We start from the raw sequence: 57,671 nt of genomic DNA on the forward strand, positions 1-57,671 counted from the left end.
ATGCGCCCGCTCGGTGAACGCCGGATGGCGGGAAGCTCCTGCCCGGTTTTTGGCGAGTTCCTCATACCGAACCCAGATTCCACCGCGCCCCCTTATCCCCATAACGCATTCCGCGACGGTCAGCTGATTGTAATGGCAGGAACGGCTCATTGCCGGGCAAAGCCGGTCATTCTTGTTCGGAGATGTTCCCTATTAGCCAGACTCTGTCCTTGGCACAGTCTCGTTCAGCCCAGTTGTCCTGGACTACGCCGCCAACGCCGCCTCCGCCGATGGCAAGGGGCGAGCCCGAACGTGCCACAACGTTCTTGTCGGCGTCGAGCACTTCGAAGGACTCTGCGTCGCCTTGCACCGTGTACCCGAGGGGCCAGACAAGACCCACCGGGTCCGTCGCCGTCTTCGCCTGAACGCAACCGCTTTCGTCAGCCGCCAGCGTTCCCCTCAGTAGTGCTTCCATCCCACTTTTTTCAGGTCTGTCCGATGTAAGAAGGCGAAGAGGGGTAGGTTCCGCGGCGCAGCCCGCTGCTCCGAACATCACCGTGAGCGCGAGAATTGCCAGTCTTGGCAATTTTGAAGACATGACCCGCACTATATGCTCACGGCGGCCTCACGTATAGGGACACATATTCTGTACCGGACCGCTGAGTTAATCTGCATTCAACTTCCAGGACCTCCGCCGTTCTCCCGCGCACGGCAGGCTTTTCACGTTTGCCCGGCCCCACCCCCACGCCGGCAAAGAAACCTGATCCTAGGAGAATCCCGTGTTTGTAAAGAGCACCCTTGCCGCTGTGGCCGTCCTGGCCGCCCTTACCGGAACGGCAGTTGCACCCGCCAGCGCCGAAGCTCCCACGCCTGCCCCCGTGCTCGGACAGCCGCTCGCGGCCGCCCACGCCCACAACGACTACGAGCACGAGCGCCCGCTGTTCGACGCCCTGGAGCACGGCTTCACCAGCGTTGAGGCGGACGTGTGGCTGGTGGACGGCGAGCTGCTCGTGGCGCACGACCTTGAGGACGTTAAGCCCGGCGTTACCCTCGAGAGCCTCTACCTGGACCCGCTCGAGGACCTGGTGCGCCAGGGTGGCCACAGCGTCTACCCCAAATGGAGCGGCAGCGTGCAGCTGATGATTGACATCAAGAGCGAGGGCGAAGCCACCTATGCCGCCGTCGAGAAGGAACTCGCCGAGCACCCGTCCATCATGACCCGCTACGTCAATGGGACCGTCAAGCCCGGCCCCGTCACCGCCGTCATCAGCGGCAACCGTCCACTGGCCACCATGCAGGCAAAGGATATGCGGTTTGGCTTCTACGACGGGCGCGCCAGCGACCTCACCTCCGGGATGCCTGCCAGCTTCATGCCGATCGTGAGCAACAACTGGACCAAGCTCTTCACCTGGCAGGGCGTCGGCCCCATGCCGGAGCTGGAGCGCGCCAAGCTGCATGCCTACGTCGAGACCGCGCACGCCAACGGCTACCGAGTCCGCTTCTGGGCCACCCCGGACCAGGCCGGCGACGCCCGCGAGGCGGTCTGGAACGAGCTCTACGACGCCGGCGTTGACCACATCAACACTGACGACCTCGCCGGACTGCAGGCCTTCCTCACCGCCCGCGCGGCGTAACAGGGACGCCAAAGCACCCACACAAAAGGAAGCGGACGACGGCGGGAAGCACCCGCCGTCGTCCGCTTTCCCTTCCGCTTTGCGCGCGGACCAGGTTACGGCATCACTCGGGCGTCACGTACGCCCCGGAGATGCCGCCGTCAACGAGGAACGTCGATGCCGTGATGAAGGATGCGTCGTCGCTGGCCAGGAAGGCCACGGCAGCGGCCAACTCTTCCGGTTCTGCGAACCGCCCCAGGGGAACGTGGACCAGGCGGCGGGCGGCCTTCTCCGGGTCCTTGGCGAAGAGCTCCTTCAGCAGCGGGGTGTTGACCGGTCCGGGGCAGAGCGCATTAATCCGGATGCCCTGCCGGGCGAACTCGACGCCCAGTTCCCGGCTCATGGCCAGTACCCCACCCTTGGACGCGCTGTAGGAGATCTGGGACGTGGCCGCTCCCATGACTGCTACGAAGGATGCCGTGTTGATGATGGAGCCCTTGCCCTGGGCCTGCATGTAGGGGAGAGCGTACTTGCAGCAATAGAAAACTGACGTCAGGTTTACTTCCTGGACCCGGCGCCAGGCATCGATTCCGGTTTCGAGGATCGACGCGTCGTCTGCGGGTGCGATGCCGGCGTTGTTGAAGCTGATGTCGACGCTTCCATACGTTTCGTTGGTGACAGCGTAGAGGTTCTTCACCTCCTCTTCGCTGGTCACATCCACCTTGACGTAGAGGCCGCTTAATTCGTCGGCCACCCGCTGCCCCGCTGTGGCGTCCAGGTCCGCGATGACCACATGGGCGCCTTCGGCGGCGAATCGGCGTGCGGTGGCGAGACCGATGCCGCTGGCTCCGCCGGTAATGACGGCGCTGCGCCCCTTGAGGCGGTTGGAGATTACTTCGCTCATTTCTTTTCTTCCTATCGGGACGTTATGGGTTGGTAGAGATGAAGACGTTCTTGGTCTCGGTGAAGGAATCCAAGGCATCCGGCCCCAGTTCCCGTCCAAGTCCGGACTGTTTGAATCCGCCGAATGGCGTGGAATAGCGCACGGAGGAATGCGAGTTAACCGAGAGGTTTCCTGACTCGAGGCCCCGTGCCATCCGCAGGGCCCGGCCGATATCCCGTGTCCAAATGGAGCCGGAGAGCCCATAGATCGAGTCGTTGGCCAGTTGAAGTGCGTCGGCTTCGTCCGTGAAGGGAACAACTGCCACCACGGGGCCGAAAATCTCCTCGTGCATGACCCTGTCCCTCCTGGACGGCGTCAACACCGTAGGAGGGAACCAGAATCCCTTTCCTTCGGGTGCCGAGCCCTGGAAAGCGATGGACGAGGTGTCCGGGATGAATCCGGACACCGTCCTGTGTTGGGCTGCGGAAATGAGCGGTCCCATGAACGAAGCTTCGTCTCCGGGGTCGCCGACCTGGAGGTTCGTGATGACCGGTTCCAGGAGTTCGAGGAATTTCTCATAGACGCTGTCCTGGACCAGAATCCTGGACCGCGCACAGCAATCCTGTCCTGCGTTGTCAAAGGCCCCGCCGGGTGCGGCCGCTGCAGCAGTTGCCAGGTCTGCGTCGGCGAAGATGATGTTGGCGCTCTTACCGCCCAGCTCTAGCGTCACGGGTTTAATCTGCTCCGCGCAACCGGCCATAATGCGTTTCCCCACGCCGGTTGAACCGGTGAAGACGACCTTCCGAACAGCGGGGTGGGTCACAAACCGTTCGCCCACCACTGAACCCTTGCCGGGAATGATCTGCAGGACGCCTTCAGGCAGGCCTGCTTCACGGGCCAGCTCCCCGAGCCGGATGGCGGTCAGCGGCGTCAATTCGGCCGGTTTTAGAACCACGGTATTTCCGGCGGCCAGGGCGGGCGCGAACCCCCACGCTGCGATGGGCATGGGGAAGTTCCAAGGCACGATCACGCCAACAACACCCATGGGCTCGTTGAACGTCACGTTAACACCGCCGGCTACTGGAATCTGCTGGCCGACGTGCCGTTCGGGTGCCGCCGAGTAGTACGTGAGGACATCGCGTACATTCCCTGCTTCCCATCTGGCGTTGCCGATGGTGTGCCCGGCGTTCCGTACCTCAAGCAGGGCCAGGTTTTCCAGGTCGGCATCTACGGCTGCTGCAAACCTGCGCAGCAGGAGGGCGCGGTCCGCCGGGGCGACATGGCGCCACGACTCAAAAGCCCGGACGGCGGTTTCGATGGCCCTGTCAGTCTCCTCAAGGCTAGCAAGGGCTATGGTCTCGATGACCTCCTCCGTTGCCGGATTCAGTACGTCAAACGTGCTGGTGGACATTGCCGGAGCGCTCCCTTCGGTCTAAGCGGTAACTGGTGGCGGCCTCGACGAATCCCTTGAAAAGCCGGAGATCGCCGGGATTTTGTTCCGGGTGGAACTGCACACCCAGTACCCAGCCGTCCTCTGTTGTCTCCAAGGCTTCGACCGTTCCGTCAGCGGCCGCAGCGGTGACGGAAAGACCGTCAGCGATCCTGTCGATGGCCTGGTGGTGGTAACACGGCGCGATCGCGGCCGGGCCCAGCAGGTCGCGGCTGATGCTTCCGACCGCCGTCGTAAACTCCACGCTGCCGAAAACCCCCGGGGCCGGCTGGTAATCCGCTTCCGGATTCACGTCGGGAATGTGCTGGATCAGGGAGCCGCCCATGGCCACGTTGAGGATCTGGGCGCCCCTGCAGATGGCGAACAGGGGAACCCCGGCTTCCAGGGCCGCGCGGGTGAGGGCGATGTCGTGCGCGTCCCTCGCCGGTTGGGCGCGGGTAAGCCGGTGCGGTTCGGCACCGTAATGTTCAGGGTCGACGTCGGTGCCTCCTGAGATGATCAGGCCATCCAGCACCTCCACGATCGAAGGATCGGTGCCGAGCGGGGGCAGCAGGACAGGAGTGCCGCCTGCGGCGACCACCGCCTGGACGTAGGTGCCCGGGAGGACCGCCGCATCTGCTGTCCAGACTCCCCAGGATGCTTCCTGGTAGTAGGTGGTCAGCCCGATCCGTGGACGGTAGGTATCAGAGCCGTTCAAAGACACGCTTGCGCTCCCAATCCGTTACCGCGCTGTCGAACGCCTTCAGCTCCACACCGGCTGCGAAGACATAGTGGTCCACAACCTCATCGCCGAATGCCTTACGGGCGATTTCGCTTCCGGCCAGCAGTGAGCGGGCCTCCCGCAGGCTGGTGGGAATGCGGTCTGCGTCCGATTGGTACGCGTTGCCCGCCATGATCGGCTCGAGCGAAAGTTTATTCTCGATACCGTGGATCGCGGCCGAGATAAGTGCCGCGGCGGCCAGATAGGGGTTCACGTCCCCGCCTCCCACACGGTTTTCCACCCGAAGATTGGGGCCGCGGCCCACGACGCGCAGCGCGCAGCTTCGGTTGTCCAATCCCCACGCAATCGCTGTGGGGGCGAAGCTGCCCTCCACGAAGCGCTTGTACGAGTTGATGTTGGGGGCGACGAAGTATGCCAGTTCCTTGAGCCCGGCGAGCTGGCCGGCGATGAAGTGTTCCATGATCGGGCTGAAGCCGTGCTCGCCGTCGCCGGCCAGGACGGGGTTGCCGTCGAGGTCGGTCAGACTGAAGTGAATGTGGCAGGAGCTGCCTTCGCGCTCGTTGTACTTGGCCATAAAGGTAATGCTCTTGCCATGCTGCGCGGCGATTTCCTTGGCCCCGTTCTTGTAGAACGCGTGGTTGTCGCAGGCAGTAAGCGCGTCAGCGTACCGGAAGGTGATCTCCTGTTGGCCCAGATTGCACTCACCTTTGGAAGACTCAACCACCAGGCCGGCCCTCTCCATCCCGGTCCGGATGCTCCGGATCACGGGTTCCAGTTTTGCCGTCGCCAGGAGGGAGTAGTCCACGTTGTAGCGCGTGGAGGGCGTGAGCCCTTCGTATTTCTTCTCCCACGCTTCTTCGTAACTGTCGTCGAACATGATGAACTCGAGTTCGGTGCCGATGTGGGCGCGGAAACCCAGAGTCTCAAGGCGTTCAACCTGGGCGCGGAGAATCTGGCGCGGGGATTGGACCACGGGCGTGCCGTCGAGCCACAGCACATCGCACTGAACCAGGGCGGTGCCTTCCAGCCACGGCACACGGCGCAGCGTTGAGACGTCCGGCCGCATCACCATGTCCCCATAGCCGTTCGCCCAGGAAGACATGGCATACCCGTCAATGGTGTTCATTTCCACGTCAACGCTCAGCAGATAGTTGCAGCCTTCGGCACCATGTCCCAACACGTCTTCAAGGAACGACCGTGCTCCGCACCGCTTGCCTTGCAAACGCCCCATTGAATCGGTGATGGCAACGACGACGGTGTCGATTTCACCCGTGTTGACCAGCGTGCGGAGCTCGTCGACGCTGAGCGGTCCTGACCCGGAGGAGCCGGTTGTTTGGTTCATCATTAGGTTTTCCGTAACTCTCATGGTGTTGGTGAAGGTAAAGGGTGTCTGGTCCAAGGACCGGAACTCAGCTCTTGAGCTCAGCCTCGGCTGCAGCGAGTTGCGCGAACTCTTCTTCGGGAGCGCCTGCGACGATCCGGTGCCGGCTGTAGAACCAGTAGTAGAGGAGCGCGGCTCCGAAAATTGCTGCTGTTATTGAAGCGGCATTGACATCGACCACAAAAGTGGCGACCACGGCAACCGCAGCAAGAACCAGGGCAATCGTCGTGGTGACCACGCCGCCCGGTGTGCGGTATCCCCGGGGCAGATCCGGTTCCTTCCGCCTCAGGACGATGTGCGAGAGGTTGAGGAGCACATAGGAGACGGTGGCACCGAAGACAGCGATATTGATCAGGAGGGCACCGTCCCCGGTGGTTGCCGCAAGGATGAAGCCGATGGTGCCGGGAACAATCAGGGCCCAGTAGGGCGTCCGGCGCTTCCCCGTCAAGGACAGCCACTTGGGGAGGTAGCCGGCGCGTGAAAGAGCAAAGAGCTGCCGGGAGTAGGCGTAGATGATGGAGAAGAAGCTGGCCACAAGTCCGGCCAGGCCGGCGTAGTTGACGAAATCTGCCAGGAAGGTGTTGCCGCCGTAGGCCAGGCGCAAGGCCTCCGGCAGCGGATTGTCGGACCCGCTCATCGCCTCCGAGCCCGCCGCGCCCGGGACGAGTACCAGCATGAGGGCCGCGAAAACCACCAGGACACCTACTGCGACGATGATGCCCCGGGGCATATCCTTCTTCGGATCAGCGGTCTCCTCCGCGGCCAGGGGCACCCCTTCGACCGCAAGGAAGAACCAGATGCCGTATACCAGGGCACCGATGGCGCCGCCGATCCCCATGGGCAGGAAAGCGCTCGACGTCGGCGCGCCGTCCGGCACGATGTCGAAGAGGTTCTGGACATTGAAGTGCGGGACGAGACCAACGACGACGGCCACCAGGGCGACCACCGCCACCGCGGTGATCCCGAAAATCATCTTCAGCGCCTCACCCACTCCGCGGAGATGGATACCGACGAAGACGGCGTAGGTCACCAAATAAACGGGCCAGGAGTTGGTGAGGCCAAACAGGCCCAGCGCTTCAACATAGCCCCCGATGAAGATGGCGATCGCAGCCGGCGCCACCGCGTACTCAATGAGCACCGCCATGCCGGTGGCAAAGCCGCCCAGGGGTCCCAGCGCCCGCCGGGCGAAGCCATATCCGGCCCCGGTGGCCGGCAGTGCAGAGGACAGCTCGGCGAGGCCGAAGGCCATGCAGGTATACATGACTCCCATAAGGACAGTTGCAATCAGAAGCCCGCCCCAGCCGCCCTGGGCGAGGCCGAGGTTCCAGCCTGCGAAGTCACCGGAGATGACGTAAGCCACGCCAAGCCCGGCAAGCAGTATCCAGCCCGCAGCTCCCCGCTTGAGCTGCCGATGCTGCAGGTACCGCTTGTCGTCGGTCACCTGGATTGATTCAGAGGATGACACTGTAGTTCCCTTCGTCCGAGGGTATTGGTATGAGTTCAGACCATAAACTCGTTACAGTGTGATCCAGATCATTCCGACCGTCAAGGGTCTATCCCATGTTCATTGGTGACGCATGGATGGTCAATTCGTCGCGGTAGTCGGATATGCCGGAGTCATAGGCATTTTTTCAACCCATTATGATGGGGTAATGGAACAGGAACAGTTCGGAACCGCGGCCCCGATCCTCCGCCCGGTCAGGCACGGCAATGCCTTCGAGGAAACCATCGAACGACTGCTCCAGAACATCAAGCTCGGCCTCTTTGGCGTTGGAACCAAGCTTCCGGCTGAGCGGGAGCTGGCGGAGTTACTGGGGGTTTCGCGCGCCACTCTGAGGGATGCCCTGGCGGAATTGCAGAAGGCCGGATATGTCGAGGTGCAGCGCGGCCGCTATGGAGGAACGTACGTCTGCAGTTGGCCCGAGGCGGGATCAGGCTCCTATCCGGAACTCGACCCGGCCGAGGTGGAGGACATCCTGACGTTCCGGGACGTCATCGAGCCGGCTGCTGCGTCGCTGGCCGCCCGCGCCACCTTGTCGCAGGCGCAGCGGACCCATTTGCTGAGGACTCTGGCCGAGGTGGCTGCTGCCCCGGCGAACCAGTACCGTCCCAAGGATGCAAGATTCCATGTGGCGATCGCGGAAATAACGGGGTCGCCGAGCTTGGCGCTTGCGGTGGCGGATGTACGTTCCAAGGTCAACGACCTGCTCGATCGGATACCGCTGCTCCAGCCGAACCTGGAGCATTCAAACCGGCAGCACCAGGAAATAGTGGATGCCATTCTTAGGGGTGATGACACGGAGGCCTATAAGGTTGCGCGGGATCATCTGCAGGGAACGGCTTCACTGTTGCACGGATTCCTTGGATCCTCGGACTCAGCCGGCGCGGGGTGACTGGCCGCTGAAGGCGTTAGTGCGGCGGACGACGGCGGGACCTCCCGCCGTCGTCCGTATTTAACCCTTGGGGCGCATCGAGGACGACGTGCGTGTTCGAGGAGGAAGCCGACGGCCGGGCCGAGGAATGCAGACTCAGATGCCCGCGCTTCTTCACATCCACTGCGGGTGCCTAAGGGCGCCTATCTGCAACCGTGTTGTGTGAGACGCAACATCTTCCCGCTTGGATCGCTGCCCGTGGGTCGTGCCACCAGCCCCGGTTGGCTTACCTCATTACTGTTTAGAAACAAATTATGGCTTACGCCACCCTATTGACTGTGCTGCGTGTCGCGTCCTAACCTGATGAAACCAAGTTGCAAAGAATGCAACTCCAACATTTCTTGGTGGATACACATGAGTAATGAATCGAACTCATCCGGCGTGGGACTTGTTGGCGAGGGCGCCAATGGTCCCGTTCCGGGCCGCGCCGCCGGACGCGGCTCAGGCATGACTGATCCAGCAGGTGCCGTCACCGTCGACGAACCCAGCAAGGAGACCCGCCGACGGGTAGTGGCAGCCAGCTTCATCGGCAATTTCGTCGAATGGTTTGACTACGCCGTCTACGGCTATCTTGCTGTCACCATCTCCACGGTCTTCTTCCCGGAATCAGATCCGCAGACCGCGCTCCTGCTGACCTTTGCACTGTTTGCGATCTCTTTCTTCGTTCGTCCCTTGGGTGGCTTTATCTGGGGCCATATCGGAGACCGGGTGGGCCGGCGGACAGCGCTCTCCCTGTCCATCCTGATCATGTCAGGGGCTACGTTCTGCATCGCCCTCATCCCGGGTTACGACACCATCGGCATTTGGGCGCCGATCCTCCTGCTGATCATCCGGGTGGTCCAGGGGTTCTCGGCCTCCGGCGAGTATGCCGGAGCTTCAGCGTTCCTGGTGGAGTACGCCCCTGCCGGCAAGCGCGGCCTTTATGCCGCAGTGGTTCCGGCCAGCACGGCAGCCGGCTTGCTCCTCGGGTCCCTCATCGCTGGCCTCCTGACCTCGGTGCTGACAACCGACGCCCTGCACAGCTGGGGCTGGCGCCTGCCGTTCCTCCTGGCTGCGCCGATGGGGCTGATCGGGCGCTATATCCGCAACAAGCTCGAAGACACTCCGGTGTTCCGCGAGATGGCCCAGGAGGATCACGCCGTCAAGGCCCCTGTGTCCAGCCTCTTCCGCAACCACTGGCGGCAGCTCCTCCAGGCCGTGGGTGCCGTGCTGCTCAACGCAGTGGGCTTCTACGTAATCCTCAGCTATATGCCCACGTACCTCTCCTCCGAACTGGGCCTGGGCGAAACCGAGTCCTTCCTGGCAACGACTATTGCGCTTGTCAGCTATATCGGCTTCATCTTCCTGACCGGCATGCTTTCAGACCGTTTCGGCAGGAAAAAGGTACTCATCAGCGCCTCAGTCACCTTCATTCTGCTGACCGTACCGGCCTTTGCGCTCTTGGGAACCGGTGACTTCCTGGTGATCGTGCTGGTCCAGATCCTGCTCGGCGCCATGCTGACCCTCAATGACGGCACGCTACCCAGCTTCCTGGCAGAAATGTTCCCCACCCGGGTCCGCTACAGCGGCTTTGCTGTCAGCTTCAACCTCTCCAACGCCCTCTTCGGCGGTACCGCCCCATTCATGGCAACGCTCCTCATCGCAGCGACAGCCAACGACCTCGCGCCGGCCTGGTACCTGGTCGCCGCCGCAGTGGTCTCCCTTGTCGCGGTGGCGCTCTCGCGGGAAACCTGCCGGGAACCGCTGCGGCACGAATAACAGACTTCCTCTTCCGTCACACGTAACTGCATTACAAGAAAGGCACCACCAAATGACCATCACTGCCGAAAACGCCTCCTCCGTCGCCGAACTCGAGCGGCTCAAGGTCCTCCACAACGGCTCAAAAGGCAAGCTCACATTCTCCGACGCGGAGTTCGAGCGCCGTCTTGGCGGCCTGCGCCGGATCATGGCCGCCAAGGAGCTCGACGCGGTCATCCTGACCAGCTACCACGGCATCAAGTACTACTCCGACTTCCTTTACACCACCTTCGGCCGCAACTATGCCCTGGTCGTCACCGCCGACGACTCGGTCACCGTTACCGCCAACATCGACGCCGGCATGCCGTGGCGCACCTCGTACGGCGAGAACATCGTCTACACCGACTGGCGCCGCGACAACTTCTACTTCGGACTCCAGGAGGCCCTGCGCCAGCGCGGCGTCAAGGCAAACCGTCTGGGCGTCGAGGACGACTTCCTGCCCGGCCTGACCCGCGAGAAGATCGCCGCCGCGTTCCCGGGTGCCCAACTGCTGGACATCTCCCAGGACGCCATGCGCCAGCGCATGATCAAGTCCGCCGAGGAGATTGAGGTCATCAAGCACGGCGCCAGGATCGGCGACCTCGGCGGCGAGGCCATCCGCAACGCCATCCGCGAGGGCATCTCAGAGTACGAAGTTGCCCTGATCGGCACCGAGGCCATGGTCCACGAGATTGCCAGGACGTTCCCGGACCGGGAAGTCCGGGACACCTGGGTCTGGTTCCAGTCCGGCATCAACACCGACGGCGCACACAACTGGGCCACCACCCGCAAGCTGCAGCAGGGCGACATCCTCTCGCTCAACTGCTTCCCGATGACCTCCGGCTACTACACCGCCCTGGAGCGCACCCTGTTCCTCGGCCAGCCGGACGAACGCTCCCTGGAGCTGTGGAACATCAACGTCGAGGTCCACAAGCGCGGCCTGGAACTGATCAAGCCCGGCGCCGTCTGCAAGGACATCGCCGCTGAACTGAACGAGATCTACGTCAGTCACGGACTGCTCGCCAACCGCACCTTCGGCTACGGCCACTCGTTCGGCGTTCTCAGCCACTACTACGGCCGCGAAGCCGGCCTGGAACTGCGCGAGGACATCGACACCGTGCTGGAGCCCGGCATGGTGGTCTCCATGGAGCCCATGATCACCGTCGCTGACGGCCAGCCCGGCGCCGGAGGCTACCGTGAGCACGACATCCTGGTCATCGGCGAGGACAACTCGGTGGAGAACATCACCAAGTTCCCGTTCGGACCCGAGCACAACATCGTCGGCGCATAGGCGCCGTAGCAGAGGGAAGCGGCGCCACGGTAAGTGGCGCCGCTTTCGCCGTCTCCGCTGAAGATAAGGAAAGATGATGGCTACCATGACTCCAGCAGCAGCTAAAGAAACCAGCGGCGGAAATCCGAAGCACACAGAAACGAACGGCGGGACGGACGCCAAAGGCGCATCCGTCGTCGTCAACGCCATTGCGGTGCTGAAGACCTTCTCTGCCGAGGAGCCGCTCCTCGGGGTCACCGAGATCGCCAACCGGGTGGGCATGCACAAGAGCACCGTGTCGCGGATGCTGGCCACCCTGGAGCAGGAGAATCTCGTGGAGCGCGACCCGGAAACCCGCAGGTTCCGGCTCGGCCTGGGGCTCATCGCCGTCGCAGGGCCGCTGCTGGCGGAGATGGATGAACGCCGGGTCGCTTACCCGGTGCTGCGCCGGCTCACCGAGCAGACGGGGGAGACCAGTGCCCTGATGCTCTGGAACGGTGACGAGGCCATCTGCGTGGAGCAGATCGCAGGTCAGCATCAGATCAAGCACACCACGCCGCTCGGCGCCCGCTACCGGGACGCCCTCAGCGCCTCCGTGCAGGTGTTCCTGTCGTCGCTGCCCGCTGAAAGGGTGCGCGAATTGCTGCGGAGCGGAACGATCAGCTTTCCGGGGATGGACGACGCCGGCCTGGCCGCCTACCAGGAGCGGCTGCACCAGGTCGCGGCGCGGGGATGGGCGGAGAATTACGGGGAGACTTCCATGGACGAGGTGGGCGTGGCCGCCCCCGCGTACGACCACCGTGGCGACGTGGCCGCCGTCGTACTCATCCCCGCCCCGCGCTTCCGTGTCTCCCGCGAGCGGCTGGAGGACCTGGGCGAGGCCTGCGTGGCCGCCGCCGCGCAAGTGACCACGCGCCTTGGCGGCCGCGCGGGCACGTAGCAAAGGGCCGGTTTCGGATCCGTTCCAGAGGATTTTCAATATAATTAGGAAAAGTCGTTGACGAGCGCAAAATCTTCACTATAGTTGTGTGAGTTAGCTCACCAACGGAAGACGGCCGATGACCATCGAGAGTAGCACCGCTGCACCGCCAGCCACCAGCGAACTGCTGGTGACGGTTGGCAACAAGGTGCGGTCCATGCGCAAGGAAAAGGGCATGACCCTGGCCCGGCTCTCGGAGATCACCGGACTCAGCCAGGCGATCGTCAGCCAGATTGAACGAGGCATGGCCAACCCGTCCTTCACAACCCTCGCCCAACTGGCCCACGGACTGGACATTCCGGTAGGAAGGTTTTTCCTGGGACAGGACCAATCCAAATCCCCGGTCGTCCGGAAATCGGAACGGCGCAACCTGCAAAACGTGACCCGCGAATCCGTGGGGGAAGCAGTCCACGAACTGCTGACCCCGGACCGCGGCGGCACTATTGAGGCGCAATGGATCAGCACGCCCCCAGGGCACGACACCAGCGCAACACCCTTTACCCACAGCGGGGAAGAGTTCTGCTTCATTATTTCGGGCCGTAAGGACGTCTATTTGGATGGCGTCTGCTACAGCCTGGAAGAGGGGGACTCCATCACCTACTCCTCGGAGATCCCGCACTGGTACAAGAACAGCTACGAAGAGGTATGCGTAGCCATTTGGGTCAACGCACCACACGCCGTATAGGCGGGCCGGCCCCCGCCGGCTCCCGCGTTTACCCGTAACTGTCCCGGCCGCACTCCGTGGCCGCTGACACTCCTTGCCACCTTCGCACCATGCGCCTGCATCAACAGGCGTTACTGCGTCATACCCTCCCACGCCCTCCGGGGCGGCAGCGTAAGGACATCCCCATGCTCGATACCCAAACGACGGACAGTGTTGTCCCGTCACCCCGTCCCACCGACTCATCCTCCCTGAAGCCCGGGCGCTTCACCCCCGAAGTCCGCAAGGGTCTGCTGGGCCTTGGCCTCGGCAACGCCCTGGAATGGTACGACTGGATGGTCTTCGGGCTCCTGTCGGCCTTCATCGGACCGAATTTCTTCCCCAACACCGAACCGCTCTCGGCCACACTCAGCGCCCTGGCCGTGTTCGCCGTCGGATTCGCTTTCCGTCCCCTCGGCGGCATCCTGCTCGGGACCCTCGCGGACCGGATCGGACGCCGCCGCGTGATGCTGCTGTCCATCATGCTCATGGCCGGCACCACACTGGTGATTGCCATCACGCCCACCTACGCCCAGATCGGTGCCTGGGCCGGCATCATCCTGCTGGTCTGCCGCGTGCTCCAGGGCATTTCCACGGGCATCGAAGCCCCGCTGTCCACGTCCCACGCCCTGGAACTGGCGCCCGAAGGCCGCGAAGGTTATGTCGCCGGCCTGATGAGCTTCTACGTCAATATCGGCATTCTGCTGGCGTCACTGATCAGCTTCCTGTGCAGTCTGGTCCTGGGCGGTGCCGTCATGGCCGAGTGGGGCTGGCGCGTCCCGTTCATCATCGGCGCCCTCTTCGGCTTCGTTGTGCTGTACCTGCGCCGCGCCCTTCCAGAGACCCTCAAAGCCGAGGAGATGGCCAGCAACACTCCCCGCGCCGTCTGGTCCGGAGTCCGCAAGCACTGGCTCTCCGTACTGGCCATCATCTTCGTCGTGGGCGCGGCCCAAGCGTACAACTACGCCTGGAACGTGGGCCTGCCCAGCGCGGCCCGCAGCGGCTTCAAGGAAGACCCCACCGCGGTTTTCGCACTGACGACCGTCCTGGGCATCATCCTGGTGGCCGGCAGTTGGGCTATCGGCAAGTTTGCAGACGGCCGCCAGATGTCCCGCTGGTTCCTGGTCACCCGCATCCTGGCCATCCCGTCAGTCTTCCTCATGCTCCTCTATGTACAGCCGGGCATCGGCGGCTTTGCCGCGGTCCTGCTGGGGGGCTCCGTCGTCCTGGTCCTGAACATGACCCTGTACAACGTGGTCAGCTCGTCGCTGATGCCCAAGAACATCCGCGGCACCGGTGTGGCTCTCGGCTACGGAATCGGCGTTGCCCTCTTCGGTGGCACCGCCTCCTACCTGCTGGTCTGGCTCCAGTCGCTGAGCCTTACCTGGGTCTTCCCGGTCTACGTCGCCGTCCTCTCCACCCTCAGCATCGTCTTCTACATCGCCGCCCGCCGCCGCAACGGCATCTTTGTAGGGAAGTAAGGAAGCACCATGATGAATTCACTCGAACTTAGTACCACGACGGCGGACCTGACCGCGCCGGTCATCTCCCGTTCCAACGTCCTGGTAGTGGGCGGTGGCCCGGCAGGCGTCGCCGCCGCTGTAACAGCTGCCCGCTCCGGCGCCAAAGTGACGCTTCTTGAGCGGTACTCATCCCTCGGCGGTCTCGCCTCCGGCGGCATGGTCCTGGTCCTGGACGACATGATCAATGGCCAGGAGATCACCGTCACCGGAATCGTTTCCGAATATGTGGAGCGCCTGCAGAAGCTGGGGCTGGCAATCGTGCCGCCGGCCGACGACAGGAAGACGTCCGAGGAGCTATGGAACAAGTGGGGCCGCTACGGCACCTTCGACTTCCACTCCCACACCACTCCCAAACCCGTCTGCTACGCCGCCGCCTTCGACCCCGACGGCTGGAAGCGGGTTTCCAACGATCTGGTCCGCGAAGCCGGAGTGGACCTGCGCCTGCACTCCTGGTTCTCCCGCCCCATCGTGGACAACGGAGTGATCAAGGGCGTCATCTGCGAAACCAAGCTGGGTCCGCAGGCCTTCATGGCGGACGTCGTCATCGACACCACCGGTGATATTGACGTCGCCTCCCGTGCCGGTGCCAGCTATGCAAAGGACAACTACCTCACCACCCTGGTCTTCCGGCTGGGCAACGTTGACACCGCCGCGGCAGAGGCGTTCGAGCAGGCCAACCCCAAGGAGGCCCGCGCCATCAACCGCAAGATCAAGCGCCTCCTCGGCGGCGCCTGGGAGCTGTGGTGGCTGAAGACCCCCATCGACGGTGTGGTCTGGTGCAACGCCCCACACATGACAGGCTTCGACGGCGTTGACCCGGCGGATATGACGGCAGCAGAGTTCGCTGCCCGCGACCGCATTTCCGAGGCCGTGGACTACGTCCGCGCCAACCTGCCGGGCTTCGAAAACTGCTACATGCTGGACGTTGCCTCACAGATGGGCGTACGCCAGACCCGGTTGCTGCAGGGCGAATACGTCATGACCAAGGACGACGTGACGCAGCGCCGCCACTTCCAGGACAGCGTTGCCCGCGGCCGCGACTACTACTACCCGTACCGCTCGCTGCTGCCCAAGGAGGTGGATCAGCTCCTTGTCGCTGGCCGGCACTACTCGGCCACCCCGGAGGCGCAGAAGATGTCCCGCGAAATCCCGCCCTGCATGGCGATGGGCCAGGCCGTGGGCGTCGCCGCAGCGCTCGCCGTCGAAGGCAACGTCCTGGTCCGGGACGTATCCGCCGTGGACATCCAGCAGGGGATGCGCCGGCACGGTGCGGACCCCGGCGACGTCCCGTCGTCGAACGCCACCGTGGATACCGAAGCGGCGGTTCCGGCATGAGCACCGTAACGGCAGAACGTACGACGGCGGCGCCCGCCACCGCGGCCCCGGCCGCCGGGGAGGAGCAGACGGCCACCCCCCTGCCGCTGGACGGCATCAAGGTGGTGGATTTCACGCAGGTCTTCATGGGCCCGTCGTGCACCCAGATGCTGGGCGACTACGGTGCGGACATCATCAAAGTTGAGCGCCCGGGCGCCGGGGACATCTCCCGCAACTCCTTCCCTGACAAGGACGGCCAGGACAACCCGATCTTCCTGTCCATCAACCGCAACAAGCGGAGCGTGTCCATCGATACCCGTACGGAAGAGGGACGGAACGTCCTGCACGTCCTTATGGCGGACGCCGACGTGGTGGTCAGCAATTTCCGGTCAGGCGTGATGGAGCGGATGGGCTTCGGTTACGAGGAACTCAAGAACGAGAACCCCGGCATCATCTGGGCTTCGGGCACCGGTTTCGGTCCCGTGGGACCCTACTCGCACAAGGGCGGCCAGGACGCCATTGCCCAGGCGTACTCCGGCGTCATGTGGCGCCGGGAGTCCGAGGACACCAAACCGGCCATCTACCCCACCACCCTGTGCGACTACATCACCGGCATGCACCTGATGCAGGGCATCCTGCTGGCGCTGCGCACCCGGGAGACCTCCGGAGTCGGGCAAAAGGTCGAGGTGACCATGTACGACTCCATGCTGCACCTGCAGATGCAGGAGGCCTGCATGCAGCTCAACCGCGGCTACGAGGTCAACTGGGGTGCCATGCCGCTGAGTGGCGTCTTCGAAACCACCGACGGCGCCGTCTGCATGGTGGGCGGTTTCACACCGGACCCGCTTGCACGGATCTCCGAAGCCCTGGCCTTGGACGAGGACCTGACACTGCGCCCCGAGTTCGCCACCCTGGAGCAGCAGTTCGCCCATAAGCCCGCGCTGCAGTCGATCTTCCGGGAGCGCATCGCCACCAACACCACGGAGTACTGGACTTGCAGGCTCGAGGAACAGGGGGTGCTGAACGCCCCTGTTCATACCCTCGAACAGGCGCTCGCCGATGCCCAGACCGAAGCGAACGGCATGATCGTTGAGGCCGAACACCCCGGCGTCGGAACGGTACGGATGCTGAACGCCCCGATCCGGCTCTCAGCCACCCCGCCGAGTGTCCGCCGGGTGGCGCCGCGCCTGGGCGAGCACAACGTGGAAGTGCTGCTGGAGAACGGCTTTGATGAGGAAACCATCGCGCGCCTGCAGCAGCTGGGAGTCCTGCGATGACGGCGGTCTCCGTGGACGGTGCGGCGGTGGGCCGGGCGTCCGCCTCCGCACCCGTTGACGAGGTCACGCTCACCATCGAGAACCACGTGGCCACGGTGGTCATCGACCGCCAGCACGTCCTCAACGCCGTCGACGGCCGCTCTCAGGACCGGCTCAATGCGATCTGGGAGCAACTCGAAACCGACCCCGGCGTGCGCGTCGTGGTGGTCACGGGAGCCGGGAACCGTTCCTTCTGCGCCGGCGCCGACATGTCCGCGGACGCCATGGACAAGACCGGCCTGGAATACTGGGCCGGCCTGGACCCGAACGGTTTCGGCGGCCTCAGCCTCCGCACCACCCTGGACGTTCCCGTCATCGCCCGCGTCAACGGCTACGCACTGGGCGGCGGCATGGAAATGGTGCTCGGCGCCGACATCGTAGTGGCCGCGGATACGGCCCGCTTCGGGCTCCCGGAACCGCGCGTCGGGCGCCTGGCGCTTGACGGCGGCATCCACCAGCTTGTGCGGCGGGTCCCGTACACCCAGGCCATGGGAATGCTGCTGACCGGACGGAAGGCGGACGCGGCGGAGATGCAGGCCATGGGGCTGGTCAACGAGGTGGTCACGGCCAACGAACTCGACGCCGCAGTCCAGCGCTGGATTGACCACATCCTCGCCTGCGCCCCCACGTCCGTCCGGGCAGTCAAACAAATGGTCACGCAGACCGGACACCTTTCGGCGGCCGAAGCGCGCGGACTTCGGCTGCCGGCGCTCATGGCGGCCCTGGACAGCGAGGACTCCTCCGAAGGGGTACGCGCATTCCAGGAAAAACGGGCGCCCGTGTGGCCCGGCCGCTGACCGTCCACCCGGAGCAGCTCCGGTAGCAACGGCCCTCGATTGAAAGGAAACAACCATGCCGCAGTCTTTCGCGCCCAAAAACGGGCCCCGTGAAACCCTTCCCGCCGGTGTGTGGGGCGTCGTCGCCACACCGTTCCAGGGCAGCACCCTGGACGTGGACCTGGACAGCCTCGCCGGGCTTGTGGAGCACTATGAAACCATCGGCGCCACAGGGCTGACCGTCCTGGGCGTCTTCGGTGAAGCTGCCGCCCTTACTCCGGCTGAACGGCGCCAGGTCCTGGAAGTCGCCGTCGAATGCACTGACCTGCCCCTCGTCGTCGGGGTCACCGCCCTGGCGACGCGGCCGGCCATCGAGGAAGTCCGCGCCGCCCAGGAGGTGGCGGGCGTCCGCCTCGCTGCCGTGATGGTGCAGGCCAACTCGCCCAGCGCTGAGGTGGTGGCCGCCCACCTGGACGCCATTCACCGTGCCACCGGTGCCAACATCGTCCTGCAGGATTATCCGCTGGCCAGTGGCGTGGCCATTGCCGCGACATCCCTGGCTGCCGTGGTGTCGGCATGCAACTGCGTTATCGCCATCAAAGCCGAAGCACCGCCCACCAGCGTTGCCATCGCGGAGCTGACCGCAACCGGCGTCCCCGTGTTTGGCGGGCTTGGCGGGCAGGGCCTGCTCGACGAACTCCTGGCCGGCGCGGCAGGCGCCATGACCGGCTTCTCGTACCCCGAGGCGCTCATCGCCTGCGTCCGGGCCTGGCGGGAGGGCGGCTACGAGGCGGCACAGCAAGAGCTGCTGCCGTACCTTCCCCTGATCAATTTCGAACAGCAGCCCAAGGTTGCGCTGGCCATCCGCAAGGAATGCCTGCGTGAAAGGGGCCTGATCAAGGATGCCGGCGTCCGGGCACCTGCTGCCGGGTTCCCGGAAAACCTGCGTGCTGCCATGCAGACGCACCTCGCTGAGGCAGCGCCCGCACTGGAAACATCACAGACCCCCCAAAGGAGCTTCTGATGGACCTTGGAATCACCGGCAAAACCGCACTGGTGGCCGCCTCGACCGGCGGTCTGGGCCTGGCCGTGGCCCGCTCCCTCGCGGCGGAAGGCGCCCGCGTGGCCATCGTGGGCCGGCGGCGTGATCGCGCCAAGGAGATCGTGGCTGAGCTGCAGACCGAGTATGGAGCTGAGGCTGCCGCCATCGAAGCCGACCTGACCACGCCGGAGGGAGTCGAAGCCGCCGTCGAACAGACCGTGGCGAATCTGGGCCCGGTGGACATCCTTGTCCTCAACGGACCAGGTCCCAAGCCCGGGGCCGCAGCATCGTTGGGCGCCGGGGACATTGCTGCCGCCTTCGACCTCCTGGTCAAGCCGCACCACGCCCTTGTATCCAGGATCGTTCCGGGAATGCGTGAACGCCGCTGGGGCCGGATCCTCGCTGTCGGTTCGAGCGGTGTGGTGGCACCCCTGCCCAACCTCGCGGTGTCCAACACCGGGAGGGCGGCCCTGGCCGGCTACCTCAAGACCCTCGCTGCCGAGGTAGCCATCGACGAAGTCACCGTCAACATGCTGCTGCCCGGCCGCATCGCCACGGACCGGGTGGCCGAACTCGACCAGGCAGCGGCAAAGCGGCGCGGCACCACGCCCGACGCCATCCAGCTCGAATCCCGCAAGACGATACCAGCCCGCCGCTACGGCGAACCCGCCGAATTCGGAGCCGCCGCCGCGTTTCTCTGCAGCGCCCCGGCGTCGTACATCACCGGCGTTGCACTGCGGTGCGACGGCGGCCTGATCCGCAGCCTCTAGCCCCCAGACCTACCTAAGGACAACCATGACTTCCCCAACGCTTGATGCCGCCACCGACCTGAACGCCACCGCCACCGCGCAACATCTCATCAACGGCACGTGGTGCGGCCAAGCCGCAACCAGGCGGATGAACCCCGCCCAGCCGGACCAGATGGTGGCTTCGTCCCCGAGCGGCACAGCGGAAGACGTCGCCGCGGCCATCGCCGCGGCAGTGGAGGCACAGCCCGCCTGGGCCGCCCTGCCCGCGCCAGCACGCGGCGCGGTCCTGCTGGCTGCCGGTGACCTGCTGATGGACCGCCAGTCAGCCATCGCCGAAGACCTGGTGCGGGAAGAAGGCAAAACCCTCGCCGAAGCCAAAGGGGAGGTCAAGCGTGCCTCGGACGTGCTGCGGTTCTTTGGGTCCCTGGGGTGGGCGGCCACCGGCGAAGTGCTGCCCAGCGGCCTGCCGGACACCACCATCACCACCCGCCGCGAGCCGCTGGGCGTGGTGGGTCTCATCACCCCGTGGAATTTCCCCATTGCCATTCCGGCCTGGAAGATGGCCCCGGCCCTGATCAGCGGCAACACGGTCGTCATCAAGCCCGCCGAGCTGACTCCGCTGTCCGCTACGCACCTGGCCCGTGCCCTGCAGGACGCCGGACTGCCTGCAGGCGTTCTCAACGTGGTCCACGGCAAGGGCCGGGTAGTGGGGGCGGCACTGGCACATGACCCGCGGATTGCCGGGCTATCCTTCACCGGGTCCACCGCCGTGGGCCTCGGTCTGCAGGAAGTCCTCAACGCCCGCCGTGCCCGCGTGCAGCTGGAAATGGGCGGTAAGAACGGCGTTCTGGTGCTCGACGACGCTGATGCCGTCCGGGCAGCGAAAGTTGTGGCCGCCGGTGCCTTCGGGCTCACTGGACAGGCCTGCACGGCAACATCGCGGGTGTATGTCACCCCGGGCATCCGTGCAGCATTCCTGGAAGCACTCGTGGCCGAAGCCGCCTCCTACGTTCCCGGCAACGGCCTTGACGCGAATTCGGCCATGGGCGCCGTGGTGAGCAGGCAGCAGTTGGAACAGAACCAGGCAGCGGTGCGCGGCGCCGTCGAACGCGGTGCCACGCTGCTCCATGGAACGTACGACGGCGATCCCTCCGGCCCGCTGCTCTTTGCTGCCGCCGTGCTCACCGGCCTGCAGTCGGACGATCCCGCCGTCACGGAGGAGATCTTCGGCCCCGTGGTGGCGGTCCTGGAAGTGGCCAATTATGAGGAAGGCCTGGCAGCCATCAACGACTCCCGTTACGGACTCACCGCCGGCATTTGCACGGATTCCCTGGCCCGCGCCACGGACTTCGCCGCGCGGGCACAAGCGGGCGTCGTGAAGGTGAACCGGCCCACCGCCGGCCTGGACCTGAATGTGCCGTTTGGCGGTGTGAAGGATTCATCCACCAACACCTTCCGCGAGCAGGGCAGGTCCGCCCTGGACTTCTTCACCTGGGGCAAGACCGTCTACACGGGCGTCTGAACCATGGTGTACGTGATTGCGCAGCCGTGCGTGGACGTCAAGGACAAGGCGTGCATCGAGGAGTGCCCCGTGGACTGCATCTATGAAGGCGCGCGCTCACTGTACATCCACCCCTCCGAGTGCGTTGACTGCGGCGCCTGCGACCCGGTCTGCCCGGTGGAAGCCATTTACTACTCGGACGACGTCCCGGACGAATGGGCTGACTATATAGGGGCAAACGCAGCGTTCTTCGAGGAACTCGGGTCCCCGCAGGGCGCCGCGGCGCTCGGGAACCTGGGCAGGGACCATCCGGTGGTTGCGGGTGAACCCCGGAAGGTAGCCGTCTAGGGCAGGCCTGCCAGCCGGGCCGCCAGGTGCAGCGCGGCAAGCCGGCCCGTTCCCCGGGGATCCCCGCCGCACAACTCGAAAATCCGTTGCAGCCGGTGATGCATCGACTGCCGTTCCAGGTGCAGCTCCCTGGCCGACTGCGCCGTGTTGCAGCCCGAGTCCAGCCACACCTGCAGGGTCTCCAGCAGCTGGGACTGCCGCTGGACATCATGGTCCAGCAGCGCCCGCAGCTGGCGGTGGACGAACGCGTCCCGGGCCGAGGCGTCCAGGGCGGTCAAGGCCAGGCTTTCGACCGCAACATCCCCCGCATCGATGACCACGAGGCCGCGGGCCGGATAGCTCCGGCGGCGCGCTGACGCCGTGCGGCGCCGGAGCTGCCGCACCTCCAGTGCCCGGCGCGCTTCGGCAAGGGACCAGGCAGCCTCCGCAACGCCGCCGGCCAAGGGTCCCACGGAGATCACCGCATCGTGGTCCCCTTCGAGCTCCCGGAGCGATGCCAGGAGCTGCCGCCGTTCGGCAGCGGTGTCGGTGCAGGGCAGGCCGATCATCACCACCAGCTCGGCCTCATCCAGGTAAGCAGCGTTGGGAATCCGGTGCGCACCCAGGAGGGCCTCCATAGCGCCACGCAGTTTCTGCGGCGAGGCCGCGTGGACGGCCGCCACCACGGCCGGGGAACTGGCTGGGAAACCGGCGCCGGGGGCGAGCTGTTCCAGGCGCCACTCCGGCGCGGACGTGAGCACGGCGCGCATCAGCTCCGCACCGGCGAGGGCATGCAGTCCTGGCGGCGTGTGCTGCAGCAGAGCCAACCCGAGGATGTCGACGGCGCGTTCCCCGGCCACGTGCGCCAGCCCCGCATCGGCGCCCTCCGGCACCCGGACCTCAAGCCGGCCCATCAGCACACCCCGCACGGCAATGTCCACGGTGACCAATTTCTCCCCTGCCACCTCCTCAAGGTGGTCCTGCCCGCCTGCCGGCGCGCCGGCGTCGTCCGCTGACTGGGCAGCGGGGGAGTCCCGCGCCTGATCCGCTGCAAGATCTGCCGGATGGGGGTTGTGGCCCTCCGGCACTGCATTGCCCAGGATGACGCCCCAAGGTGAAGTGAGCTTCACCGCGGAGCCGGTGGTCCCCGCCAGCACGTCCAGGATCCTGTCCAGGGATGCGCCATGGGCGAGTTCCGCCGCCATGGCCCGGGTTGCCGCATCCGCCTGCTGGAGGTGCCCTACCGACTCGCTGACCAGGATGGAATTGATGGCCTGCATGACGCCCACAAAAGGCACCACCTCGCGGAGTTCCACTACCGGCAGCCCGTGTTCCCGGGCCTTCTCCAGCATGGCAGGCGGAATCTCAGGCAGGACCCCGCCGGTTTCGATTGCAAGGGCGGCCACTCCCCGCTGCGCCAGGTCCTGAACGTAGGCGGCGCGCTTGTCCGGCGTGGCTCCGGCCAGGGTGATGCCACCGCAGAGCAACAACTCCCCACCGCGCAGGAGCGGTGCAATGTCCAGCACCTCGCTCGAGTGGACCCAGCGGACTGGATCTGCCGCGACGTCCCTGCCAGGCGCGTGGAGCAAGGGGTCCGCAGCGGCGAGTGCTGGGTGGGCGAGGATCTCGCCGAGGGGAACTGACATGACATTCCGTAACGTAAGAAAGGGATTTGCTCGACACATAGTATCTTGTTCCCTGTGATGGGGGCCACATAGCCTTTGAGTACCTACCAATCCTCACGGAGGCCCCCTATGCAAGAAGAGCTTTCCACGGCAGCGCAAAGGCGCGCTGCTTCCGATGCACCCGGCGCCGGCGCCGCGCACATAAACGTCCACGACGGCGCCGAGGACCATGAAGCATGGCTCCAGCCCATCCCGGAATCGGCACGCACCACCAAGGTGTCCGGACAGTTCTGGATCTGGGCCGGCGCCAACCTAGCTCCAATCAACTGGGTGCTGGGGGCACTCGGTATCCACCTTGGGCTCGGCTTCGCGGACACCGTCACCGTCCTGGTGCTGGGCAACCTGATCGGCATGCTGCTGTTTGGCTGCTTCGTCCTGCTTGGCCAAAAGACCGGCGCCACCGGCATGGTCCTGGCCCGCGCCGCGTTCGGTCGGCGTGGAAACTACCTCCCCGCCGCCATCCAGGCGCTCCTGGTGATTGGCTGGTGCGCCGTGAACACCTGGATCATCCTGGACCTGGTGATGGCACTGTTCGGCACCCTCGGATGGGTAGACCCGGACGCGCACAACTACGCCTGGAAGATCGCGGTTGCCACCGGCATCATGGCCGCCCAGGTGGCCATCGCCTGGTTCGGTTACAAAGCCATCGCCGCCTTTGAAAAGTGGACGGTGCCGCCCACCATCATCATCCTCGCCGTCATGTCCGCCGTGGCCTGGTTCGGCATGAAGATCGACTGGACCTATGCCGGCCCTGCCGGGAACATCCTGGAAGGCTCCGAGCGCATCGCTGCCATGAGCGCGGTCATGACCGCTATCGGCATCGGCTGGGGCATCACCTGGTTCACGTACGCCGCCGACTACTCCCGCTTCGTCAGCACCTCCGTGCCCAAGAAGAAGGTCTACCTGGCCTCGGTGCTGGGGCAGTTCATCCCGGTGGTCTGGCTGGGCATCCTCGGCGCCAGCCTGGCCACGAACAGTGGCGAGGTGGACCCGGGGAAACTGATCGTGCAGAACTTCGGCGTCCTGGCACTGCCTGTCCTGCTGATGGTCCTGCACGGACCCATCGCCACCAACATTCTCAACATCTACACCTTCTCGGTTGCCACGCAGGCGCTGGACATCACCATCAGCCGCCGGAAATTGAACCTGTTCGTCGGCGTGTTCTCGCTGATCGCCGTCGTCTTCTTTATCTTCCAGGAGGACTTCGCCGCGGTGCTCGACGCCTGGCTGATCGGCCTGGTGGCCTGGGTGGCCGCCTGGGGCGGGGTCATGCTGGTGCACTACTTCTGGCTGGACAAGCGCTGGCCCGGCAACCCGGAGCGGCTGTTCGACGGCGTCGGGACCCGCAGGCTTCCGGGCATCAACTGGGCGGGCGTCACCTCCCTCCTGGCCGGCATCTTCGCCACCTGGCTGTTCATGTACGGGCTGATTCCGGTCATGCAGGGCCCCATCGCCGTGGCCCTGGGCGGCTGGGACCTGTCCTGGCTGGCCGGCGGACTGACCAGCGCGGCCGCCTACGCAGTACTCGGCCCGCGGCAACACGTCCGCTTCCTTGAGGCGACCTACCAGCCCAAGTCGGCAGCCGGCCGGGACGGCACCGGCCGCAACGGCGCCGGCGGAAGCCAGGATCCTGAGTCCAGCATCCCGGTACTGCCCGTACCCTAACCGCCAGCCGCAACCACCGGGGCGGGCGACGATGCCCGCCCCGCTACTGGAGGCGGGCAACGCCGCCCGCCCCGCGAAAGGATCATCTGTGAACCACCCCGCCATCCCGGACCTGCTCCATCCGATCACCTGGCCCGACGGCGCCAAGGCAGCCGCGTCGTTCACCTTCGATGTGGACGCCGAGTCCTGCACCATCGCCCACGACCCCTCCACCACGAAGCGCATGTCGCTGATGACCCACCAGTCCTACGGGCCCAAGGTGGCGGTGCCCCGGCTCCTGAAGATCCTGGAGCGGCAGCAGATCCAGGCGACGTTCTTCATCCCCGGCTTCACCGCCGAGTCCTACCCGGACGTGGTGCGCGCGATCGTGGACGGCGGGCACGAGGTGGCGCACCACGGCTACCTGCACGAACCCATGCAGGGCATCGACGCCGCCACCGAGGCCAGCTACATTGACCGGGGCCTGGAAGCCCTGGCCAAGGTGGCCGGCGTGCGCCCGGTAGGGTACCGGGCACCATGGTGGGAGCTGAACTGGCACTCACCCGGGCTGCTGGCGGACCGCGGGTTCCTCTACGATTCGAGCCTGCTCGACGGCGACGCGCCCTACCGTTTCGCCGTCGCCCCGGACGATCCCAGGGATCTCGTGGAGATTCCCGTGGACTGGGCGCTGGACGACTGGGAGCAGTACGCGTTCTACCCCGGTGTCACCGGCAGTGGAGTCATCGAAAGCCCGGCAAAGGTGCTGGAGATGTGGACCCTCGAAGCCGAGGCACATCACTCCCAGGGCAGCTGCTTCGTCCTTACCAACCACCCGTTCATCTCCGGCCGGCCATCCAAAACCGTGGCCCTGGAGCAACTGATCGAACGGGTCAAGGGCATGGACGGGATGTGGATCACCACCCTGGACAAGATCGCCGAGCATACCAAGGCGACCGTCCAGGCAGTCCACACCCACGGCCGGGTCGAGGTTCCGGTCTTCGCCGGCGCCGGCGCCCGGTTCCAGCCCGGCTCCATCCGGGAGCCTGCGCTGCAGTAGCGCCCGCGCGTCACGCCTCAGGCAAGCGGACGACGGCGGGAGGCACCGTCGTCGTCCGCTTTTCCCTTTTGGGGCGCGCCGTCACGGCTGCGGCCAGGCTGGTCCGCACGGGCAGTTGCGGGATAAGGACCGCCTGATAGGCGTGATACAGATCCGGCTTGTCGGTGGGTAGGGGCGGTCCCGCCCGGTTCTCGGCGTCCACCTCGTGATGCCACGAACCTGACTCCCGGTCCATGAAAGCGGACCCGACGTGGTGGAACCATTCATCATATTGGGCAGCGAAGCGGTCCTCCCCGGTCAGCCTGAACAGCACTGATGCGCTGGCAAGGGCTTCGGCCGCCACCCAGTGCAGCCGGCGGGTCGAGACCGGCCGGCCGTCCCAGTCCGTGGTGTAGCAGAAACCGGGGTGCTCCCCAGGTTGCCAGCCGTCGGCGGCGGCCCTGTCGAACAATGCCGTTGCAGCCGCCAACTGCCCCGCGGGTCCGAATCCGGCTGACTGGGCCAGGAGCCGGGCCCACTCGAAGCCATGGCCGACTGTAGCGCCATAAGGCTTGAAAGTGTGATGGGGCTCCTCCAGGTTGTGTTGTGGGAGGGGGCTCCAGTCCTCGCCGTAGTGTTCGCAGATGCGCCAATTCCGCTGTTCGGCCTGCCGGATGACAAAGCCGCAGATTCCCAGCGCACGGGCCCGAAGGAGCCCGTTGCCGGTGACGTCGGCGGCTGCGAACAGTGCCTCTGCCAGGTGCATGTTGCCGTTGAGGCCCCGGTAAGGATCCAGGCGCCCGGCGGCGTCGGCGCGGTCTGCGGCCAGGCCGTGTTCCGGTTCCCAGAACTGCCGGTCCAGGCGCTGCAGGGCTTCGGACAGCATCTGGGGGCTTGCGGGGTGGCCGGCAGCGGTTCCGGAAGCAGCTGCCAGAATGACGAAGGCGAGGGTGTACAGGTCCTGGCCCTCCGTGGGGCGCGCCGGGTTATCCGGCCAGCCTCGCGCGCCAAAGGCTGCCAGGTAGTCCAACAGGTCGAAGGACACGCCGCGGGCCCACGGCTCGCCCCTTTCCGCTGCCAGGGCGAACACGTGCGCGATGCGGGCAGTGCCGAAGGTGGGGGACACGGCCCCCGGCACAGGATCTCCGGTCCGTGACCATACTGCCGTGTCTCCCTGCTGCGTGACCACGGAGCGTGGAAACCGCACCAGCCTCCGTTCCTCTGACCGCAACTGCGCCAGATGGCCGGGGCTGCCCAGGAGGTGGACGCTACTCAAGGAGCAGGCCTTCCGCGCGCGGCGCCAGCACGTGGTCCAGCACGATGCAGGCGGCCCCGATGGCCGCGATGTCCTCGCCGAGGGCGGATCCGCGGGCCTCCACCTGGTGAATCATTCCCATGGCCAGCCGGCTCGAAAGCGCCGACCGAAGGACGGCGAGGTAGTGTTCGGCCACGGGCGCCCAGGAGGGGCCGCCGAGCACTACTGCATCGACGTCCAGTAGGTTCGCGATGTCTTCGACCGCCCTGGACAGGCGCTGGGCCGCCTCGAGGAAGAGCGCGCCGGCGCGGCCGTCCCCACCTTGAGCCAGGACGGCCAGTTCCGCAAAGCGCTTCGCCACCTGCTGCAGGTCCTCCTCGTCCACTGGGCCCGGAACCAGACCCTGCTGCGAGGCTTCCATCACCAATTTGACGGGCATCACCGACACGCCAAGGCACCCTGTCCGGCCGCAGCCACACATGCGTCCTCCGTCGCCGGTGGAGAAATGGCCGATCTCCCCGACATTGTTGGAGGAGCCGCGAACGACCTCACCGTCCAGGACCACGGCTGCGCCGGTACCGCTGCCCAGGTAGATAAAGACGAAGTTCTGGTCCGAACGTTGGTCCCGCACCCACAGTTCAGCGTGCGCGGCTGCGGTTGAGTCCTTCTCCAGGAAGACGGGCAGGCCGGTAGCCTCGCCCAGGGACTCCCGCAATTCCACCCGCGCCCAGCCAGTCAACATTGGCGGCCCGACTACGGCACCCTGGTCGAATTCGATGGGGCCCGGAGCCGCGATGCCCACGCCCAGCACCCGGTCCCCGGGTATTCCTGAGTCAGTGATCAGGTCCTCCACCGCGCGTGCGATCCTGATGACCGTCTCCTTCGGCCCGGCTACTGCTTCGACCGGGATATGGCTCCGGTGGATCACGGCACCGGCAAGGTCCAGGAGGACGAATGTCAGGCGCGACGGATCAAGATGAACGCCCACTGCGAAGCGGCTCCGCGGGTCGATGGTGAGTGTGGTCCGCGGCTTGCCCTGGGGAACGTGTACCTTGCCGCTTTCGCGGATCAGGCCCAGATCCAGCAACCGGCGGGCGATGTTGGACACCGTCTGGGTGGACAGGCCCGTGGCTCCAATAAGCTCCACCCGGCTGAGCCCGGCTTCGGAACGGCGGACAAGGTCCAGGACCACTGCCTGGTTGAAGGCGCTGACCCGCTCCAGATTCGACCCACGCGGCATGTAAAACCACCTAACTCAATTTAGTTGACTAAGCCCGCTACTCGACTATAGTGGCCTGTGTCACATGCTGTCAGGTACCTCAGACAACTACCCAATCAGCTTCGCAGAGGCGGAGCTCTGTCTCCCAAAGGGATCCACTGATATGACTCGAAAGAGAATTTTTGCGGCCTTTGCCGGCGCGCTCGCGGGCACCGTTGCCTTGAGCGCCTGCGGCGGCGCCGGCACCCCATCGGCTGACACCGAGCAGAATGCGGACGCCAAGGAGGTGACCCTGACCATTGCGGCCAACGCGGTTTCCGGCGGAAAGAACTCCGACGGAGCCGACTGGATCACCAACTACGTGATCCCCAAGTTCGAGGAAGCCCAGAAGGCGAAGGGCGTTACGGCAAAGGTGACGTTCCAGTCCAACGGCGTGGACGACCAGGCCTACAAGACCAAGATTTCGCTCGACCTCTCCACCGGCCAGGGCGCCGACATTGCCAGCATCGACGGCATCTGGTTCGGCGAGTTTGCCGACGCCGGCTACATCAAGCCCCTTGAGGACGTCGTAGGCAAGGACAAGCTGGAGGGCTGGGACGGCTGGGACCAGATCGACCCCGCGGTTCAGCAGCTCACCACCTATGAAGGCAAGCTGTACGGCGTACCCGACGGAACCGACGGACGCGTCATCTACTTCAACAAGAACCTGTTCGCCAAGGCCGGCCTGCCGGAAGACTGGCAGCCCAAGAGCTGGGACGAAATCCTCGAGGCCGCACGCGCGCTGAAGAAGCTTCCCGGCGTCACGCCCCTCCAGATCAATGCCGGCAAGGCCATGGGCGAAGCTGCGACCATGCAGGGTGTCCTGCCGCTGCTGCAGGGCACGGGGCAGCCGATCCACAAGGATGACAAATGGCAGGGCAACAGCCAGGCACTCCAAGACGTCCTGGGCCTCTACTCCACGGTGTACGGCGAGGAGAAGCTCGGCGACCCGCTGCTGCAGCAGGACGCCAAGGGTCGCGACAAGTCGTTCCTGGAGTTCTCGCAGAACAAGCTGGGCATCATGATTGAAAGCGACTATCTCTGGCGCTCCGTCCTCAACCCCAAGACCGGCGTGGCTCCCATGGCCGACCGCGACACGGCGGTGGGCTGGGCCAAGATCCCCGCGAAGGCTCCCGGCCAGGGTCCCGACGGCGCCGATTTCGTCAGCATGTCCGGCGGTTCGGGCCAGGTCATCAACCCCAAGACCAAATTTCCGCAGCAGGCCTGGGAACTGCTCCAGTTCATGACCTCGGCTGAAGCCATCAAGGAACGCCTGGGCAAGTCTCCGCGCGTTTCACCCCGCAATGACGTCAACGCCGAACTGCTCAAGACCGATCCGCTGATGAACTTCATCTCCACCGACGTTCTCCCGGTCACGGCCTACCGGCCGGGCCTGGCTGATTACACCCTGGTGTCCACCGCCCTGCAGGAGGCCAGCGGTCAGGTCGCCGCCGGCAAGACTCCGGCTGAGGCCGGGGATGCCTATCAGAAGGCCCTGGAGGGAATTGTCGGTGACAAGATCTCCAAGTGATCAACTCGTGAAGGCCCCGGAGTCCGCTGCTGCAGCGGGCTCCGGGCCCTCCCGGGCACTTCCCGACGACGGCGACGTCGCCGGCCTGGGCAAGGGCGGGGCAGCCGCGTTCCTGGCGCCGGCACTGCTGCTCATCTCGGTATTCCTCGTCTTCCCGGCGCTGTGGTCGCTCTACCTGGGCATGACCAACTACCGGCTCACCGGCTCCGCGGCCAAGAATCCGCAGTTCGTGGGCCTGGACAACTACGTCAATGCACTGTCTGACGACCGGTTCCTCAATTCTCTGGTGCTGACGCTGCTGTTCGTGTTCGGGTCCGCCGTCATCGGGCAGTCCGTACTCGGCTTCGCCATCGCCTGGGCCATGACCAGGGTCCGCAAATCCGTCCGCGCCGTCGTCGAATTCTTTGTGCTGCTTGCCTGGATCATCCCGAGTTCAGTCACTACCTTCCTCTGGTACGCCCTTCTGGACCGCAGCAACGGCACCCTCAACGCAATGCTGAACACGGGCAACACCGCTTGGCTGCTGAACTACCCGATGGAAAGCATCATCGTCTTCAACACCTGGGTGGGCACCGCCTTCTCCATGCTCCTGTTCAGTTCTGCGCTCGCATCGGTTCCGCCTACGCAGCTCGAAAGCGCCCGCATGGTGGGGGCCGGTGCGTGGGCCCAGTTCCGCGACGTGATTTTCCCGCACATCCGCGGTCACATTCTCACGAACACCCTGCTGATCACGCTCTGGACGTTCAACACCTTTACGCCGTATCTGCTGACCGCAGGCGGACCTGATGACCGATCCAACATCCTTCCGATCTTCATCTACCAGCTGGCATTGAACGACGGCGCGCTGGGACAGGGTGCCGCGATCTCGCTGATCATGATCATCATCAACCTGGTGATCGCCATGGTCTACCTGCGACTCCTGAAGGAGAGAAAATCATGACCGCCCTGGACAGCCGGCGCCCCACCGCGGACCAGGAGAGCCGTCGCATTCTGGGCCATTTCCTCGGGCTGATGGGCAAAAGCCTGTTCATCGCGCTGGTCCTGGCGTTCTTCGTCATTCCCGTGCTGTGGCTGGTGTTCGCTCCCTTCGACGCGCACCCCACCCTGAACGTGAAGGTGCCGGAGTTCACGCTTAACAACTTCAAGGTGCTCTTCGAGAACCCCATCGCCATCGCCTCGCTGGGAAACTCTCTGATCCTGGCGCTCGGGTCGATGGTGGTTGTCCTGGTCCTCGGCTCGCTGGCATCGTATTCCCTCTCACGGGTGAAGATCCCCGGACGTGACCTGCTGCTGTACACGCTGCTGCTGCTCTCCTCCATCATCACGGGTACGGCGGCCATGGTTCCGACGTTCCTGCTGATGGTCAAGCTTGGGCTGATCGATTCCCAGTTCGGCGTGATCCTGGTGCTCAGCGGCGGCATCCTGCCCACCGTGATCTTCATCCTCAAGGACTTCATGGATTCGACGCCGAAATCCTACGAGGAGTCGGCGCGGCTGTATGGCGCGAAGCCGCTGCGCATTCTGTGGGACGTGGTCATTCCGCTGGCCCGCCCGGGCCTTGCCACCATCGCCGTGTGGGCCGTCGTCCAGGTGTGGGGCAACTTCCTGGTTCCCTACCTCCTGCTGCGCTCGCCCGCCAAGTCTCCCGCCGCCGTCGTGATGTACACCTTCTATACAGAAGGCGGTCAGCCTAACCTCGCACTGATTTCCGCGTTCTCCCTGCTCTTCTCTATTCCCGTGATCGCCATGTACTTCTTCGTTAACCGGCGTTACGGGTTCCGCTTCCATGGAGGTATCAAAAGCTAATGGCCAGCATCACCACCAGCTCCCTGATCAAGGAGTATCCCGGCGGCGTCCGGGGTGTGGACGACATGGACCTCACCATCCACGACGGCGAGTTCTTTGCCCTCCTCGGCCCCTCCGGCTGCGGCAAGACCACGTTGCTGAGGACCATCGCCGGGCTGGAAAAGTCCACCTCCGGCAGTATCAGCATCGGCGACCGGGACGTCACCAACCTCGAGCCCGGTCAGCGCAGGGTCGCCATGGTCTTCCAGGACTATGCACTGTTCCCGCACATGTCCATCGTGGACAACATCGCCTACCCCCTGAAGATCCAGAAAGTGGCCAGGCCGGAACGTCAGGCCAGCGCGGAAGAGGTCGGCGACAAGCTCTCGCTGCAAGGCCTGATGGAGCGGCGGCCCGGACAGCTCTCCGGCGGCCAGCAGCAGCGCGTGGCCCTGGCTCGCGCTGTCACCAGCCGGCCGGATGTGTTCCTGTTCGATGAACCGCTGTCCAACCTGGACGCCCGGCTCCGGCTCGAAGCCCGCACATTCCTGAAGAAGCTCCAGCAGGACCTTGGCGTGACCACCGTGTTCGTCACGCATGACCAGGCGGAGGCTCTGGCCCTGGCGGACCGAATCGCGATTATGCGTGCGGGCAAAATGCAGCAGCTGGGCACCCCGCGCGAGGTTTTCCAGCGCCCCGCAAACACGTTCGTTGCCTCCTTCGTGGGGTCGACCTCGATGAATCTGATTAAGGGAACCGTCGACGACGGATCCGTCACCATAGGCCGACAGCGGATAGCGCTTCCCGCCGGGACTGCGGACAAGGTCAGTGATGGCCAGGAAGTCACCTGGGGTGCACGTCCGGAGTACCTGGGGCTTACCACCGAGCCCGATTCCGGGAGCATCTCAGGCAAGGTAACGGTGTCCGAGAACCTCGGGGCCTCTGTGCTGATGACGGTGGAAGTTCCCGAGACTGACCACCTGCTTCAGGTAGTGGTCAGCGAGGACAACGAACCGGAAATCGGGGCGCCGGTGTGGGTGACGTTCGAACCGCGGCGGACCCTTTTGTTCGACGCCGAGGGCCTTCGGATCGGAGACTGACATGCGGATCCGGCAGACCCTGACGCCCGAAGACAGGGTGGAGAGTCTGTACCTGGAGGTGCCGTTCGAACTCTCCGCTGCACGGTCAGTTGAAGTGGTCCTCGAATACGACACCTCCCGGGCAGTCATCGACCTGGGATGCGTGGGGGCGGCCGGCTGGCGGGGCTGGTCCGGCGGGGCACGGCAGCGTTTCGTCATCACCGCAAACGAAGCCACCACGGGATACTGCCCCGGCGAACTCGAGGACGGCGTCTGGAAGGTGGTGCTGGGCCTCCACCACGTTCCCGCCGAAGGCGTGGATATCGAGCTGACCGTCAACATACCGGCTGTGGGCGCCGTTGATCCGGAACCGCCGGCACCGGCACCCGTCGCGGCCGTGCCCGCCAGCCGTCGCCGAAGCCTTCCGTCGGGATCCGGTATGACCTGGTTTGCCGGGGACTGCCACGCCCACACACTCCACTCGGACGGGGCGCTCTCGATCCGCCAGCTGGCAGCCGAAGCTGCGGGCAACGGGCTGGACTTCCTGGCCGTCACGGACCACAACACGGTGAGCCACCACCCGCACCTGGAAAGCGCCGGAGCAGAGTATGGCATCACCTTGCTGCCAGGGCAGGAGGTCACCACGGTCCGCGGCCACGCCAACGCCTACGGGCGCATTGGATGGGTCGATTTCCGGCAGCATCCTGACGAATGGCTTCAGCAGGTGGAAGCGGAGGGTGGGTTCCTGTCCATCAACCATCCGGTAGCTACGGACTGTTCTTGGCAGTGGAAGCTCTCCCGGAAGCCTTCCCATGCCGAGATCATGCACGAAACCTGGCTGCCCAACCGCAGGGACACCAGCATCTGGGCGTGGCTGAATGCCTGGGGTGAACCGGTGATCCCCCTGGGCGGTGGTGACTTCCACCGGCACGAAGGCGGGCACCCACCGGGGCTTCCCACCACGTGGGTGCAGGCGGCAGGACCTGGAGAGGGCGAGCTTCTCGCTGCTCTGAAGCGGGGTCCTACGGCGCTGAGCATGGGAGTCGATTCCCCGCTGCTGCTTCGCGTGGACGGTGAACTGCTGGCCATCGACGCCGACGGAACCCTGCTGATCGACTTTGAGGGCCGGCGTCGCCTGGTCCGTGGAGCGCGCGCTCCCTTCGGGGAGTTGGCGGGAGGTCCGTTCCGGTTGGAAACGGCAGACCGGCAGATCCTCGCCGTGAGTATGTAGCAAGCTATTGAACCGGCTAAAAGCGCCGGCCATCTGTTCCCTTCGGAACGGTGGCCGGCGCTTTCGGTTTGGCGCGGGGCGCTAAGCCCGTGGACGCAGCAGCAGCGTCCGGATCTCCCACGGTTCGAGCATGAACTTGAACTCGCCGTCAGCCTCTTCCGAGGCAAGCTGTCCGCCCGTGAGGTCCACTGTGTCGACCTGCCCGAAGGCCCCCGTGAGGACAGCACCGGTGCTCTCCCCGGCCAGGAGCACCACCCGTACTTCCGTGCCGACGCCGGTCTTGCGCAGGCTGCTGAGGCGGACGTTGCTGCCCCGAAGCCGCAGCCCTTCTACCGGTCCGGGGACCGCTTCTCCGCCCGGTCCGCTGCCGCGCACCACCAGGCCCGGGGCATTGAAGTGGTCGGAGAGTTCCACGGCGGACGCGTTCCGATAACCGTTGGAAGAGGCGATGACGCCAAATTCGACGTCCACTTCCGTCCCGATTTCCTGCGCTCCGGGGATGGGGATCTCCGAGGCCGCGGGTTCGTCCCGCAACGGGTGGACATTGACGCTGATGGACCCCACGGAGCGCAGCAGGGTCAGAGCCAGTTCCCGGCCCTCCACCACTTCGTACTCGGTGGCATCGTGCACCAGGACGGTGGCGGGGCCTGCCGAGGCAAAGGTGTAGGCAGGGAACGTAGGCAGCGGGAATTCGCCGCCGCCTCCCTCTGCGGTGAGGGTGCGTTCGGTGATGGCGAACTGCCCTTCCGAGGCCGAACCGGCCACAGGCTGCGGAAGTGGAACATGCAGCCGCAGCCTGTGGTCTGCGGCGGGGTTGATGAACTGGACCCGCAGCCGGATGAACGGCTCACCACGGCGCAGTTCCACATAAGTGTGCACCGGAACTTCAGCCACTTCTTCCGACCTGGCGCCGAGCGCGCGGTCCAGGCTGCGCGGCCAGAGGTAAGTGCGGGTAACCCGGGCCACGGCCCGCACCGGTCCGGTCTCCAGCACCTCGACGTCAACCTGCCGCGGCTCGGAGACGAGACCGTCGACAGCCGGCGGACCGTAGTTGTAGCTGTCGCCGCAGTCGCCGCCGTCGACGAGTTTGCCGATCCCGGTCAGGACGGTTCCGTCCTGACCGGCGAGGGACACTGTTCCGTCGGCCGCTATGCGCGCTGTGATCAGGCCGTTGGAGAGCAGCCCCTCCTGGCAGGTGACGTGCTCAATTGCCGGGAGGGCCTGCTGTGACACCGTGAATGGTGCCATGCCCATGGGCGGTACCGGGACGTCCACGAGGACACGCCGCCGGGGTTCCGCCGTGATGCGGACCTTCCACTCACCCGGGTGGGACTCCACCGCAGCGGCCAGTTCAGCCTTGAAGGCGACCACATCGAACACCGGAGTCGAGGGTACCTGGGCCACCTCGAACTCCAGCGAGTAGGGTTCCACCCGATAGCCCTCGACGAGCTGGCCGAACAGTTCGCGGCCGTGGATGCGGTTCATCATGCGGTCCACCAGCACGGACGCGTCCATGCTTTCGTCACCGAGCAGGGTTGGTGCCTGCCCGATCTCCTGAACGGCAAGCACGCTGCCATCCACGGCCTGGGCGGTAATCGGCGCGCCGGCCACGGGTGCGGGAACCTCCAGTTCTACCGCGACGTTCCGGCCGGCCGGCAGCGTGTTGAATGCAACGTAAGCGCGGCTGGAAATGCCGGCCGCCACGCCCAGGACCACTTCGTTGCGGACAGCGCGGGCGATCTGCGCAGCCTCGTGCAGGCGCGCCTCCACCTGGTCCACCGTCTCGTCGGTGCCTGAGCCCACTACGGAATCGTGCGCCGTCGATTCGATGATGCGCCGCCAGGCCATGCTGACGAACGGTTCGAAGTCGCTGTCGCTGTAGGTCGCAGCAAGTCGTTCAGCCTCCAGGGCCGTGCGTTCGGCGGCGGCCATGGCCGATTTGAGGTTCCGGCGGATGGAGAAAACGCCGGGAAGGATGTTGCCGCGCGCGTGTGAACGCAGTTCGCCGGGGATTGTCGGCAGGTCCCCTTGCTGGCTGAAGCCGGCCACGTACTCTTCCAGGGTGGCCAGCCGGATGGGAAAGTCTGCGGAGTGGTAGGAATCCACCTTGCCCATGAGGCCGGCGTCGGGAGGCATATGATCGGTTCCCACCATGCCAAGGATGGCGTCGCCGCGGTACCGTTCAGCCGTTTCCTGCCGGTACTTCCTCAGTGCGTGGGGAATGTTCTCCGGAATCGCCAGGAGGTCCAGGGCGCTGCCGTAGCCGTCGAACAGGTACTCCACCCGAACTGCCGAGCCGTCGGGGGCCTCCCACCGGAACGCGTGCCCCGTGACCCTGGACGGCACCCCGCGCCACAGGCAGGCGTCCCGGATGCCGGCGCGGCTGAGGATCTGGGGCATCTGGGCGACGTGGCCGAACATGTCCGGCAGGTAGCCCACATTCATGTACCCGCCGAGCCGGCGCGCACCGGACATGCCCATCTGGAGGTTGCGGATGATGGTCTCACCGGAGCACAGGAATTCGTCCAGGAGGATCTGCCAGGGGCCCAAAGCCAACTGGCCGCTGGCCACAACCGCCCTCACGCGTTCCTCGTTCTCCGGCCGGATTTCCAGGTAGTCCTCAATGGCTGCGGTTTGGCCGTCCAGCGTAAACCTGAACCGGGGGTCTGCTTCCGCCATGGCTAGGACAACGTCGAACATTTGGACCAGCTTGAACCGGAACACCTGGAATGGCTCGTACCATTCGCGGTCCCAGTGCGTGTGCGGGACCAGGACGATACCGGTTTCTACTGGTCCGCTCATAGGCTTTTCGCCCGTAGTAGTTTCATTCACAGGGATGCAGCCTCTCCGCCGATCGTTGTTGCCAGGGAATCCGCCAGTGCGGCGGCAATCCGTTGGGCCGCCCTGACGTCGGCCTCTCCTTCGGAAATCCCCGTGGGCGGCGCCTCGTGCGCGGACACCATGCGGTGGAATGCCACCAGTTCCTGCTCGAACGCCTCGGTGACGTCCTCCACGACACTGTCGGCGACGCCCGCCCCGGCAGCCGAGGTCATAGTCAGCTTCGTCGGGGCGTTGAGGAGGTAGGGCACCGTGAACTCGAGCTTGCCGGAGCCCGTGGTGTGGTGAACCGTCACCGTTTCCCGGTAGGCAGGGTAGCCCGCAAGAAAATGCCAGTTGAAGTGGACACGCAGTCCGTCAACTGTTGTTCCAGCTATTTCCAGGGAGCCCGGCTCGTCCTGCTCCGCCCAGTAATGCACCGAGTCGACATGCTCCAAGGGGCCGGCGAGGGCCCGGACGAGTGCTATGTCATGAATGAGGCTGCCCAGGATCACGTTGGCGTACAGCTTCCGCAGCTTCACGGTGGTGTCCTTACCGATGGCGGCGTCCAGGCGGGCAGCGTCCGCATCCGCCAGGTCGGAGAGCACGCCCGCCGGGATATCCCGGACCGGTGGTCGGAGGTTGGCATAGCCCAGCTGGGACGAGCCGCTCGGGTGCAGCACTTCCACGTTCAGGTAGCGCAGATCTTCGGAAGCGGGAAGCTGCTTCTTCAGCTCCAGGACCGCGGGATCGTACTCCTTCATATAGCCGAGCAGCAGCATCGGCCGACCGTGGTTTTGTTCCGCCTTGCGCAGTTGTTCGATTTCCGCGAGTGAGTATGCCAACGGCTTCTCGCAGAAGACAGCGACGCCGGCTTCGACGGCCTGCAGCGCCGGCGGCCCGTGGGAACCGGATGTCAGGAGTACGACGCCGTCCAGATCCTCGGCATCGAGCATGCCTTCCAGCGAGCCATGGCGGTGGGTGGAAGGCACACCGTACTGTGCGCCGACCGCTTCGAGAAGGCTGGGGGAGAGGTCGGCCACTGCCGCCAGCTCAAAGAGGTCCCAGCGCCGTTTGATGAGTGGCAGATGCACGGACTGGGCGACGGCGCCAAGGCCCACCACTCCGAGTCGAAGCTTGGTCAAGGTATCCACTTCCTAAGGACGGTCCGGTTGATGGCATGGTGCTGTTCGAAGAGGCGGGGATCGTCGCCGGGCGAGGGGATGGTGTCCTGCTCGACGACGAGCCAGCCGTCGTAGCCGCTCCCGACCAGTTCGGTCATGAATGCGTTCACGTCCAGGTCGCCCTCGCCCAGCGGGACAAAGGCTTTGCCGGCCCAGACATCCTGCATGCCGCCCTTGTCCGCCACCACGCCCCGCAGGACGTCGATCCGGGCGTCCTTGATATGCACGTGGTTGATGCGGCTGCCCCACCGCCGCAGGCCGTCGATCGGGTCGCCGCCTGCGAGGATCAGATGCCCCGTATCGAGAGTCAGGCCCACATCTGTGGAATCGAGGAAGCGGTCAATTTCCTGCGGTGTTTCCACATGGGTGCAGGCGTGATGGTGGAAGGTGGGTTCAAACCCGCGGTCACGCACCATAGCAGCCGCTGCCGCTACATTGCGGGCCAGCGTGGCCCAGCGTTCGGTGTCGAGTGCGATGTGGGCGCTGCCGCCAGGATTGGTGCGGCGCAGTTCGGAGCCGCTGTCCGCCAAGGTGGGTAACGGAGGGGGTGCATGGCCGTCAGCCGGGGCCTCGGTGAAGACATCCAAGACTTCCGAGAGGGTAGACAGTGCCGATGGAAAAGCGGAGGGATCGCTGAACGGCAGGTCTATCCACCCGCCGGCGAGCGAGAGCCCGTACCGGGAGAGCCTGTCCCGGAGGCCCGCGCCCCGTCCAAGGAACCCGAGGGGGCCGAGATCGATGCCCGTGTAGCCCAGGGAGTTGAGCGTTGTGCAAACCTCCTCGGCTCCCGGGAGGCGACCGCCCGCGCTCCCGCCGAGGTCGAATACCCCGAAACTGACGGGCGCACCTGCGACTTCAATCAAGGAAGGCTCCTCGTGGCAGAAGGGATGATGTCTGTCCCTGCACTTCCATCCGGGAGCCGCACCGGCAGAAGGGAATCGGGACAGAAGTAATCTAGCTCACAAGGGACCACTAAATCAATTAAGTTGAGTAAGGGCCCTTTTGGTCGTCTTCCTCAGGCAAGCGGACGACGGCGGGAGGCGCCGCCGTCGTCCGTCTTTCTGTGCCATTGTGGTCACCGCGGGAGGGGCGCACCATGGGTGGTATGGATGCGGAAACTCCGAAGGCTGCCAGGCTGAACCTGCCGCAGGCCTTCCTTCTCCTGGGAACAAATGACGCGGATGGAAAGCCGGACATTCCGGTGTTCGCGCTCCGGACCGGCCTGGCGGGGGCGATCCTGGCCGAGCTCGACCGGAGCGGTGCCGTGGAACTGCGCGGAAAGCACGTCCGGGCTACGGGGACCGCCGCGCCCCCCGGCCTGGAGCACGAACTTGAGCTCATTCAGCACAAGTCCCGGCCGCATACGCCCAAGCGATGGGTGTCGATGCTCGAGGGGCGCGCGGCGGTGCAGCGTGTTTTCGAGAGCATGGCCCCGCTGGGGATCGTGGAGCGGACTGGCGAGCGGCATCTGGGCCTGTTCCGGACCGTCCGGTATGCCGAAAAGGATCACGGGCCACGGGCCGCGCTGGTCAGGGACCTGGAATTGGCGCTTGCCTCGCGTGCTGGATCGCCTGCGCCGGACCCGCGGCTCCTTGCGCTGATAGGGCTGCTCGAAGCCTCCGGCCTGTTCGGCAAGCTCTTCCCTGAGGCGGACCGCGTCTGGGCTGACGAGGTGGCCAAGGACTACTGGCCTTCCCGCGCTGTTGAGGACGAGCTTCGGCTCGTCAGGCTGGCCGAGGAAGAGGCTGCAACCCTCTAGCGGGCGCCGGAATTGCGGGCAGATACCCCCTAGGGTATTATTTTCAGCGGAGGCGGGTACTTGCCCGCCACGCGAACCCTATGGAGGACTCCTATGTGCCGAGTGGCAACGTGCCAGAAATGCTCGAAGGCAACCTGGGCTGGTTGCGGCAACCACGTGGACCAGGTCATGGCCAATGTCCCGCAGTCCAGGCGCTGCACCTGCTCCACGGACACAGCCCGGCCATCCGGCGGCGGCTTCAACTGGTTGGCCAGGCTGTTCGGCCGCTAACCGCCTCCTCCAAGCCTTGCTTTAAGGGGAGTGGTCAGCGGGCGGCCAAGGGGACCACTTCCAGCCTCGGTCCGGGGCCCAGGAGCACCAGGACGTGCGCGGCCGCAACATTTTCCACCGCCTCCGCGACCCGTTCCACATCCGCCCCCGGAGGCGCCGCTACCGCGGAAGGTGCCGCGCCGCCGTCGTCCGCCCTGAGCCACACGGTGACCCTGGCGCCCCCGGTGGCTTCGGCGATGGCCCGGGCAAGAGCGTCGGGAGCATCGGGCGACGCAAGACCCGGCGGGAACCCTGTGACCAAGGTGATCCGCTCCACCGTGCGCTTTCGGGCAGGCGCGGCCGCCGCAATCAGCGCCCGGTCCCGGCGCCACAGCGCGAAGTGGTAGCCGGCCACGAGGCCCGCCGCCACCAGCAGCCCCAGCTGGGCGCGGATGCGGTCGATGAAGCTGCCGCCGGTGACGTCGCCCAGCACGAACTCAAACAGCCGGTACCCGATCACCAGCAGCGCGATCAGCGCCACCACGGCGCTGACGCCGAAGAACGCCACGAGGTACATGCGCCGCCCCGGCGGAATTTCACCCGCCGTCGTCGGCTGCCGCCGCGGCCTCCACGAGAGCCACCACACCGGCCCGCCCACCAGGAGCGAACTGATTCCACCCAGCAGGAGCGTGCGCGTGGCACCGCCGGCCAAGGGAGAGACCATCGCTGCAAGCAGCGCGTTGACAATAATTCCGACGCCGGAGGCGGTCGCCGCGAGCGCCACCGCCGAGGTTGCCAGCAGGCCCGCGCGGCGGGTGGAGAGCGGGCGGCCGGTCGAGACGGTCCGGTGGTACCGCCACACCACGGCGCCGATCAGTGCTCCGGCGATTGCCGGCGCCAGGGGCTCGAGGAGCTCGTTCATCGGCTCGCTCCGGTCGAACGCGAGGCGCAGCAGGACGAACAGGATGACGCCGAACCCGGCGAGGGCGGTGATCCCGGCCAGGAACACGCCGACCAGCACGATGATCACGTCCACCAGCCCGGACTTGAAGGTCCTGCCGCCGTCCCGGAACCAGTGCCACCACCAAACGGCCGCACCGCCCACAGCCCACACGAGGGCCTGGACCGCCGGCCGCCACCACGGCTCGTAGGCGGCGAGGAGCGGGAGGCCGCGGATGGCGGCGTCCAGCACGGCGGAGAGGGCGACGATCGCTGCCGCCGCTCCCAGCACCAGGCCAAAAACGGTGCCGACGACGGCCCTTACGTCGTGCAGGTGGTCCGACGGTTTGGTGCGGTTGGTCCACATCCAGCGGTGCCACAGCCAGACGCCCGCCCACACGATGGCGTTGGCCAGCAGCGGCTGCCAGGTGTTCCCGGACGAGTCGACGAACGATGCCACGAAAGCGAAGAGCGACGTGCTGAAGATGATGAGCGAGACGGTGTACATCAGGGTCAGGTACAGGCCCCACTCCACTGCCCGGCGCTCGGCCTCGTCGCTGAGCCGCTTCCAGCTGAACCACCACAGGAGCAGGGCGAGCGGACCGCCGATCAGCGTGAAGGCCAGGGCGAGGGCAAGGCTGGCCACATCCGCCGAGGCCAGCGTGCTGGGTGCGGCGAAGAGGCGGGTCAACAAGCCCGAAAGGCCGTTGGCCATGATGACCACCAGGGCGAACAGCAGCCCGTACTGGATCAGGCGGCGCAGGGTGGCCAGCGAACTTCCCGCCCGGTGGACGGTGACGGCTGAGGGGGCGCTCATCGCTTCACCAGGGGTCCGTCGCACGCCTGCAGGACGTAGGGTGCCTGGTCGATCAGCCATTTCCCGTCGACCTTCGACAGCCGGAAGGAATCCTCCATCTCGTACTCGGACGGACCGAAGGGGCCATCCTGCGCTGAGTGGACGATGGACACCCGGACCGTGGCGGAATCGGACCGTTCCGTCGTGGACACCAGCACCACCCGGGAGGGCCGCGGTTCGCCGGAGTAGTAGCCGCCGCCGCACATGCTGCGGGCGTTGTCGGTGAGGTAGCTGTCCGCGGTTTCGGTATCGCCGTCGATCACGGCCGTACTGTACTGCTGGACCACCCCGGCCGCGCTCGCCGGGTCCAGCGGCGGGGGTCCGCCGCGCGTAAACACCACGGCCAGCGCCACCACCACCAACAGGCCGACGACGCCGAGCAGCGCCAGGAGGATCCGGTCAGGTTTTCGCGCTGCGTCGCCCATGCGCTAAGTATGTGCCAGGTTCCACCGTTTGGGAGGTGACCTTGGGCCCTAATTCTTGCAGGTTGGCGGTTCAGGCCAGGTTTGTCAGTTTGAGGGATTCGGCTGTTGCGGTTCCTCCGGCGGAAAACAGCGACACGCAGGTGCTGGCGGGATTCGGGAAGATGAGTTCGGTGACGGTCACCAGGCCGTCGTCGGTGAAGACCTCCACGGAGCAATGGTCCACGAAGATCCGCAGCGAATAGCGTCCGGTGGCGGGCTTCAGCAGTGCGCTGGAAACGGACGCGAAGGACTCGTGGAAGCCGATGTCGCCGGAGGCTGTCCTGTCCACGGTGAGCAGGTTGCCGTCGGGCCGGATGCTGATCCGCGTGCCCTCGCTTCCGTCACCGGCACCCCGGACTACCAGGCCAAATTCGGGGGCGGTGCCAGGGGCGAAGGTGGCCTCGATGAGCTGCACAGCCGTCCCGCCCTCGAACCGGTGGGTTCCGTCGAGGACCAGCCCGGAGTATGACCGGTCCGGAGCCGCCGTGGCGGTGATTTCCCGGACGGGGTGCTGCGCCAGCCGGGGCCGTCCGTCCACCATTGCCAAGGAGACTTCCCGGACCAGGCTCATGGGGCTGCGCCACGGTGACGTGGGAATCTGGTTGGCGTACTGCCAGTTGTTCATCCAGCCGACCATGAGCCGGCGCCCGTTCGGAACGTTGCTGAACGACACCGCGGCGTAGTAGTCCCGGCCCCAGTCAAGCCAGCCGTATTCAGCCAGCCGCGCGTCGTCCTGCATGCCTTCGGTGACGGTGGATTCGGACCTGAACGTCACGCCGTCGAAATGCCCCACGAAGTATTGCCCGGCGGATCCTCCGTTGGGTCCGCCCGGGTTCATGTTGACCGTGAGGACCCACCGGGTGGTGCCTGCATCGCCAATTTCGCCTGAAGCGTCCGGCAGCGGCAGTTCGAAGAGGTCCGGGCACTCCCAGATTCCCCCGGTTCCGTTAGCCGGACCGAACGTGCTCAGGTATTCCCAGTTCCTCAGGTCATCGGATCGGTACAGCAGCACTGCGTAGTCGTGGGCTTCGACGGCGGCCATCACCCAGTAGCTGCCGGCGGGGCCTTCGTAGCGGAATACCTTGGGGTCCCGGAATTCGGGGGAGTTGCGGGTGAGGACAGGATTCCCCGCGTACTTGGTCCAGGTGTAGCCGCCGTCGCGGCTCCAGGCGAGGGACTGGGCCTGCGTGCCCTGGTGGGCGGAGCCGGGCTGGAAGGCGCTGGTGTACACAGCAACCAGGGGCGCGGCGCCACTCTCACCGAATCCGGAGGTGTTGTGATGGTCCACCACGATGCTTCCGGAAAAGATCTGTTCGGTTTCATCGCACAGGATAGCTACAGGCTGTTCCTCCCAGCTGACCAGGTCCGTGGACGTTGCGTGGCCCCAGGACATGTTGCTGTGGACGTTCCCGTACGGATTGTTCTGGTAGTAGAGGTGGTAGACGCCGTCGTGGAAGACCAGGCCGTTCGGATCGTTGAGCCAGGTGTCCTTGCAGGCGTAGTGCAGCGCCGGGCGGTAGGTCTCCAGGGTGGAAGTGACGGTGTTCATGAAGCGGAAACTCGATTCGTGGCGGCCATCCGGCCAATAGGCCGGGCAGGCGGGTGGGGCCGCCGGGCACGGAAGTTCCGTGCCCGGCGGTGGCGGTGAAGGGGGAAGGGACTAGGAGTTCTGCTGGTACCGGTCGTACGCCTGCTGGTACACCTCGATCATCCTGTCCAGGCCGATGTTCTTGAGCTGGGAAACGTAGCCGTCCCACTCCTGGTCGATGCCGCCGGAGACGATCCACTTGGCCGTATTCTGCTTGACGAGCGCGGCCACGTCAGCCTCGATGGTGCTGATCTGCTGGAGTTCCTCATTGGACAAGGGCACTGCCGGGTAGCCTTCGTTGGCAGCAAAGGGCTTGTAGCTTTCCTCGACGATTTTCTGGCGTTCGGCGGCCCGGGGCTCCGGTGCCACCACTTTCTCGAAGTTTTCGGCCGTGTTGGCCTTGGGGCCGCCCGGGGCCACCTTCTGCCGGCGCTCGCCTTCACTGGTTCCGGCAGCCGCCGGGATCTGGGTCAGCAGCCCGGAGGCCGGGTCCTTCTGCAAGGTCTCCCCGATGGGGCCCCAGTTCGCCTGGGCGGACTGGATGGGGTCGTACAGGTTGTCGGCCCAGCGCATGGTGGCGGCAGGGTACTTGTTGGCGCGGGTCACTGCGAAGGCCCCGCGGGCGATTTCCTGGTTGTTGGACTGGCTGGCCAGGCGCTTGCTGTCCACGCCTTCCAGCACGGGCAGCAGTTCGTAGTTGCCAACCCGGTCGGCGCCGACCATTTCCTTGACTTCCCACCACACGAAAGACCCAAGGTTCTCGGTGCTGGCCTTCCCCTTTGCAAGGTAGGCCTTGTCATCCTGCGAGAACGACTCGGGGTCGATCAGGCCTTCCCGGTACCACTCGTGCAGCGTCTGGATGGCTTTCCTGTAGCCGTCCTGGGTGGCGGTGTAGACCACCTTGCCGTCCTGCACGATGCGGTGGTCCATGTTGTCCGGGACGCCGCCGAGCGCTGCGATGAGGTCAACAATGTCGCCGCACCAGGAGCCTGGCATGAAGCTGAGCGGGATGGTCTTGCCGGTACCGGAGGCGTCCTTGGTCTTGAATGCGAGCAGCGCATCGTGCAGCTCGTCGACGGTCTTCGGCATCGGAATGCCCAGCTTGTCCAGCCACGCGGTGTTTATGGCCATCATGTGGGGGAACTGCACCAGTCCCAGCTCCTCCACGGAGGGCAGTGAGTAGATGTGGCCGTCGGAGGAGGTGATCGCAGCGCGGATATCCGGACGGTCCGCCAGCAGTTTGGAGAGGTTGGGCGCGTTCTTCTCGATGAGGCCTTCAAGCGGGACCAGCGTGCCGCTGGCAGCATAGGTGCCGATCTCCGCATCCGTAAGGCCGCTGTTGAAGAACGCGTCGGGCAGGTCACCGCTGGCGAGGATGAGGTTCTTCTTCTCCTTGAACACCGTCTCGGGCAGGTTTTCCCAGTTGATGTGGATGTTGGTGTCCTTTTCCCACTGCTGGACCAGGGACATGCTGTTGTAGTCCGGGGCAAGCGCTGATTTTGTTCCGGAGAACGTCAGGGTCAGCGTGTCATTGACGATGGGAAAGCCGCTCTCCTGAAAGCCAAAATCTGCGGAGGCGTCCTGGATTTCCGGGGAGGCGGTGGAGCTGCCTGAGCAGGCGGTGAACAGCATTGTTCCTGCCATCAGGGTGCCGAGGACGGCGAGTTTACGGCTGGGAGCCATGGGTGTGTCCTTTTCTATCGTGGGGAGGAAGGCGTTCGACGGCGGCAGGAGGCACCGCCGTCGAACGCTAAGAGGGGAGCCTTAGCTCTTTACTGCGCCGATCATGGTGCCCTTGGTGAAGTGCTTCTGCATGAACGGGAGGGCGATCATCAGCGGGAGGCTGGAGACCACGATCATGGCGTACTTGGTAAGTTCACCGATCCGCTGGGCCGCCGCGTAGGACTCGATGTCTCCGCCGGTTGTGCCGGCAGAGGAGACGTCGGACTGGATGAGGATGTTTCGGAGCACCAGCTGCAGCGGGTACTTCGTGTCGTCGTTGAGGAAGATCAGTGCGTCGAAGAACGAGTTCCAGTGCGCCACCACATGGACCATGACCATCAGCATGATGAGGGGCTTGGAGAGCGGCAGGACCATCTTGAAGAAGAAGGTGAAGTCGCTGGCGCCGTCCATCTGTGCGGCTTCCCGGAGCTCGCCGGGGATGGTGTGTTCGAAGAACGACCGGGCAATGATGAGGTTCCATACGCCCACGGCGCCGGGAAGGACCACCGCCCAGACCGTGTCCAGCATGCCGAGGTCCCGGACCACCAGGTACTTGGTGATGAGGCCGCCGTCGAAGAACATGGTGACCACGAAGAGGAGCATCAGGAACTTCCGGCCCGGCATGTCCTTGCGGGACAGTGCGTAGGCGCCGAACAGGATGGTGGTCACGCTGATCGCGGTGCCCAGGACCGTGTACACAACCGTGTTGCCGAGACCGTTCCAGATCCGGCTGTCCGCGAAGATCCGCTCGTAGCCCTCAAGGGTGACGCCTGACGGGAGCAGCCAGACTTTGCCCTCGTAGACGGCGTTGGGGTCGCTGATCGAGGCGATCACGATGAAGTACAGGGGGTAGACCACGGCGATGATGGACAGCGCCAGGATGGCGACGGCGGCAACGTTGAACGCCGGGTCGGCCCACCTGTCGCGGAACGTGGGGATGCGTTTCGGTGCAGGGACGGTCCGCGTTGCCGGGTGGAATCCGGGCTTGGATTTGATGTTCAGGGACATAACGGCATCACCACAGGGTTGCTTGGTTGGCCCGGCGTGCGACCCAGTTAAAGGTCAGCAGCAGCACGAGGTTGAGGATGGAATTGAAGAGCCCGATAGCCGCCGAGTAGCTGAACTGCGCCTGCTGCAGGCCGGCGTGGTAGACGTACGTCTGGATGATTTCCGATGTCGGCAGGTTCAGGTTGGTCTGCATGAGCAGGGCCTTTTCGAAGCCGACGTTGAGGAGGTTTCCGATGGCCAGGATGAACAGCACCGTGATGACCGGCATGATGCCCGGCAGGTCGATGTGGCGGATGCGCTGGAACCTGGAAGCTCCATCGACTTTGGCGGCATCGTGCAGGGCGGGGTCGATCCCCGACAGGGCAGCAAGGTAGACGATCATCGCGAAGCCGGCGTTCTGCCACACATCCGAGATGACGTAGACGGGCCTGAACCACTCCGGCGAGCCCATGAAGAAGATGGGATCGCCTCCCGCGAGCTGGATGGCGTTGTTGACCAGGCCGGATCTGGGGGAGAGCAGGACGAACATGATGCCGACAACCACAACGGTGGAGATGAAGGCCGGAGAATAGAGGACGGTTTGGGTGAACTTCTTGAATCGCTCGCTCTGCAGCTGGTTCACCAGCAGGGCCAGGATGATCGGGATGGGGAAGGCCACCAGCAGGCCGAGGACGGCGATCCACAGCGTGTTGCCCACCACCTGCCCGAACTGGTAGGAGTTCACGAATCGAACGAAGTGTTGGAGGCCCACCCACGGGCTTCCCGTGAAGCCATCCACCGGATTGTAGTTCCGGAACGCGATCTGCACACCGTACATCGGCCAGTACTTGAAGACGGCGATGTAGATGAGGGCCGGGACAAGTAATACGTATAACTGCCAGGCCCTGACGACGCGCTTAAAGCGCAGTGGTTTCCTGCTTTTTTCTTGCGGGGGTGCCGCCGGCGGCGATGCCGGCCTTGGCTGAGCCAATGTACGGCTCATGGCTTCTCCTTTGGATGGGTCACTGAATTGCGTTCAATGAGCGGGCAGGTCATGAGTTCCACCTGCGCGGAAGGTTCTGCGTCCTGCAGCAGGAGTTCCACCGCCCGGCGGCCCATCTCGATGAAGGGCAGTTCGAGCGTAGTGAGTCCGGGCCTCAGGTGCGGGGCCAGGGTTTCCTGGTTGTCGAAACCGACGATTGACACGTCGCCGGGGACCGTGAGGCGCAGCTCCGATGCGGCCTGGTAGGCGCCCCAGGCGGTGCGGTCGTTGGCGCAGAAGATGGCGGTGGGCGGGTGTTCCGCCGTCAGCAGGTCCATGGCGTGGTTGAAGCCATCCAGCTCGTTGCCGGTGCCGAAGCGGACCAGGCTTGGCTTGACCGGCAGTCCGGCTTCTGTCAGGGCCCGGGTATAGCCGTTGAAGCGGCCCACGGCTGCAGGCAACTCACTCTCCAATGACTCTATGTTGATCATTGCCACGCGCCGGTGACCGGCATCGAGAAGGTGCCGCGTAGCTGTATACCCACCCAGCTCTTCGTCCGGGGCCACGCTGGGAAGCTTGTGGTCCCGGTCCTGCGAGTTCAGGACTACCGAGGGAACGCCGTGCAGTGCATCGGGCACGTCAAGGCGGCGGTGGTACATGGCGGCGTAGACGACGCCGGCCACCTTGTAGGAGAGCATTGAATCGAGGGACGCCCTTTCCAGCGCCTTGTCGCCCCCGGTGTTCATAGTGAGGAGCAGGAGGCCGTCCTCCCAGGCCCGTTCCTGCGCACCTTCGATGATCTTTCCGGCGAAGGGCGTGGTGGCCACGGCGTCCCCCAGGAACCCGATGATTCCGGAGACGCCGTCCCGCAACGTCTTGGCATGGGCGTTAGTGCGGTAGCCCAGCTGCTCCACCGCGTCCTGAACGCGCTGGCGCGTTTCGGCCGAAAAGCGCGAACCCGAGGCGGAGTTGAGAACCAGTGACACCGTGGCCTGCGAGACTCCGGCTGCGGCCGCCACGTCATGCATGGTGGGTCCGGAGCGTGGCCGGGATCGGGGCATCGGGGTTCTCCTTACCATGTGTGGGTTATTCGTATCAGTTATTCGTATAACTGCGCTGGAGAAGACTGTAACCCACGTCATAGTGGCCGGTCAAGGGTGGCATCTTGACGCACCACCGGCACCGGAGGAAACTTCTGTTCCACAGCTGCTCGCACGGGTGCTGGGGGTCCCAATCGTTGGGCGGTGTTCAACGAGGAGGACCCATGGAAACCACGCCCCGCCAACTCGATACCACCGACCTTGAAGACCGCGTGCGGTCGATGTACGAGGCAGTGGCAAACTTCCCGCACCAGGAGTTCCATTTCGAGACCGGCCGCGCCCTGGCGGAACGGCTTGGCTACCCGCCGGCCGGTCTGGACAGGATCCCGCATGCTGCCATTGAATCCTTCGCCGGCGTGGGCTACTTCCACGACCTCGCCGCCATCCGCCCGGGGGAGACCGTGCTGGACCTGGGCAGCGGATCGGGTATGGACAGCTTCCTGGCAGCGCTCGACGCCGGGCCCTCCGGTGCGGTCATTGGCGTCGACATGACTCCCGCGCAGGTGCGCAAAGCCCGTGCCCTGGCTGAGTCATTCACTGCTGCCGCCGTCAGCGGAACCCCGCCCGCCGCCGTCGATTTCCGCGAGGGTCGGATCGAAGACCCCGGCGTCCCCGACGGGTCGGTGGACTGCGTCATCTCTAATGGCGTCATCAACCTGGTCCCGGACAAACCGCGCGTTTTTGAGGCGGCCGCCCGCGCGCTTAAATCCGGCGGCAGGCTGGTGGTCGCTGACATCGTCTCGGCGGCGCAGCTTCCGGACAACGTCACCTGTGACGCCTCGCTGTGGGCGGCCTGCATCGGCGGCGCAATGCAGCAGGACAGCTTCCTCGCCGCCATGGAGGACGCGGGCTTCCGTGTGGAAACCGTACGGCCCAACGATGAGTACCGGTTCCTGTCCAGCCGGGCGGTCAAGGCCACCTCCAAGTACGGGGTGTCCAGCATCAGCGTGGCCGCCCGTTTGGGATGACTCCCGCACGGAAATCCGGTAGGCATGAATCAAGGGCACGCGGACCTGGGGGCGGAGGGCATCCTGCTCGCCGGTGCCGGGCGCGCCCTCCTGCTGCAGATCGCCAACCCGGCGGTGGGCCGCGGCGTCGCCGAGCACAGTAACTTCACCGACCGGCCGCTGCATCGGCTGGTGGGCACACTCACGTACGTCTACGCGGTGGTGTACGGCAGCGAGGAGCAGATCAGGGCGGCCCGCCGGCGGGTAAACCGCGCCCACGCGCGGGTCCGCAGCGACCCCGGGGCTGGCCCCGCCGGCTACAGTGCCTACGATCCCGAACTCCAGCTCTGGGTGGCAGCCACCCTCTATGACACCGCGGCAACGATCCTCACCCGGGTGTACGGACCGCTCGACGACGAAACAGCCGATGCGATGTACCGCGAGTACGCGAAGCTCGGCACAGCCCTGCAGCTTCCCGAGCGCATGTGGCCGGGGGACCGGGCGGCCTTTGCCCGCTACTGGGAGGAGCACCTGGCAACTCTCCGCGCGGACGATGCCGCCGTGCAGGTCGGGCGCAGCCTCCTGTATCCCGCCGTGGCGCCGCTTTGGTACCGGGCCCTGATGCCCCCGGCCCGCTTCATGACGGCAGGCCTGCTGACGGAGCAGTTGCGGGACGACTTCGGCCTGCCCTGGAATGCCCGGAGCGAACGCCGGTTCCAGCGGACCATGTCGGCGCTCGCGGTGACCTGGCCCCGGCTTCCCCGGCGGGTCCGGCACTGGGTCAAGGACTATTGCCTGAGCGGGCTGGCGTAGCCGCCTGGCCCGGGCGGCTTTTCCGCTTGAGCGGCCCCGGACTGCACATGCGGTGATGGCCAGCGCCGGTCATGCGGGGCAGCGCCGGTCATGCGGGCCAGCGCCGTCACGCGGGCCAGCGCCGGTCATGCGGGCCAGCGCCGGTCATGCGGGCCAGCGCCGGTCATGCGGGCCAGCGCCGGTCATGCGGGGCAGCGCCGGTCATGCGACGGCGGGCCGGTGAACCCTGGCCGCCGTCGGGAAGACAAAGTTTTCTGTGACGCTTGACACGTGTTAGGTCTCCGCTCTACTGTTCCTAACACGTGTTAGGAAGGAATTGGACATGACCGAAGCCACCACCGGGCGCCTGCGGGAGATCACTCGTCGGACAGCCCTCAGTGCCCTCGGCGCGGGAATCATCGGAGCATCCGTGGCGTCGTGGCCGCGGCTTTCCGGTGCAGACATTCCGGGCCGGGGAGACAACAGCCTCAGCATCGCAATCTTGGGCACCGCCGCGGACGCCGCCGCCCGCCAGCGTGCCATCGAAGCGTTCAACCGGATCCACCCGGACATCAAGGTTAAAGTCCAGGCCATCCAGGCCGTGGACTGGAAGGATTTCTTCACCAAGATCCTCACCATGGTGGCCGCCGGGACGCCGCCGGATGTGGTTTACGTGGCCACGGAGGGCTCGCAGCTCTTCGCCGAAAAGCTCGCGCACCCCCTGGACGAATACGTGCGCCGCGACGCTGCGGACATGGCAGAGTTCTTCAGCGACGTCCACCCCAGCCTGGTGGAGGCCTTCATGTACAAGGGCAGCCTCTACCAGCTTCCGATGGACTGGAACGCCGCCAACATGTATTACAACACCACCGCCTTCGCGCAGGCGGGCCTGGACCGCCCCGCGGACGACTGGTCGCACCTGGACTTCCGCAACAGCCTCGCCGCCATGCGTAAGGCCCGGCCGGCCGACTTCACCCCGTACTACTGGACCAACCGCCTCTTCGGCGGCGTGGTGCCGTGGCTCTACGCCAATGACACGAGCTTCCTCAAGGAGACCCGGTCCACCGGCGGAGACTGGCTCTGGGACGGCTTCTACGGCAGCGATCCCTCACGCAGCCTCCGCTCCGGCGGCTACCAGTGGCTGGAACCCAACGCCGACGACGACCGCGTCTTCGAGTCCTTCGACTACCTCCGCGGCCTGGTCAAGGACGGCCTCGGTGTCCGCCCGGAGGAAGGCGGCGGGAGTTCCCTGGTGGGCCTGTTCGCCTCGAACCGGATCGGCACCACGCCGGCCGGCGGCTACTGGGTGCAGGGACTCCACGAAGCCGGCATGGGCCCCAAGGATTACGACGTCCAGTTCTTCCCCCGCTGGAAGACGCAGCGCCACCAGTTCGGCACGGCCGGCTACGCCATCATGAAAACCGCCAAGGACAAGGACGCGGCCTGGGAATGGGTCAAGTTCAGCTCCAGCCGCGAAGCCATGGAGCTCATTTTCCCCAACCCAGTGACCACGCCGGCCCGCCGCTCGATGGTGAACGAGCAGCTTTACGCCGGCAAGGGACCCGCCCACTGGAAGGTCTTCTACGACACCCTGGACCGGTTCCCCACCACGGGCCCCATCCCCGCCCCGCCCCAGCAAGCGGCGGTGGAAACGGCCCTCATGAAGAACGTATCGCTGGCCGTCAGCGGCGACGAACGGCAGCTGAAGCAGGCCCTCGCATCCATGCAGCGCGACCTTGAACTGGCACTGAGGAGGCAGTCATGAGCACGATTACGACCGCGGCCGGACCCGGCCGCAGCCAACGTTGGCTGGCATGGGTCTTCCTGGCCCCCACCATCCTGGGCATGGCCCTCTTCACCCTGGTCCCCATCGTGGCCTCGGTGGTGCTGGCCTTCTTCCGCTGGGACATCATTTCGGCCCCGTCCTTCGTGGGGTTCGACAACTTCGCGGAGGTCGTCCAAGACCCCACCGTCCGGGTGTCCTTCCTGAACACCATCGCGTTCGTGGTGGTGGCGGTGGCACTCCAGTTGGGCCTCGCCCTGGCTCTAGCCATCATGGTGCAGGAAAAGATGCCGGCCTGGCTCCGGGTGTTCTTCCGTTCGGCCTTCTTCTTCCCGCTGATCCTCTCGGCGGCTTCAGTATCCATCTTCATGCGGTACCTCTTCAACGAGCAGTTCGGCGTGGTGAACTGGTTCCTCTCCCTGGTGGGCATCCCTGCCGTCCCCTGGCTCACCACCCCCGCCGGGTCCGCCGCCGTCGTGATCCTTGTGTACGTGTGGCAGAACTTCGGCTTCTCGTTCCTGCTGTTCGTCGGGGGCCTCGCATCCATTCCCGTCGAGACATATGAGGCGGCCTCTATCGACGGCGCCACCGGCCTGCGCAAGCACCTCCATGTCACGCTTCCCCTCCTGAGCCCCACCACCCTCGTGGCTTCGGTCATGGCGATTATCAGCGCCCTGCAGGTCTTCGACCAGCCTTATGTGCTGACCCGCGGCGGGCCGGGCGACTCCACCCGCACCGCCGTCATGGTGATCTTCGAGTCGGCATTCCAACGGCTTGAATTCGGCCAGGCGTCCGCGATCGGTGTGCTTCTGACGCTGATCATCATGGCCATCACGGCCGCGCAGTTCCGGCTCAGCAAACGATTCGTCTTCTACCAGTAAGGCCAGCCATGACTACCACCACAGAAAGCGGCCTCGCCTCCGGCGCTTCCCTTGACCCGTCCCGTGGTCTGCCGGAGACCTCGTCCAACCGCCGGAAGTTCAGCTGGAGCGTTACCGCGCGCATTGCGCTGCTGCTCCTCGCCGCAGCCTTGACGCTCGGCCCCGTGCTGTGGACCCTGTCCACCTCGCTGCGGTCGCCGTCGGAATCGTTCAAGCTGCCGCCGTCGTTCTTCCCCTGGAACCCTGATTTCACGTCCTACGGCGAAGTATTCAAGCAACTGAATATCTTCTTGCTGGTGCTCAACAGCGCGCTGGTGACCGGACTCATCGCAGCAGGCCAGATGGTCTCCGCTGCCCTGGCAGGCTACGCGTTCGCGCACCTGAAGTTCCGCGGCCGCGGGGCACTGTTCTCCGTCGTGCTGGCCACCATGATGGTGCCGGTCCAGGTGACCATCGTGCCCGTCTTCATGCTCATCCGCGGCATGGGCCTCTCGGACACGCTGCTTGCGCTGATCCTGCCGGCCATTCCGACGGCGTTCGGCACCTTCCTGATGCGGCAGTACTTCCTGGGCCTCCCGGCCGAGCTCGCGGAGGCTGCGTCCATCGACGGCGCCTCGCCATGGCGGACCTTCCGCTCCGTCTACGCCCCGCTGGCCTTCCCCGGCATGGCGATCGTGGGGATCCTCGCATTCAACTTCCACTGGAACGAGTTCTTCCGACCGCTCATCCTTACCATCTCCGAGCAGAACTTCACGCTCCCGCTGGGCCTCGTCTCGCTTCAGGGAAACCTGGGCACCGGCAGCATCTCCGTGGTACTGGCGGGCGTGGTCCTGTCGATGATTCCCGCCCTCGTTGTCTTCATGTTCGGCCAGCGCGCACTCCAGGCCGGCCTCACCGCAGGCACCGGCAAATGACATCCTCCCTGAAAGGCCACTACATGCCCACCCCGGACCTCGCCGCCGTCTGCTTCTCCGACGTCGCTGCAGCCCACCCCGATCCCGCGTTCCCGCGGTTCCACCCCCGACCGGCCCACGGCTGGATCAACGATCCCAACGGCGTCAGCTTCGTCAACGGCCGCTATCACGTGTTCTTCCAGTACAACCCAGACTCAGCCCGCCACCATCGGATCGCTTGGGGCCACGTCAGTTCGGCGGACTTGGTCCACTGGGACGAGCATCCCGTAGCGCTCCGCCCCCAGCCTGGCGGGCCGGACGAATTCGGCTGCTGGACCGGCGTAGTAACGGACGACGGCGGGGTCCCCACCGCCGCGTACTCGGGTGTCCGGGGCGACGGGGGCCACTCCGAGGTGGTCATCGCCCGCGGTTCGTCCGACCTGGTCCACTGGGAACAGACCGGCCACGTGGCGGCGCGAATGCCTGATGACCCCAATGTCACCGCCGTACGGGACCCGTTCCTCTTCCGTTTCAACGGCAAGCGCTACGCCATGCAGGGCGCCGGCCTGGCCAACGGCGACGCGGCGCTCCTGCTGTATTCCGTGGAGGACATGTCCGACTGGAAGTACCAGGGCATCTGGTTCACCGGGAACCACCCGATGGCCCGCCAGCATACGCCGGCCGAGATCTGGGAGTGCCCCCAATTGGTCAGGGTGCCGGACGCTTCCCGCGGAGCCATGGACGACACCTGGGTGATGATCTTTTCCCTGTGGCTCTCCGGTGACGGCCACGAGCATGCCAACGGCGTAGGGCACCTGATCGGTTCACTCACCGAGGACCCCGACACTGGACTTCCAGTCTTCGCGCCCCGTTCCGGCGGAAAATCAGACCTGGGCCGGGATTTCTACGCACCCCAGGTGGTGGCCCTCGAGGACCGGGCGCTGCTGTGGGGCTGGGCCAACGAAGGGCCGAGCCGTGACGGCCGCCGCGGCCGCACGCAGGACGAAGTCGATGCAGCCGGGTGGGCCGGGATCCTGACCTTCCCGCGCGAACTCTCGGTAGTGGACGGCAGGCTCGCCGTGCGTGCCGCTCCGGAACTGGACGCGTACCGCGGAGCGGAAGTGGCCCGCGGTGCTGCCGGAACCATGGTCCTTCCGGCTCACGCGGAGGCATTGGTGGCAGCTACTTCGGTGCCGGCCGGTTCAGGGCAGGGGGATGCCGCTGTCGAGCTTGTGCTGGTGGGTGCCGCTGCCGAGCAGGTGGTTTTCAGTGGCGCGGTTGCGGCAGGTGAAGAACTGCGTATCTTCATCGACGCGTCCCTGGTGGAAGTATTCCGGACAGGGAATGTCGCCACCACACTCCGCGCTTACCCTGCTCCGGGGGAACGGTGGGAATTGCGGCTCGCGGCAGGAACCGCTGCCCACGCCTGGCAGCTGGGCCACGCGCCGTCATAGTTTCGCCGGCGCGGCTGGCCGGACCCTAACCCTGCGTCAGCGTCCGGCTGGCAGCGGCCCGGTGGAGTCGCGTACCACCAGGCGGCACGGGACCATGCTCTCGCGGCTGGTACCGGGGGCTGACCCAGCAGCTGGGGCGCCGCCGTCGTGTGTGGAATCCCGGGCGCGCCCGACGTCCGCGAGCAGCGCGGTCATCGCGGCCGCGCCCATCTCGCGCAGCGGCAGGGCCATGGTGCTCAGTGCCGGAACCATGGACTTGGCCACCCGGAACTCGTCGTCGTAGCCCATGACCGAAATGTCCTGCGGCACGTCCAGACCCAGCCGGTAGCAGGCCAGGACCACGCCGACGGCCAGGCGATCGTTGGCGCAGAGGATGGCGGTGGGGCGATGTGCAGGGTCCACGCCGTCCAGCAGCTTCATGGTGCCGTGGAATCCGGCGTCGATATCCCAGCCCACCTGCAGGATCCGGTTTTCGCCGACGGGCAGTCCGGCACGCCGGAAGGCCTCCCGGTGGCCCTCGATCCGGCGCGGTGCCGCGGGGGTCAGGGAGTCGCCGGCCAGGAACGCGATGTCCCGGTGGCCCAGTGACATAACGTGTTCTGCCGCCTCGCGCCCGCCGCGGACCTCGTCGGGAATCACGGCGGGCAGTCCCGCGCCTTCACGGTCGTCGAAACAGTTGGCCAGGATGGAAGGAACGCGGGCCATGTTCACCGGAACGTGCAGCGGCCGCAGGCCCACCGTGACATACATAAGCCCGTCCACCTGCCGGTCCAGGAGGGTCTCCACAGCGCTTTCGTCCCGGGCCTCGTCCAGCTCGGTGTCCATCACTACCGTGACGAAGCCGTGCTCCCGGGCCACCGCGTCCGCCCCGGCGATGATGTTGCCGTCGAACGGGCTGGTGACCACCTGGTCCGAGACGATGCCGATGATGCGCGACTGTTGGTTGCGCAGGCTGAGCGCAATCTTGTTCGGCGAGTAGTTCAGGGCGGCGGCGGCCTCCCGGATGCGCTGCTGGCTCTCCGGGGCGACATTGCCGTCCCCGCGGCCGTTAAGCACCAGGGACACGGCGCTGCGCGAAACGCCGGCGAGCTTGGCGACGTCCAGGGCGGTGGCCTTGCGGTTCATGGGCGGGTCCTTCTGATGGTAAGTCTGCTTCGCTGCAGTCTACCTAACTCGTGTGAGCTGCGGAGCGCCGCACAAAGGAAACCAGGTGAGTCCGGCTCAATAGATGAAGATGTCGATCCACTCGCGGTTGTGCGCGTGGACCAGTACCAGGAACAGGACGAAGTCGAACAGGAGGTGCACGCTGACGATGTAGGACAGCGACCTGGTGATGGTAAAGAGCCGCGCCTGCAGCAGGGCAAAGGGGAAGATAAAGAACGGCGCCCAGCTGTGGAACCCGAGCTCCCACAGGAAGGACGTAAAGAGGACGGCCTGCAGCAGGTTCGCCTGCCAGTCGGGAAGGTGGCGACGGAGCAGGGTGAATGCGGTGCAGATGAAGAACAGTTCGTCCCAGATGCCCAGCACGTTGGTGCCCAGGAACAGCCGGCCAATCCCCTCGGCGTCACTCACCGCCGGCCAGTTCATGTACACGCCGGTCCGGATCATGTACACGGGCATGAGCGCGTAGCCGATCACCAGGACCGCCGGCAGGTACCACTTTTCCGCCCGCGTCCACGGCTGCCCGGTCCGGATGGGAAACCGGATGGCGTGGTCCTTGGTCACAAACCGCGAGACGGCATAGGGGATCCCCACGGCGAGCACCATTGCCGTCCCCATCTCGATCATGTGCCCGGTGCTGATGTCCGTAGTGATCGGTACCAGGCTCATCGCCGTCAGGCCCACCGCCACCAGCGCCAGGTCGATCAGCAGCCGCCGCCCCACCAACGCGGCAAGGCCCAGGGCGCAGGCCAGCAGGATGAAGCCGGAGAGCCGGTCCTGCCGCGCGAACAGCAGGAACCCCGAGGCTGACACCATCGCCGCCGGGGCCAGTGCAGCGGGGAACCGGGCGGGGGAGTGCAGCGTCATGGTCACACAG

General features: G+C 65.5%; 49 protein-coding genes. 28 read left to right on the forward strand and 21 right to left on the reverse strand.

The annotated features are described in order from the left end of the window. Positions 1-166: 166 nt before the first annotated feature. A complete protein-coding gene (locus tag ACFWIX_RS01005; RefSeq protein WP_377214248.1) occupies positions 167-454 on the reverse strand; it encodes a hypothetical protein in 288 nt (95 codons plus the stop codon). A gap of 304 nt (positions 455-758) precedes the next feature. Here ACFWIX_RS01005 and ACFWIX_RS01010 point away from each other — a divergent pair, with 304 nt between their 5' ends. Further along, entirely contained in the window at positions 759-1,613 is an 855-nt protein-coding gene (locus ACFWIX_RS01010; RefSeq protein WP_377214249.1) for a phosphatidylinositol-specific phospholipase C/glycerophosphodiester phosphodiesterase family protein, read from the forward strand. Between the two features lie 103 nt (positions 1,614-1,716). On the opposite strand, the gene ACFWIX_RS01015 is transcribed toward ACFWIX_RS01010, so the two are convergent. The 5 genes from ACFWIX_RS01015 to eat form a co-directional block, all read right to left on the reverse strand. Next, positions 1,717-2,496, reverse strand: a complete 780-nt coding sequence (locus ACFWIX_RS01015; RefSeq protein WP_377214250.1) for a 3-oxoacyl-ACP reductase — start codon at positions 2,494-2,496, stop codon at positions 1,717-1,719. A gap of 22 nt (positions 2,497-2,518) precedes the next feature. Further along, entirely contained in the window at positions 2,519-3,886 is a 1,368-nt protein-coding gene (locus ACFWIX_RS01020) for an aldehyde dehydrogenase family protein (RefSeq protein WP_377214251.1), read from the reverse strand. Next, positions 3,867-4,628, reverse strand: a complete 762-nt coding sequence (locus ACFWIX_RS01025; protein ID WP_377214252.1) for a gamma-glutamyl-gamma-aminobutyrate hydrolase family protein — start codon at positions 4,626-4,628, stop codon at positions 3,867-3,869. Before ACFWIX_RS01025 ends, ACFWIX_RS01020 begins: the two co-directional genes overlap by 20 nt. Continuing rightward, positions 4,609-5,991 carry a glutamine synthetase family protein gene (locus ACFWIX_RS01030; protein ID WP_377214253.1) on the reverse strand — a complete coding sequence of 461 codons (1,383 nt, stop codon included), beginning with the start codon at positions 5,989-5,991 and terminating at the stop codon, positions 4,609-4,611. The genes ACFWIX_RS01025 and ACFWIX_RS01030 overlap by 20 nt, the downstream gene beginning before the upstream one ends. 64 nt (positions 5,992-6,055) lie before the next feature. Beyond that, positions 6,056-7,492, reverse strand: a complete 1,437-nt coding sequence (gene eat / locus ACFWIX_RS01035; RefSeq protein ID WP_377214254.1) for an ethanolamine permease — start codon at positions 7,490-7,492, stop codon at positions 6,056-6,058. 187 nt (positions 7,493-7,679) lie between these two features. On the opposite strand from eat, the gene ACFWIX_RS01040 reads away from it, so the two are divergent. From ACFWIX_RS01040 to fdxA, 13 genes are all read left to right on the forward strand, one after another. Beyond that, positions 7,680-8,420: a FadR/GntR family transcriptional regulator gene (locus ACFWIX_RS01040; protein WP_377214255.1), complete on the forward strand. Its 741-nt coding sequence runs from the start codon at positions 7,680-7,682 to the stop codon at positions 8,418-8,420. Positions 8,421-8,906: 486 nt separating this feature from the next. After that, positions 8,907-10,217 (forward strand): MFS transporter, encoded by a 1,311-nt coding sequence (locus ACFWIX_RS01045; protein WP_377214906.1) that lies wholly within the window; start codon positions 8,907-8,909, stop codon positions 10,215-10,217. Positions 10,218-10,269: 52 nt separating this feature from the next. Further along, the gene (locus ACFWIX_RS01050) at positions 10,270-11,526 is read left to right on the forward strand and encodes an aminopeptidase P family protein (protein WP_377214256.1); all 1,257 of its coding nucleotides are present in this window, start codon (positions 10,270-10,272) and stop codon (positions 11,524-11,526) included. A gap of 73 nt (positions 11,527-11,599) precedes the next feature. Continuing rightward, positions 11,600-12,445: an IclR family transcriptional regulator gene (locus ACFWIX_RS01055; protein ID WP_377214257.1), complete on the forward strand. Its 846-nt coding sequence runs from the start codon at positions 11,600-11,602 to the stop codon at positions 12,443-12,445. 118 nt (positions 12,446-12,563) lie between these two features. Beyond that, a complete protein-coding gene (locus ACFWIX_RS01060; RefSeq protein ID WP_377214258.1) occupies positions 12,564-13,169 on the forward strand; it encodes a helix-turn-helix domain-containing protein in 606 nt (201 codons plus the stop codon). A 164-nt stretch (positions 13,170-13,333) separates the two neighbouring features. Then, positions 13,334-14,665, forward strand: a complete 1,332-nt coding sequence (locus tag ACFWIX_RS01065; protein WP_377214259.1) for an MFS transporter — start codon at positions 13,334-13,336, stop codon at positions 14,663-14,665. Positions 14,666-14,677: 12 nt separating this feature from the next. After that, positions 14,678-16,042, forward strand: a complete 1,365-nt coding sequence (locus ACFWIX_RS01070) for an FAD-dependent oxidoreductase (RefSeq protein WP_377214907.1) — start codon at positions 14,678-14,680, stop codon at positions 16,040-16,042. After that, positions 16,039-17,298, forward strand: coding sequence for a CaiB/BaiF CoA transferase family protein (locus tag ACFWIX_RS01075; protein WP_377214260.1), 1,260 nt, complete (start codon positions 16,039-16,041; stop codon positions 17,296-17,298). Before ACFWIX_RS01070 ends, ACFWIX_RS01075 begins: the two co-directional genes overlap by 4 nt. After that, positions 17,295-18,134, forward strand: a complete 840-nt coding sequence (locus ACFWIX_RS01080) for an enoyl-CoA hydratase-related protein (RefSeq protein WP_377214261.1) — start codon at positions 17,295-17,297, stop codon at positions 18,132-18,134. Before ACFWIX_RS01075 ends, ACFWIX_RS01080 begins: the two co-directional genes overlap by 4 nt. 55 nt (positions 18,135-18,189) lie before the next feature. After that, positions 18,190-19,137: a dihydrodipicolinate synthase family protein gene (locus ACFWIX_RS01085; RefSeq protein WP_377214262.1), complete on the forward strand. Its 948-nt coding sequence runs from the start codon at positions 18,190-18,192 to the stop codon at positions 19,135-19,137. Further along, the gene (locus ACFWIX_RS01090) at positions 19,137-19,925 is read left to right on the forward strand and encodes an SDR family oxidoreductase (protein ID WP_377214263.1); all 789 of its coding nucleotides are present in this window, start codon (positions 19,137-19,139) and stop codon (positions 19,923-19,925) included. Before ACFWIX_RS01085 ends, ACFWIX_RS01090 begins: the two co-directional genes overlap by 1 nt. Before the next feature lie 25 nt (positions 19,926-19,950). Beyond that, positions 19,951-21,426, forward strand: coding sequence for an aldehyde dehydrogenase family protein (locus ACFWIX_RS01095; RefSeq protein WP_377214264.1), 1,476 nt, complete (start codon positions 19,951-19,953; stop codon positions 21,424-21,426). Positions 21,427-21,429: 3 nt separating this feature from the next. After that, positions 21,430-21,753: a ferredoxin gene (fdxA, locus tag ACFWIX_RS01100; RefSeq protein ID WP_377214265.1), complete on the forward strand. Its 324-nt coding sequence runs from the start codon at positions 21,430-21,432 to the stop codon at positions 21,751-21,753. Here fdxA and ACFWIX_RS01105 read toward each other — a convergent pair. Next, on the reverse strand, positions 21,750-23,378 hold the full coding sequence (locus tag ACFWIX_RS01105; protein ID WP_377214266.1) for a PucR family transcriptional regulator: 1,629 nt from the start codon (positions 23,376-23,378) through the stop codon (positions 21,750-21,752). The two genes, fdxA and ACFWIX_RS01105, sit on opposite strands and share 4 nt — an antisense overlap. A gap of 108 nt (positions 23,379-23,486) precedes the next feature. On the opposite strand from ACFWIX_RS01105, the gene ACFWIX_RS01110 reads away from it, so the two are divergent. Both ACFWIX_RS01110 and ACFWIX_RS01115 read left to right on the forward strand, forming a co-directional pair. Continuing rightward, the gene (locus tag ACFWIX_RS01110) at positions 23,487-25,082 is read left to right on the forward strand and encodes a purine-cytosine permease family protein (protein ID WP_377214267.1); all 1,596 of its coding nucleotides are present in this window, start codon (positions 23,487-23,489) and stop codon (positions 25,080-25,082) included. Between the two features lie 88 nt (positions 25,083-25,170). Further along, positions 25,171-26,118, forward strand: coding sequence for a polysaccharide deacetylase (locus ACFWIX_RS01115; protein WP_377214268.1), 948 nt, complete (start codon positions 25,171-25,173; stop codon positions 26,116-26,118). Positions 26,119-26,128: 10 nt separating this feature from the next. Here the strand turns inward: ACFWIX_RS01115 and ACFWIX_RS01120 are convergent, their stop codons facing one another. Together ACFWIX_RS01120 and ACFWIX_RS01125 are read right to left on the reverse strand one after the other, a co-directional pair. Next, complete coding sequence (locus tag ACFWIX_RS01120; protein ID WP_377214269.1) at positions 26,129-27,373, reverse strand: AGE family epimerase/isomerase; 1,245 nt, start codon at positions 27,371-27,373, stop codon at positions 26,129-26,131. Next, complete coding sequence (locus ACFWIX_RS01125; protein WP_377214270.1) at positions 27,366-28,592, reverse strand: ROK family protein; 1,227 nt, start codon at positions 28,590-28,592, stop codon at positions 27,366-27,368. Before ACFWIX_RS01125 ends, ACFWIX_RS01120 begins: the two co-directional genes overlap by 8 nt. 142 nt (positions 28,593-28,734) lie before the next feature. On the opposite strand from ACFWIX_RS01125, the gene ACFWIX_RS01130 reads away from it, so the two are divergent. Genes ACFWIX_RS01130 through ACFWIX_RS01150 form a run of 5 tightly spaced genes read left to right on the forward strand, consistent with a single transcriptional unit; the run spans position 28,735 to position 34,236 of the window. Then, complete coding sequence (locus tag ACFWIX_RS01130) at positions 28,735-30,141, forward strand: extracellular solute-binding protein (protein ID WP_377214271.1); 1,407 nt, start codon at positions 28,735-28,737, stop codon at positions 30,139-30,141. A 7-nt stretch (positions 30,142-30,148) separates the two neighbouring features. Further along, on the forward strand, positions 30,149-31,081 hold the full coding sequence (locus tag ACFWIX_RS01135) for a carbohydrate ABC transporter permease (RefSeq protein ID WP_377214272.1): 933 nt from the start codon (positions 30,149-30,151) through the stop codon (positions 31,079-31,081). After that, positions 31,078-31,947 (forward strand): carbohydrate ABC transporter permease, encoded by an 870-nt coding sequence (locus ACFWIX_RS01140; RefSeq protein ID WP_377214273.1) that lies wholly within the window; start codon positions 31,078-31,080, stop codon positions 31,945-31,947. Before ACFWIX_RS01135 ends, ACFWIX_RS01140 begins: the two co-directional genes overlap by 4 nt. Continuing rightward, positions 31,947-33,026, forward strand: a complete 1,080-nt coding sequence (locus ACFWIX_RS01145) for an ABC transporter ATP-binding protein (RefSeq protein WP_377214274.1) — start codon at positions 31,947-31,949, stop codon at positions 33,024-33,026. Before ACFWIX_RS01140 ends, ACFWIX_RS01145 begins: the two co-directional genes overlap by 1 nt. 1 nt (position 33,027) lies before the next feature. Beyond that, positions 33,028-34,236, forward strand: coding sequence for a CehA/McbA family metallohydrolase (locus ACFWIX_RS01150; RefSeq protein WP_377214275.1), 1,209 nt, complete (start codon positions 33,028-33,030; stop codon positions 34,234-34,236). Between the two features lie 81 nt (positions 34,237-34,317). Here ACFWIX_RS01150 and ACFWIX_RS01155 read toward each other — a convergent pair whose 3' ends face one another. From ACFWIX_RS01155 to ACFWIX_RS01165, 3 genes are read right to left on the reverse strand one after another with little or no spacing between them, the layout of a single operon-like run. Continuing rightward, positions 34,318-37,038: a hypothetical protein gene (locus ACFWIX_RS01155; RefSeq protein ID WP_377214276.1), complete on the reverse strand. Its 2,721-nt coding sequence runs from the start codon at positions 37,036-37,038 to the stop codon at positions 34,318-34,320. A gap of 26 nt (positions 37,039-37,064) precedes the next feature. Further along, positions 37,065-38,198: a Gfo/Idh/MocA family protein gene (locus ACFWIX_RS01160; protein ID WP_377214277.1), complete on the reverse strand. Its 1,134-nt coding sequence runs from the start codon at positions 38,196-38,198 to the stop codon at positions 37,065-37,067. Further along, positions 38,195-39,100, reverse strand: coding sequence for a TIM barrel protein (locus tag ACFWIX_RS01165; RefSeq protein WP_377214278.1), 906 nt, complete (start codon positions 39,098-39,100; stop codon positions 38,195-38,197). Before ACFWIX_RS01165 ends, ACFWIX_RS01160 begins: the two co-directional genes overlap by 4 nt. A 242-nt stretch (positions 39,101-39,342) precedes the next feature. Here ACFWIX_RS01165 and ACFWIX_RS01170 point away from each other — a divergent pair, with 242 nt between their 5' ends. Next, positions 39,343-39,996, forward strand: a complete 654-nt coding sequence (locus ACFWIX_RS01170; RefSeq protein ID WP_377214279.1) for a GPP34 family phosphoprotein — start codon at positions 39,343-39,345, stop codon at positions 39,994-39,996. A gap of 304 nt (positions 39,997-40,300) precedes the next feature. Here the strand turns inward: ACFWIX_RS01170 and ACFWIX_RS01175 are convergent, their stop codons facing one another. The 7 genes from ACFWIX_RS01175 to ACFWIX_RS01205 form a co-directional block, all read right to left on the reverse strand. Beyond that, on the reverse strand, positions 40,301-42,001 hold the full coding sequence (locus ACFWIX_RS01175) for a DUF5671 domain-containing protein (protein WP_377214280.1): 1,701 nt from the start codon (positions 41,999-42,001) through the stop codon (positions 40,301-40,303). Then, entirely contained in the window at positions 41,998-42,465 is a 468-nt protein-coding gene (locus ACFWIX_RS01180; protein ID WP_377214281.1) for a hypothetical protein, read from the reverse strand. Before ACFWIX_RS01180 ends, ACFWIX_RS01175 begins: the two co-directional genes overlap by 4 nt. A gap of 70 nt (positions 42,466-42,535) precedes the next feature. After that, a complete protein-coding gene (locus tag ACFWIX_RS01185; protein WP_377214282.1) occupies positions 42,536-44,053 on the reverse strand; it encodes a glycoside hydrolase family 32 protein in 1,518 nt (505 codons plus the stop codon). Between the two features lie 111 nt (positions 44,054-44,164). Then, a complete protein-coding gene (locus ACFWIX_RS01190; protein WP_377214283.1) occupies positions 44,165-45,775 on the reverse strand; it encodes an ABC transporter substrate-binding protein in 1,611 nt (536 codons plus the stop codon). Positions 45,776-45,856: 81 nt separating this feature from the next. Continuing rightward, positions 45,857-46,822, reverse strand: a complete 966-nt coding sequence (locus tag ACFWIX_RS01195; RefSeq protein WP_377214284.1) for a carbohydrate ABC transporter permease — start codon at positions 46,820-46,822, stop codon at positions 45,857-45,859. Positions 46,823-46,829: 7 nt separating this feature from the next. Continuing rightward, positions 46,830-47,804 (reverse strand): ABC transporter permease, encoded by a 975-nt coding sequence (locus tag ACFWIX_RS01200; RefSeq protein WP_377214285.1) that lies wholly within the window; start codon positions 47,802-47,804, stop codon positions 46,830-46,832. Next, the gene (locus ACFWIX_RS01205; RefSeq protein WP_377214286.1) at positions 47,801-48,844 is read right to left on the reverse strand and encodes a LacI family DNA-binding transcriptional regulator; all 1,044 of its coding nucleotides are present in this window, start codon (positions 48,842-48,844) and stop codon (positions 47,801-47,803) included. The genes ACFWIX_RS01200 and ACFWIX_RS01205 overlap by 4 nt, the downstream gene beginning before the upstream one ends. Positions 48,845-49,047: 203 nt before the next feature. Here ACFWIX_RS01205 and ACFWIX_RS01210 point away from each other — a divergent pair, with 203 nt between their 5' ends. The 6 genes from ACFWIX_RS01210 to ACFWIX_RS01235 all read left to right on the forward strand — a co-directional run bounded on the left by ACFWIX_RS01210 (position 49,048) and on the right by ACFWIX_RS01235 (position 55,633). After that, a complete protein-coding gene (locus tag ACFWIX_RS01210) occupies positions 49,048-49,851 on the forward strand; it encodes a methyltransferase domain-containing protein (RefSeq protein WP_377214287.1) in 804 nt (267 codons plus the stop codon). Positions 49,852-49,875: 24 nt separating this feature from the next. After that, positions 49,876-50,643, forward strand: coding sequence for an oxygenase MpaB family protein (locus tag ACFWIX_RS01215; protein ID WP_377214288.1), 768 nt, complete (start codon positions 49,876-49,878; stop codon positions 50,641-50,643). Positions 50,644-50,965: 322 nt separating this feature from the next. Then, the gene (locus ACFWIX_RS01220; RefSeq protein WP_377214289.1) at positions 50,966-52,387 is read left to right on the forward strand and encodes an extracellular solute-binding protein; all 1,422 of its coding nucleotides are present in this window, start codon (positions 50,966-50,968) and stop codon (positions 52,385-52,387) included. After that, the gene (locus ACFWIX_RS01225) at positions 52,384-53,286 is read left to right on the forward strand and encodes a carbohydrate ABC transporter permease (protein WP_377214290.1); all 903 of its coding nucleotides are present in this window, start codon (positions 52,384-52,386) and stop codon (positions 53,284-53,286) included. Before ACFWIX_RS01220 ends, ACFWIX_RS01225 begins: the two co-directional genes overlap by 4 nt. Positions 53,287-53,294: 8 nt before the next feature. Then, positions 53,295-54,200 carry a carbohydrate ABC transporter permease gene (locus tag ACFWIX_RS01230; RefSeq protein WP_377214291.1) on the forward strand — a complete coding sequence of 302 codons (906 nt, stop codon included), beginning with the start codon at positions 53,295-53,297 and terminating at the stop codon, positions 54,198-54,200. Next, the gene (locus ACFWIX_RS01235; protein ID WP_377214292.1) at positions 54,197-55,633 is read left to right on the forward strand and encodes a glycoside hydrolase family 32 protein; all 1,437 of its coding nucleotides are present in this window, start codon (positions 54,197-54,199) and stop codon (positions 55,631-55,633) included. Before ACFWIX_RS01230 ends, ACFWIX_RS01235 begins: the two co-directional genes overlap by 4 nt. A gap of 36 nt (positions 55,634-55,669) precedes the next feature. On the opposite strand, the gene ACFWIX_RS01240 is transcribed toward ACFWIX_RS01235, so the two are convergent. After that, positions 55,670-56,758 (reverse strand): LacI family DNA-binding transcriptional regulator, encoded by a 1,089-nt coding sequence (locus ACFWIX_RS01240; RefSeq protein ID WP_377214293.1) that lies wholly within the window; start codon positions 56,756-56,758, stop codon positions 55,670-55,672. 96 nt (positions 56,759-56,854) lie between these two features. After that, positions 56,855-57,661: a type II CAAX prenyl endopeptidase Rce1 family protein gene (locus tag ACFWIX_RS01245; RefSeq protein ID WP_377214294.1), complete on the reverse strand. Its 807-nt coding sequence runs from the start codon at positions 57,659-57,661 to the stop codon at positions 56,855-56,857. Positions 57,662-57,671 lie beyond the last annotated feature (10 nt).

The sequence above is a fragment of the Pseudarthrobacter sp. NPDC058362 genome, assembly GCF_042723515.1.
Taxonomy (GTDB): domain Bacteria; phylum Actinomycetota; class Actinomycetes; order Actinomycetales; family Micrococcaceae; genus Arthrobacter.

Coding starts and splice junctions, on each gene's coding strand:
- ACFWIX_RS01005 (WP_377214248.1), bottom strand. CDS start 454: ATGGAAGCACTACTGAGGGGAACGCTGGCGGCTGACGAAAGCGGTTGC.
- ACFWIX_RS01015 (WP_377214250.1), bottom strand. CDS start 2,496: ATGAGCGAAGTAATCTCCAACCGCCTCAAGGGGCGCAGCGCCGTCATT.
- ACFWIX_RS01020 (WP_377214251.1), bottom strand. CDS start 3,886: ATGTCCACCAGCACGTTTGACGTACTGAATCCGGCAACGGAGGAGGTC.
- ACFWIX_RS01030 (WP_377214253.1), bottom strand. CDS start 5,991: ATGATGAACCAAACAACCGGCTCCTCCGGGTCAGGACCGCTCAGCGTC.
- ACFWIX_RS01040 (WP_377214255.1), top strand. CDS start 7,680: ATGGAACAGGAACAGTTCGGAACCGCGGCCCCGATCCTCCGCCCGGTC.
- ACFWIX_RS01045 (WP_377214906.1), top strand. CDS start 8,907: ATGACTGATCCAGCAGGTGCCGTCACCGTCGACGAACCCAGCAAGGAG.
- ACFWIX_RS01050 (WP_377214256.1), top strand. CDS start 10,270: ATGACCATCACTGCCGAAAACGCCTCCTCCGTCGCCGAACTCGAGCGG.
- ACFWIX_RS01055 (WP_377214257.1), top strand. CDS start 11,600: ATGATGGCTACCATGACTCCAGCAGCAGCTAAAGAAACCAGCGGCGGA.
- ACFWIX_RS01060 (WP_377214258.1), top strand. CDS start 12,564: ATGACCATCGAGAGTAGCACCGCTGCACCGCCAGCCACCAGCGAACTG.
- ACFWIX_RS01065 (WP_377214259.1), top strand. CDS start 13,334: ATGCTCGATACCCAAACGACGGACAGTGTTGTCCCGTCACCCCGTCCC.
- ACFWIX_RS01070 (WP_377214907.1), top strand. CDS start 14,678: ATGAATTCACTCGAACTTAGTACCACGACGGCGGACCTGACCGCGCCG.
- ACFWIX_RS01075 (WP_377214260.1), top strand. CDS start 16,039: ATGAGCACCGTAACGGCAGAACGTACGACGGCGGCGCCCGCCACCGCG.
- ACFWIX_RS01080 (WP_377214261.1), top strand. CDS start 17,295: ATGACGGCGGTCTCCGTGGACGGTGCGGCGGTGGGCCGGGCGTCCGCC.
- ACFWIX_RS01085 (WP_377214262.1), top strand. CDS start 18,190: ATGCCGCAGTCTTTCGCGCCCAAAAACGGGCCCCGTGAAACCCTTCCC.
- ACFWIX_RS01090 (WP_377214263.1), top strand. CDS start 19,137: ATGGACCTTGGAATCACCGGCAAAACCGCACTGGTGGCCGCCTCGACC.
- ACFWIX_RS01095 (WP_377214264.1), top strand. CDS start 19,951: ATGACTTCCCCAACGCTTGATGCCGCCACCGACCTGAACGCCACCGCC.
- fdxA (WP_377214265.1), top strand. CDS start 21,430: ATGGTGTACGTGATTGCGCAGCCGTGCGTGGACGTCAAGGACAAGGCG.
- ACFWIX_RS01105 (WP_377214266.1), bottom strand. CDS start 23,378: ATGTCAGTTCCCCTCGGCGAGATCCTCGCCCACCCAGCACTCGCCGCT.
- ACFWIX_RS01110 (WP_377214267.1), top strand. CDS start 23,487: ATGCAAGAAGAGCTTTCCACGGCAGCGCAAAGGCGCGCTGCTTCCGAT.
- ACFWIX_RS01125 (WP_377214270.1), bottom strand. CDS start 28,592: ATGCCGCGTGGGTCGAATCTGGAGCGGGTCAGCGCCTTCAACCAGGCA.
- ACFWIX_RS01130 (WP_377214271.1), top strand. CDS start 28,735: ATGACTCGAAAGAGAATTTTTGCGGCCTTTGCCGGCGCGCTCGCGGGC.
- ACFWIX_RS01140 (WP_377214273.1), top strand. CDS start 31,078: ATGACCGCCCTGGACAGCCGGCGCCCCACCGCGGACCAGGAGAGCCGT.
- ACFWIX_RS01145 (WP_377214274.1), top strand. CDS start 31,947: ATGGCCAGCATCACCACCAGCTCCCTGATCAAGGAGTATCCCGGCGGC.
- ACFWIX_RS01150 (WP_377214275.1), top strand. CDS start 33,028: ATGCGGATCCGGCAGACCCTGACGCCCGAAGACAGGGTGGAGAGTCTG.
- ACFWIX_RS01155 (WP_377214276.1), bottom strand. CDS start 37,038: ATGAGCGGACCAGTAGAAACCGGTATCGTCCTGGTCCCGCACACGCAC.
- ACFWIX_RS01170 (WP_377214279.1), top strand. CDS start 39,343: ATGGATGCGGAAACTCCGAAGGCTGCCAGGCTGAACCTGCCGCAGGCC.
- ACFWIX_RS01175 (WP_377214280.1), bottom strand. CDS start 42,001: ATGAGCGCCCCCTCAGCCGTCACCGTCCACCGGGCGGGAAGTTCGCTG.
- ACFWIX_RS01180 (WP_377214281.1), bottom strand. CDS start 42,465: ATGGGCGACGCAGCGCGAAAACCTGACCGGATCCTCCTGGCGCTGCTC.
- ACFWIX_RS01185 (WP_377214282.1), bottom strand. CDS start 44,053: ATGAACACCGTCACTTCCACCCTGGAGACCTACCGCCCGGCGCTGCAC.
- ACFWIX_RS01190 (WP_377214283.1), bottom strand. CDS start 45,775: ATGGCTCCCAGCCGTAAACTCGCCGTCCTCGGCACCCTGATGGCAGGA.
- ACFWIX_RS01195 (WP_377214284.1), bottom strand. CDS start 46,822: ATGTCCCTGAACATCAAATCCAAGCCCGGATTCCACCCGGCAACGCGG.
- ACFWIX_RS01200 (WP_377214285.1), bottom strand. CDS start 47,804: ATGAGCCGTACATTGGCTCAGCCAAGGCCGGCATCGCCGCCGGCGGCA.
- ACFWIX_RS01205 (WP_377214286.1), bottom strand. CDS start 48,844: ATGCCCCGATCCCGGCCACGCTCCGGACCCACCATGCATGACGTGGCG.
- ACFWIX_RS01210 (WP_377214287.1), top strand. CDS start 49,048: ATGGAAACCACGCCCCGCCAACTCGATACCACCGACCTTGAAGACCGC.
- ACFWIX_RS01215 (WP_377214288.1), top strand. CDS start 49,876: ATGAATCAAGGGCACGCGGACCTGGGGGCGGAGGGCATCCTGCTCGCC.
- ACFWIX_RS01220 (WP_377214289.1), top strand. CDS start 50,966: ATGACCGAAGCCACCACCGGGCGCCTGCGGGAGATCACTCGTCGGACA.
- ACFWIX_RS01225 (WP_377214290.1), top strand. CDS start 52,384: ATGAGCACGATTACGACCGCGGCCGGACCCGGCCGCAGCCAACGTTGG.
- ACFWIX_RS01230 (WP_377214291.1), top strand. CDS start 53,295: ATGACTACCACCACAGAAAGCGGCCTCGCCTCCGGCGCTTCCCTTGAC.
- ACFWIX_RS01235 (WP_377214292.1), top strand. CDS start 54,197: ATGACATCCTCCCTGAAAGGCCACTACATGCCCACCCCGGACCTCGCC.
- ACFWIX_RS01240 (WP_377214293.1), bottom strand. CDS start 56,758: ATGAACCGCAAGGCCACCGCCCTGGACGTCGCCAAGCTCGCCGGCGTT.
- ACFWIX_RS01245 (WP_377214294.1), bottom strand. CDS start 57,661: ATGACGCTGCACTCCCCCGCCCGGTTCCCCGCTGCACTGGCCCCGGCG.